We start from the raw sequence: 57671 nt of genomic DNA on the forward strand, positions 1-57671 counted from the left end.
TTCAGGTGCCGTTGAGGCCCCGTCGCCTGCCGGAACCTGCGTTGTGGGGCCAACACCCGGAATGGGGCTACCCGAAGGCCCGCTGGGGGCCAATGAGCCTGCATTTTCCTCAGTTCCTGAACCGGGACGTGGAGAATGTGGCGTAATTTCCTGATATCCGGCAGGAGGCATGAAAGCGCTGGCCGGTACATCATCATAGGAAATATGCGTGGCTTTCAGGTGGCCATTCAGACCATCCACATCCACACCATCCTGCTCCAGAATAAAACCGTCATCCGTTACGCAGGCAGAGCCTGTTCCCTCCGTGGACTGCACACTCCAAATGGTGCAGGGCTGGCCTGTAACCTGAGACGTCCCCTTGCGCGCAAACTGCATGGACATATCCAGAAGGAACGGGCTGCGTGCCACCTCCTGCTGCACCAGCCGGGTGTAGATTTTTCTGTCATCCAGAATAATCAGAACTTCCTGCGCGGCACGGTTGATGACCACGGAACCCCGGCTGTCATCCCCCTCCATGCCTTTCATGTAACGGATACGCATCAGGCCGCCATCACCTGAAAACAGAACCTGCACATGGCGTTCTGGCAACGGACCGGGCGGCACCTTGCCCGCCTGAACCAGATCAGCCGGGGGTTTGGGCTGAAACACATAATCAATTACGGCATCCCGCCCCGGCGTAAGCCGCGGATGATCCGGCTGAACAGCAGCACCCTGATCAGCACCAAGGGCAGAAGAAGCCAGAGACAAACTCCATGCCAGAGGCGTTGCAGCCAGCAGGCCACACAAGGTTAGCTGGCGGAGTATGCGGCCCGGCTGGCGAGTCATCATGCGTTCGCTTCTTTCTTTCCGTCTCTGTCTCATAACTGTCTTACTACCGTGTTCACTAGTCTCTGCCAGCCCCACCAGCCGGAGAAACATGCCCCTTGGGAGAGAGCCTATGCACCATTGGGGTGTGTTGCCCATTAAGAGAGAGAATTGCGGCCAAGAGGTGATCGCCACGATAAAAATTTGGAAGATCAGCTTTTTACCGGAGGGTGGTTGCACAGCGACAAGGCGTGTTCGCTGATAACGTTTCTGAAGAAGAGAGTTGACCTTTGCTACCAACAGCCAAGAACATGGACTTTCGCGCTCAGGGCACCCAATACGGGGCCAAAAGCCTATCCAGTGTCAGGCAACACACTATGGGCTGATACGTGATATTTACTGAAAGCCTTAGCTGCCTTGCCGCATGGTTCTGATCTCGGCTTCCAGTTGCTGGGGCGTGAAGTTAGCCTGCCAACATGGCGGCATGTGGACAGCGCGCTCCAATGTGGTTTTGTACTCTGCAGCCGGTATTTCCACACCGCCAAAACGGGTGAGATGATCCGTGCCAAACTGGGTATCCAGCACCATGAAGCCGGATAATCTGAGCCGCGCCACCAGATGCACCAGCGCCACCTTGGATGCATCGGTCACCCGGCTGAACATGCTTTCTCCAAAAAATGCACCGCCAAGGGCCACGCCATACAGACCACCAACCAGTTCACCATTCTGGCGACACTCCACACTGTGGGCGTATCCCATCTCATGCAGGGCACAGAACAGGCGGAAGATCTCGCTATTGATCCATGTCTGCTCCCGCCCCGGCGCAGGAGCAGCGCAGCCCTTCATGACAGCGGGAAAATCCTGATCGACCGTAACGTCAAACCGGCCAGAGAGCACCGTGCGCCGTAATCTGCGGGGAAGGTGGAACGCCTGTAGCGGCAAAACACCTCTTGGGTCGGGATCATACCATTGCAGGTCTTCATCCTCGGCATCCGCTGCCATGGGAAACAAGCCCACGGCATAGGCGCCCAACATAAGTTCCGGCGTTAAACCCTGATCAGACATTCCTGAACGCTCTCCTTACGGCTTGCGGCGGGATGAGTTAGGCCTGAGCCCGAACACCCGGACAGAAGCAGACACCCCCGGCAGATAGTCACTCAAATGTTTACAGGCATGCACAACTCAGCGCTTTGCATTCCGTTTTGAGCACCTCATGGTTTTCCGCCGGGTTCATGCTAGTCTGCCTGCACGGAAACTCAAATCTGTCTCATCAGCAAGGTCTGTCCATATGTCTGATACCAAACCTCGTATTCTTCGCTCCGTCCGTCTGCTGAACGCTGCTGAAAAACGTATCGAGACAGATTTCATTGCCCCACCGCCGCCCACTACGCCGCTTGATACCGCCGCCATTCTCAAACTGGCGCATGAATTTCAACCCGTTGCCATTCTGGTCACTCATCATTCTCCGCTGAAAGGCGCTGATGTCGCGGCCCTGCCGGAAAGCGTAAAGCTGATCGCCACCGTAAGCGTAGGGCTGGACCATCTGGATGTTCCCGCCCTGCTGGCCCGTGGCATTGCCGTCTCCAACACGCCGGATGTGTTGACCGACTGCAACGCAGACCTTGCCATGATGTTGATTATCGCCGCCTGCCGCAGGGCTGCGGAGTATTATACGCTCATGAAGAAAGGCTGGGGGCACACCCTCGGCATGGATGAAATGCTAGGCCACCGCGTAACGGGTAAAACGCTTGGCATTATTGGCGTGGGCCGCATTGGGCAGGCCGTTGCCCGCCGCGCACGCGGGTTTGAGATGAACGTGCTCTACCACAACCGCCGCAGGCTGGACCCGACACACGAGCAAGGGGCCACCTACTATGAAAGCCTTGAGGACATGCTGCCCAAATGCAACATCCTCAGCCTGCATCTGCCTGCTGCCCCGTCTGGCGGACCCATCATAACCGCCCGCACGCTTGCCCTCCTGCCGCGTGGCAGTGTGCTGGTGAACGCGGCCCGTGGTGCGCTGGTTGATGAAACCGCTCTGATTGATGCCCTCCGTTCTGGTCACCTGTTCAGTGCAGGGCTGGATGTTTATCAGAACGAACCCAACCCTGACCCGCGTATTCTGGCTCTGCCGAACGTGTTCATGACACCCCATGCGGGCAGCGCCACGGTTGAAACCCGCACAGCCATGTGCATGCTCGCGCTGGATAACGTGACGGCCCTTGTTGCGGGCAAGCCTCTCCCCACCCCTGTTACCGCCTGAGAACCGCCACTATGCCCCTTACCCTGCGTCTGACCTGCCTGATTGGTATTGGCGTCTGCACTCTGCTGGCGTTTTACGCCCCCCACTATCATCTGACAGCAGAGATTGTGGGCGGCGGCATGCTACTGATCGCGCTGGTTGCCACCGTCATTCTGGATGAAACCCCACCTGCGCCCAAGAAAGCCAAGCAGGAACAGGCATAAATCCTGTCTGGGGAATAAATCTTTCGCGCTGAAAGGATCATCATCCTTCCGGAACGCTTCAACTAAAAAAAGGCCACCCGTACGTCCGGGCGGCCTTTTTCTATCAAGCCATTGCCAGTGAAGTGCTGGCCATCTTGTTCAGCACCTTATTCCGGTTTGGCCCGTGCATGAACCTGCTCCCGTAGCGCCACTGCCGTATCCCGCACAACGGGCCCATGCTCACGCTCAAGCCGCCGAATGGTGAAGTGCGCACGCGCCAAAGCCCGATAATGATTCAGGAATGCGGTGTTCAGAGAGGCCCCGCAAAGAGCACCCGCAACGGGCATAAGCTGAAGGGAAACTTTCTGCCCCAGTGCAAGCCCGTAATGAGAAGCCACTTCCGCAATCAGCATCACAACAGGCCGGCCCCGCAACAGGGCGCGGGCGGAGAAATAGCCAAGCTCGCTCTCATCGCCCTGCCGCACATTGGGGAACGCCCGCAGCGCAAACACTTCCAGACACGCACGACGCGCATCCGGGTCAGACAGATCTTCCCCTTCCTCCCGCGCAATCCGGCCGATTTCACGCATGATGGTTAAAGTGGTGAAACCGATATCCGGAGCCAGCCCGGCCAGCCCGGCAAAGCCGCCGACAGCACCGGACACAGCAACCGCTGCCTGAAGGGCTGGTGTGCGCCATGCCTTGGTTTCCACGGCGGCATCTTCTGTCGGGCGCAGGCCGAGGATGGCGACATCAAACGCCCGCGCAATGGAGGCCTCAGCCAGCCCGCGCAGCTTGTCTTCCATAGTGGGGGCCATGCCGAGCCCACGCAGTCCAAGCCGCGCGGCATGCCCAACCGCGCCACCCATCAGGTCCGCCAGCCTGACGAGCACGCCCTTGCCGGATTCAACCTGTGCCAGCGCCTGCTCAAGTTCGCCCAGATCCTGTCCGGTCAGCTTGAGGGAGACAATATCGCTGCCCGGCCTATCTACTGTGCTCATCTGTGCCCTTTCCGCTTTGTATCCGCCCTGCCTGACCATAACGCGCAGGGCCGTGGCGCTGTACGCGCCCTTTTGTCTTTACTAATAGGAAGCATAATTATCATACCGGCCATGAAAAGCGACATGACAGCCCCCCAGCCGTGCTTGCATCACGCATCTGCCTATAAAAATGCCTGACACGGGCATAAGTTGCCCCCGCCCCGGTAAACACAGCGTTGTAACACGTGCCTGAAAGACTTAGACAACAGGCACCACTTCCCGCCTGCGCAGAGACTGCGCCATCTAGGAGTCGAGCAATGTCAGTCACGGTGCGTTCTTCCGCTTCCTCCCCCACCCGGAAGCCATTCAAGTGGGGAGCAGCCTTGCGTGTGGTTACTGTTCTGTCCGCTTTTGGCATTGCAGGCTGTGCGGAATCACCTGAACAGAAGGCCTATCAGCAGACTCTGCAAACCGCGCAGACTGACCCCAATTTCTGCTATTCCAACCGTTATGACGGCGTTCTGGCAGAAGCATGGCAGCGCGTGCACTCCACACAGGGCAATGGCCAGAAGGATAAAACCCCGGCAGAGGCAGCGCCGTTGCCCGCAGTTTCCGTAACAGGCGCTACCGCCATGCCGGAACTCAGCGTGCCGCCCTACAGCCAGCGCTCCTGCCGCCTGAGCGTGAAAGTAGGAGACGCCGCACCGGAGACAGGCTTTCTGACCTTTACCTATCTGGTGCGCGATAATGTGACCAAATCCGCTCTGGCCGAATGGCACCCGGATACGGAAATCACGGAAAAATATGATGCCCTGATGGAAAAGATCAAAGCAGGCGTGGACATGAATAACCCGGACCTGAAAGCCTGCATAACCCGCTACCCTGCCTTCAACGCTCCCTCTTCTGACCCGATGGTGCAGAAAGCAGCCGTTGATCTCCGTGCCCATCTGGTCCGCCGTTGTCTTGCAAACAGGGCTGCCCTGAAAAACTTGTATTCAGACCTGTATTTCATTCATCGCTGAGGGCGCACGCTTTCAGCTTGCATAGCCCTGTACTGTGTCCAGACAGGGCCCTTCCATGACAGGAGTTATTGTTCATGACGCAGTATCGTAGCCTCTCCCCTGATTTTGCCGTGGCTCCCCAGATCACCACAGCAGAAATTCCCGCCATCAAGGACGCCGGTTTCAAGACCGTGATCTGCACCCGTCCAGATGGAGAAGACCCCGGCCAGCCGTCTGCCGAAACCATTGGTGACGCCGCCCGCGCCGCCGGCCTTGCCTTCATTTCCATCCCGGTTGCGGCGGGTCAGGCCCCCTCTTCTGATGCCGTGATTGAAATGCAGGAAGCACTCAACACTCTACCGGGGCCTGTCTTCAGCTATTGTCGCTCCGGTAATCGTGCAGGCCAGTTGTGGGCCCTTGCCACACAGGGCTGAGCGTCATCCGCGCTCACGATTAAGCACAAAAAAGGCGGCACCTGATGGGCCGCCTTTTTTGTGACTTCTGACTCTTGCAGAGCGTGTGCTTTCAGGCTGGCTCCTGCCAGCCGCCCATCTGGCACAATACCTGCCAGTGCGCCTCGGACACCGGACAGACAGAGAGCCGGGACTGCCTGACTAGGGCCAGTTCTTCCAGTTCAGGACTCTGCTTGATCTCCGCCAGTGTAACGGGCCGAGGCATGGGGCCGATGGCCTTGACATCCACACAGACCCAGGCCCCGCTTTCCGCCGTGGGGTCCGGATAGGCTTCACGCACAATTTCAACCACACCCACAATGGCCCGCTGCACGTTGGAGTGATAGAAAAACGCGCGGTCGCCCACCTTCATGGCAGCAAGGTTTTTCTTGGCCTGATGGTTCCGCACCCCGGTCCAGGGTTCGACATCGTTTGCAACCTGCTCATCCCAGCTAAAGGCGTCAGGCTCGCTTTTCACCAACCAGAAGGCCATGGCTATTCCGCCAGCGCGCCATCACGGAACACAGTCCGCAACGGGCGCACAATCACGCTTTCAAACAGATTAACCTTTGCATAGGGATCTGCTGCGGCAAAACCTTCGGCTTCCGCACGGTCCTTTACGTCTATCAGAATCAGGCTACCGCAAGGCTTGCCATTAATATCCAGTTGCGGCCCGCCAAACTGAATACGTGCCTTATACTGCTCCAGAAACGCCAGATGCTGTTCCCGCGTGGCCATACGCGTTTCAAGCGCGCCGGGGCGGTCTGTACAGATGATGGCAAACAGCATGTCTTCCTCCGTTGTGTTGTAGAGGCAGGACGCCCATGAACAACGGCCTCGTGTCAAGAGGCTTATAATGATATAGGAGAGAGCCCGAGCACACTTATCCGCGCCCCCCATACAGCCGGATGATGTTGCGGCTCATCTGGTTGTGACACACGAAACGGACTGACATTTGAGCGCCTCACCGACCCTTGTCGCGCGTACTGGTAGTTTCTTTCACCGGTATGCCAATCCCGGCCGGTTTCTGAAGCTGGGCGCACGCATCCAGCCCTGGCTGACATGGACCGCGCTGCTCTTCACCCTCGCAGGGCTTGGGTGGGGACTGTTCTATTCCCCGGCTGACTGGCAGCAGGGCGATTCCGTGCGCATCATGTATGTGCATGTGCCCGCCGCCATTCTGGCATCCAGCGGCTATGCGGCGCTGGCAGTGTGCGGCCTGCTCTCCCTTGTCTGGCGGCATCCGCTGGCAGACCTCGCAGCCGTGGAGATCGGGCCGGTAGGCGCGTGCATTACCGCACTCTGTCTGGCCACGGGCTCCCTGTGGGGTAAACCCATGTGGGGCACCTGGTGGGTGTGGGATGCCCGGCTGACCTCCGTGCTGGTGCTGTTTTTCCTGTATCTGGGCCATATTGCCCTGATCCGCGCATTTGATGATCCGCAGCGTGGCTACCGGGCCGCCGCCATTCTGGCTTTGGCTGGCGCGGTTGATCTGCCCATCATCAAGTTCAGTGTGCAGTGGTGGAACACTCTGCACCAGCCAGACAGCATCACGCTGACAGGTGCCCCCACCATGTCCAGCAGCATGCTGTGGCCGCTGGCTCTTTCCATGATCGGCATTTCTCTTGGGTTTGCTGCCATCGTGGTGGCGCGTCTGCGAGCAGCAGTCATGGAAAACCGTATCCGCAGCCTGCTCTCCAGCCCCCGCCGCCGTGGAGGCGCTGCATGACACACCTTCCTTATATTCTTGCCAGCTACGGGCTGTTTGCTGGCATGGCGCTTGTGCTGTCCGTTGGTGCGGCCCTGCGCCTCAAAAAAGCCCGTGCCCGGCTTGCCACGCTTGAACGCACTTCCTCCCGGCCTTCAGGAGCCCCCCTCACTCCATGACCCGCAAGACCCGCCGCCTCTGGCTTATCATTGCCTGCGTTGCCTGCCTTGGAGCCGCCGCGGCCCTGATGCTCCGGGCGTTTTCCTCCGATATCGTGTTTTTTGTCACGCCCTCCCAGGTTGCAACCAAACCGCCACCGGCTGACCGCACCGTGCGGCTGGGCGGCATGGTGGTGGCTGGCTCTGTCAAACGTGAAAAGCACGGTGAAACACCCGTTGCCCGTTTTGATGTGACCGATGGGCAAGCCGCCGTAACCGTGCGGTATGAAGGCATTCTGCCTGATCTGTTCCGGGAGGGGCAGAGTGTTGTGGCCGTGGGCACCATGCAGAAGGAGGGCTTTGTGGCCAGCGAGGTTCTCGCCAAGCATGATGAGACCTACATGCCCAAGGAAGTAGCCGAAGCCCTCAAGAAGTCAGGCAAATGGGACCCCCGCTTCGGGCCGCCGCCCAGTGCCGCAAGCTGGAACAGCATGACCGTGCAGGACGCGAAAAAAGATCTTTCCCCCAAAGACCCCGCAGCGCCCTCCACCAAATAAGCCCTTCTTTTCATACCGTTACCCAGAACACCGGGAGTCACCCCCCTGATATGCTGAGCCCCGAACTCGGACATTATGCCCTGGCACTTGCCTGTATTTTTGCTGCTGCACAGGGCATCCTGCCTCTGATTGGCGCACATCGGCGGGATAGACGTGTGATGATGCTGGCACCGGGGCTTGCCCTTGGTCAGCTTTTTGCCCTTGTGGTGTCCTTCCTGTGTCTTGTGAACGCTGCTGTTACGGATGATTTTTCCGTACAGAACGTGGCGGCAAACAGCGCTGTCACCAAACCGCTTCTGTATAAAATCACGGGTGTATGGGGCAACCATGAAGGCTCAGTGCTCCTCTGGGCACTTATTCTAGGCATTTGTGGCGCTGCGGTTGCGGCCTTCGGGCGGAACCTTCCCTCTGCCCTGCGGGCGCGCGTCATTGCCGTTCTGGGTGCCGTCGCCGCCGGGTTTGAACTGTTCTGCCTGACCACATCAGACCCATTTGCCCGCGTGTGGCCTGCCCCCATGGATGGGCAGGGCATGAACCCCCTGTTGCAGGACCCCGGCCTCGCCTTCCACCCGCCCATTCTCTACACGGGCTACGTGGGGTTTGCGGTGCCTTTCGCGTTCGCCATCGCCGCGCTGATGGAAGGCCGGGTGGATGCCGCATGGGGCCGTTGGGTGCGCCCATGGGCCGTGGCGGCATGGTGCTTCCTGACATGCGGGATCGCCCTTGGCTCTTGGTGGTCCTATTATGTGCTTGGCTGGGGTGGCTACTGGTTCTGGGACCCGGTGGAAAACGCATCCCTCATTCCCTGGCTGACCGGCACCGCGCTGATTCACTCCGCCATTGTGGTGGAAAAGCGTGAGGGACTGAAAATCTGGACCGTTCTGCTGGCCATCGCCACGTTCTCATTCTCTCTGTCCGGCACCTTCCTTGTGCGCTCGGGCATTCTGAATTCCGTGCATGCCTTCGCTAACGATCCGGCCCGCGGCATCTTCATTCTGGGGCTTCTGGCACTGGTCATCGGCGGCTCTCTGGCGCTGTTCGCCTATCGAGCACCATCGCTGACGGCGGGTGGCCTGTTCGCCCCGGTCTCGCGTGAAGGTGCACTGGTGCTGAACAACATCCTGCTGTGCTCCATCTGCGCAGTGGTTGTCACCGGCACCATGTATCCGCCCTTCATGTCCCTGCTGTTTGACCGCACCATTTCTGTTGGCAAACCGTTCTTTGATGCCACCACCATTCCGTTGGCGCTGCCCCTGTTCATCTTCATGGGCTTTGGCCCCATGCTGCCATGGAAGCGCGCGCAGTTATGGCCGGTGCTTCAGCGGCTCTGGCTGGCCGCCATTGTCACCGCCATTGCGTTTCTGGTGGCTGCGTTTGGTGTGTCCGGTCTGCTGCCTGTGCTCTCCTGTGGTGTCGCGGTATGGATCATTGCCACCAGCATTACAGATATTACAGAGCGCGTGCGGCTGTTCCGTATGCCGCTGGCTGGCAGCCTGCAACGCGCCCGCATGCTGCCCCGCTCCATTTTTGGTACGGCTCTTGCTCATGCCGGTGTGGGCATTACCGTGCTGGGGCTGGCAGCCATGTCTCAGGCCCAGCATAAAATTGTGGAAGTGCCAGTGGGCACCACCGAGCATCTTGCGGGCTATGACTGGACCCTGACCAACGTAACGCAGGAGCCCGGCCCCAACTATTCCGCCCTTGTTGCCACCATTGAAATCCGCCACCACGGCAAACTTGTGACCGTGATGCATCCGTCAAAACGCAGCTTCAACAGCCAGAACCAGACCACCACGGAAGTGTCCATCCACACCAATCTGCTGGCCGATCTGTATGGTGTGTTAGGTGATAAGCACGGCACGGATGCCGCCCCCACATACGTGTTGCGGCTGCATTACAATCCGCTGGCGCCATGGATGTGGCTGGGGGCATTGGTCATGGCCATTGGCGGTGCGCTTTCCCTGTCTGACCGCCGCATGCGCGTGGGCGCGCCCCGCCGTGCCAAACTTTCCGCAGAAACGGTAACAGCAGCATGAGCACCTCCCCTCAAAACGAGAACCTCACCCGCCGACGGCTGATGATGGGCCTGCCTCTGGCCGGGGCTGCCGTGCTGGGTGTGGGGTTCTGGAAAATGCTGGCAGGCATGCAGCACGGATCCTTCAATCCGCATGACATCAATGCGCCGGTGCTCAACCGCCCGGTACCAGACTTCACCCTGCCCGACCAACCGCCCGGCCAGGGCTTTAGCGCACAGGATCTGCGCAGCCTGACCAAGCCGGTTCTGGTGAACTTCTTTGCCTCCTGGTGCATTCCGTGTCTGGCTGAAATGCCTACACTGATGAGCCTGAAAGACGATGTGACCCTCTGGGGCATTGCCTACAAGGACCGGCCTGAAAACGCCGCCAACTTCCTGAAACATTCCGGTAACCCCTTCACCCGTCTGGGTAGCGATCATGAAGGTCGCGTGGGGATCGAATGGGGTATTTCGGGCGTGCCTGAAACCTTCCTGATTGGCCCCGGCGGCATTATCCGCTGGCACACGGCCTCTCCACTGGATGTTGATACCATCCGCAACACACTTGCCCCTCTGCTTGAAAAGCTGAAAACAGCATGAGCCGCCTGCGCCTGACCTCCCTGCGCCGCCTTGTCCCGGCGTTTCTGATCGGCCTGAGTGTGCTGCTGGCCCCGGCTCTGGTGATGGCGGTGGATGATCCATCCGAAATGCTGCCAGACCCCAAACAGGAATCCCGCGCGGAAGCCATTGGCTCCCAGTTGCGGTGCCTTGTCTGTCAGAATGAATCGATTGAAGACAGCAGTGCAGGACTGGCGCGGGACCTCCGCCGCGTGGTGCGTGAACATGTGGCCAAGGGCGAAACCAACAAGCAGATCATGGACTGGATGGTGGACCGCTACGGCAACTTCATCCGCCTCAGCCCGCCGCTTTCTGTTGGCACTCTGCTGTTATGGAGCATGCCGGTTCTGGCCCTGCTGCTTGGCCTGACACTGGCATTCTTTGCCTATCGCCGCCGTGCCGCTGCCCCTGCGGCTCCGCCCCCGCTTTCAGACGAAGAAAAGGCCCGTCTGGCCAAGCTGACAAAGGACTGAGCACATGATCTGGCTCTCCATTGCCCTGTTAAGCCTGCTGGCTCTGGCCCCGGCGGCCATACCGCTGTGGCGGCGCACCCGGCAGGTGCGGGATGAACGCAGCGCGGCCCTCGCCCTGCACGAAGCCCAGCTTTCTGAAATTGACCGTGATCTTGCAATCGGTCTGATTGCCCCAGCCGAGCATGATATTGCGCAGCTGGAAATCCAGCGCCGCATTCTGGTGGCGGATACCGCACCGGCAGAAGCAGCAGACGCCATTTCTCCCACTTTGGTCTGGGTCGCGCTCGGGCTTATTCCTCTGGTGGCCGTAGGGCTTTATCTGACCAACGGTGTGCCATCCCTACCAGCCCAGCCTCTTGGCCCGCGTCTGGTGGCACAGCATGAGCAGAACACCAAGAATGACACCATTCTGAACAAACTGAAGCAGACACTGGCACAGTTGCCAGCGGACGACCCCAATCTGCGGCAGGGTTACCTGCTTCTGGGGCAGGCTGAAGCCTCTCGCGAACATTATGCAGAAGCCGCAGCGGCGTGGCAGCATGCGCTTGATCTGAGCTTTGACCCAGAAATTGCCGCCCGCACCGGGGAAGCTCTTACCCGCGCAAACGGCCACGTAACGCCAGAGGCTCTCGCCCTTTTCCGCAAAGCACTGGACGCCGCCCCCAAGGATGCCCCATGGCGTGGGGCCGCACAGGCCCGCATTGCCCAAGGCGAGCACGATCAGGACAACCCCTGAGCCGCCACCACAGCGGAACAGCCCTAGCAGCAGACCAAAAAGCCGGGACCATTATGGTATCCCGGCTTTTTCTTTGCCTAACTCTCATCCCGGAAAAGCAGCCCAAGACGCTGTTCCCGAACACGGACGAGGAAATCTCTATGCAGGGCATAGCAGCGTCAGAGCAGTTTTCTTTCTCACCGTTGCCAACGTGCGCTTTCTGCCAGCAGATTGAGCCGCCCCACCTCTCCGACGCGCGCTTTGCCTCTTACGATCCTGCCTTAGATATCTTCCAAAACGTCAGAAGGCATTGTGGGTTGGCAAGAAATTTTTGAGGCTAAGAAAGCGAACGTGAAAGCTTGGCACGGTGGCCATCGAGACGAAAAACCCCAAAGGATTCCGCCACGAAAAGCCCTCCCTAACATGGCAGATCGTTTCAGCCCCTCATTTTCATGAAAACCGCACAGGCATTGGACGCACCTGATCAAGCGCCTGTCAGCAGGCACAAAAAAAGCCGCACCTCTGTGCGGCCTTCCTTGAATGAAAACGGTGTTTTGCGCCCTAACCCGTGCCAACCTCACGCAGATGCGCTCTGGCCCAGATATCTTCCCGCGCGCGGGCCTTAGGCGGTCGCGGCTGACAGGAAATGAAATACAGCCCCACAACGAACACAAGATTGGAGAGCGCATTGAACCACATGGCGATGCGAAAAGGCGGCGGTGTCGTGGATGCCTGATACAGCACATACAGGGTGAACGGAATGGAAACCAGCCGCACCCCCTGCAACATGTAACGGAAAGGATTAGGCCGCCCCGGCTTGACCAGCACGCGCATGCGGCTCAGCCCGATGAAGAACGTTACACACAGGCACCACACCAGCACATTGAAGGCCATGTTGGTGAAATCCATCATGCCGCCAAGAACAAAAACCGCGATAATGGAAACAGCCGAAAACAGGAGGGAGCCCAACTGAAAGCTCATGCCCACTTCAAGAGCAGGAAGCCGCTCGGGCAGACGGTCAGCCAGAGGCTGGCACACATCATCCAGCAGCCAGCTATCCACTCGGGTAATACGCTCGCCTAGGTTCATCTCATCATCATAACGGAATATGAAGACAAACGCACCTGCTGAATTCGACCGGACCGTCCCTACTCATTTAGGATACGTCCTCCGACATCACTCTCCCCTCTCAGGAGAAGAACTCCCAGCTTTTTCATACGCGGCACAGAAACAGGCCCTATCGGCTCCCTCACCCCATGCAAGAAGGAAACCATCCCTCCTTGGAAAGGTCGTATCGACAGGAAGCCGTAGCGCAAGAGACCCGTACTTTTCAGGCCTTGAGAACGGTCCTTGCCGCCCATCGCTTTAAAAGCGGACGGCAGATGTTTTTCAGGCTTCCTTGGCGGGGGGCACCTCGGCAGGAACTTCACCTGCGGGTGTGGTTTTATCCACGGCTTCCGGCAGATAGTGCGAGAGCGTGGTCAGCACGGTATCAGCCGGCAGGCCAGTACGGGCTACCAGATCATGCACAACAGAGCTACCTAGAATTTCACGGATTTCATCCGTCGTAGCTGGCAGGTTTTCGCCATGCCCAATCCAGGAACGCACCTTGTCACCCAGCCCGGCCTGATCAGCCTGTGCCAGAATAGCCTGAAGGTTTTCCGGCTGGAGCAGTTTTTGAAGCTGCTGTTGCAGTGCGCCCTGCAAATCCACCCCCAGCGCGCTTTCCACCTTGCCAACCAGGTTAGAAAGGAAATCGGACATCTAGACTTTCTCCGCTTGTCTGTATTTCTGCACCCGTTGCCCGGTAGAACGCTTCCGCACCTACCAGCGCATTTCATCATGGACCAAATAGCAGACATATGCGAGAGCTATAAACGCGATAGCTAGACCATCCTGCGGCAGACCGTAAGAAGCCGGTTGGCTGATATGCATCTGACACTACAAGGAAATTTTCGGGAATCGCGCTACTTTCCTTCTCAGACACGCACCTTCCAGCCGTAGCCAGTAAAGTATCCGCTTTGCCAAGCCTTCCGCTCTTCCTTCTTGATCGCATTGGCCCCCTGCGCCATTTCCGCCCCCTCCGGCGGCCCGGGCAGCAGGGCGCAGGGCGTCTGCAATGGCTGTTCGCGCCATCCCTCTCCGCTGTGGGCTTTGCTGTGCGCACCACCGCAGCCGCGCTGATTGCTCTGGTCATCGCTTTGTGGATGGAACTGGATGACCCGCAATGGGCCGCCATGACCGTCTGGATTGTGGCGCAGGGTTCACGCGGGGAAAGTCTTTCCAAAGCACGGTGGCGTCTGGTGGGCACGGCAATAGGGGTGGTGATGTCCATTACCCTGATTTCCGCCTTCATTCAGCAGGCGTGGCTTTTCTTCCCGGCACTGGCCATCTGGGTAGGTGTCTGCTGCACTCTGGCTACCATTGTGCGCAATTTCCGGTCCTACGCGCTGGTTCTGGCCGGTTATACCTGCGCCATTATCGCCATTGGGGCCATCCCCAACCCGGCCAACGTGTTCATGACGGCCATGTCCCGCGCCACATACATTGTGCTGGGCATTGTCTGTGAAAGTGCTGTGGCGGGGTTGTTCGCACATAATCTGGCCGCCACCGCCCGGAAAAACATCCGTGATAAGCTACGCACCGCGCTGGGGAACGTCTCGAACTCTGTCGCAAGCCTGTTGTCTGGTGATGATGAAGCTTTGGTGCAGTCCCGCGCCATGTTCGGCCCGCTGCTGTCCATCAATGACCAGATCGAATTTTCAGAAGTGGAAATGGGTCCGCACGGGCATGAGGGAGATCACGCCCGCGCCGCGCTGGCCGCCGTTTCCGTCCTGCTATCACGCGGGCTGGGCATGGCCGTACGCCTGCAATGGCTGGATACAGATCAGGCCGCCTTTCGGGAAACAGCCACGCGGGTCAGCACCTTTCTGACGGGGTTGGCCCCTCAACTTGAAACAGATGAGACGGTCCAGACGCTGCTGCGTGATCTTCAGCTTCTGCGCGCCGGATGTCGGCAGCAGATTGTCGATGCCCTGACGGCTGAAATCAGCACACCGTATGAGCAACGCACGGCTGAAAACATTCAGGTTCTGCTGGATGGCCGTATCCTGCACAATGCGCTGGATGAGCTTCTGGGCGAGCTGGAGCAGGCCATTCGGGAATATGATGCCAGCCAGCATGTGATCCGGGGGGATCACTTCCATTTTCGTTTACAATCTCACGTTGATAAACGTGAAGCTGCATATAATGGTATCCGCGCCACCGTGGCCATTGCGGCTGCGGGCTTGGTGTGGGAGGTCACGGCGTGGCCCGCGGGGCTGGGCTTTATCACGTTTGTCGCCATTGTGTGCGGCCTGTTCGCCACGCGGGAAAACCCGGTTGTTGCCACCACCCAGTTCATGGTTGGAGGTCTATGGGCGGCTTTTGTGTCCTTCTTTCTGGTATTCTGGATCCTGCCAACTCAGGCAGATTATGAAATGCTGGTGGCCACTCTTGCCCTACCCATGATTGCGGGTGGACTGGCTGCCCGTAATGCGGCAACCGCCCTGCATTCCGCCGCCTACACCCTTCTGCTGCCCAACTTTGTGCATCCTCTCAACCAAGGCCGACAGAATGAGGTTGCATGGTTCAACTCCACAGCCGCTGTGCTGCTTGGGGTGGCGTTTGCGGTTATCGTGTTCCGTGCCATTCTGCCCTTTAACAGCGGTGCGGAACGGTGGCGCATGCGGCGCACACTGCTGCGAGACCTTCGCACGTTGGCCTCCGCCGAGCCCATACCGCAAACACGGGACTGGATTGGCCGCAATATTGACCGCTTTGCCCGGCTGATCCGCCACGCAGGCCCTACCCCCAGCCCCACCATTGAAGGCTGCCTGCAAGGCACACTTGCCGCCATGACCATCGGGCTGAACATCATCCGCCTGCGCGTTCTGCTGGAACGCAACCAGATACCCCCCTCAGCCCGCCGCCCCATTGAACTGGTCATGCAGCGGATGAGCCGTTTTACCGGTAAATACGGCCGCACTGCCCGCTCTGCCCGCATTGCCACACAAACGTTGCGACGCATTGAAGCCGTAGAACCCAACATCACCACCCGTATCGAACTGACACGCGCAATTGCCTATCTGATTGTGGTCTCACATGAGCTGGATGCCAACGCGGTATTCCTTGATGCGTCCAAGCCTTACCGTGCTGTGTGAAGCAGCACTTGAAAGTCTATCAGAACAACGCGCCTGAATAGTTGCGCCCGTAACGTATTTTTGCAGGCGCGTTGTTTTTACACTGGCAAACGTGAAATATCCTTTCAGATCTGCCGCCCCCTATTTTGAAATTCCCTCGTTTTTGAAAAACTATTTTAATATGCGCCGGGCACTCACTTTTCTGTTATAACAACAGGAAGGAGGACTGATTGGTTCGTGTACGCATTTTCTTTCTCTAACCGCCTGCCCCTGCGTTTGCGGACATGGATCATCAAAGCAACCGATGGCCTGAAAGGTTTGCCAGAAACAGCCCCTCTGGCATGGCTTGTTGCGCCTTCTCCCAGCAATCTTGGTTTTGCCGTCAGAACAACATGCGCAGCATTACTGGCATTGACAATTGCCCTGTGGATGGAAATGGACAGCCCTCAATGGGCTCCAATGACGGCTTGGATTGTGGCGCAGAACTCTCGCGGGCAAAGTCTATCAAAAGCCAAGTGGCGTCTTACCGGCACCTGCATCGGTGCTATTGCTGGCGTTACGTTTCTGGCCGCTTTTCCTCAAAGCCCGTGGTTACTGTTTCCCAGCCTTGCCCTTGGGGCGGGGCTATGCTGCGCCTATGCCACGTTTTTACGAAACTTCCGCTCCTATGCGTTGGTTCTCATTGCCTTTACCTGCACCATTATTGTGCTGAGCGCTGCCAACCAGCCTGACAATGTGTTCATGATCGCGCTCTCCCGCACCACCTATATTACGCTGGGTATTCTGTGCGAGAGCGCTTTGGCCTTGTTATTTGCGCCACGGCTTGATCGTGTAGCCAAACAGGAAATATGCACGCGGCTTCAGGATGCGTTGTGCGGGGCCTGCCGTAGTATGACAGACCTTCTGCTGGGCCAGCAGGACGGACTGTTTCGCTCACAGGCCCTTATGGGGAGCATACCATCACTGGCGGATCAAACCGAGTTCAGTGATATCGAAATGGGGCCGCATTCTCACGCAGGAGATCACGCGCGTGCCGCACTTGGGGCCATTTCCACGTTTCTCTCCCGCGGCCTTACACTACACATTCATATGCAGGCCGCAGCCCCGCTTCCTGACACTTTCCAAACCCTGCTTCGCAAACTGTCTCTGTTACTCAGTCAGGTTCCAAACCAGATCAAGAGTGATAACCCTGTTGGGGCCGCTATCGCCATCCGGCAGGAATTTACCCGCTACCGCACAGATTGCCTGCAACGGTCCGTTGATGATCTGATCGCGTTTGAACAGCTCAGGATTCAGTCAGACCATCCGACACAGGCCATGCGGGACTTGCTGGAAAGCCGTATTCTGGAAGCCGCATTGGCCAAACTGCTTTTGGAACTGGATATTGCGCTTGCGCATTTTATTGCCACGCAAACGCCCGTTTCCAAAGATCACTTCCGTTTTGACCGTCACCCAGAAAAGGATTTCACACTCGCCCTGAACAACGGCCTGCGCTCCGCAGCCGCCATCTGTATAGGCGGCCTGTTATGGGAGATAACAGCATGGCCTGAGGGTTCGACCGTTGCCATGTTTGTGGCTGTTACCAGCACCCGTTTTTCCTCTTTTGAAAACCCGGTTCAGGCGTCCAGCGGCTTTCTGAAAGGGGCCGTATGGGCTGCTTTTGTATCCTTCTTTCTGGTCTTCTGGATTTTGCCAGAACAGGCCAGTAATGAAACATTGCTGGCGTCTCTGTTTTTTCCCATGCTGGTTGGCGGGTTAGCCCTCCGTGCGCCAAACGCTACGGGCACGGCTGCCGCCTATAACAATTTTCTGCCGTTTATGGTTGGCCCGGCAAATCACACCCGCATGGATGAGATCATGTGGTTCAACACAACGCCTGCCGTGGTGTTTGGCATTGGGCTGGGCGTGTGGGCGTTCCGGCTGGTGCTTCCCTTTGATGCTGCGGCTGAGCGGTGGCGTATCCGCCGCAAACTGGTGAGGGATCTCCGTGCTCTTGCTACCTCTGAAACGGCTTTTTCTACATCTGACTGGATTGCACGCTCTGGTGGCAGACTGGCGCAGATCATCCGTCATGCTGGCTCAAAACCGGATGCCGTAACGGAAGCCTATCTGGCGGGGGCCATGGGGCTCATGTCTGTCGGTTTACTGGTCCTGCGGCTGCATCATGTGCTGGCTTACAAGGATTTACCGCCAGAACTGGCACAGCCTTTGCGTGCTGTTCTGCACGCCATTGCGCATCTACGTGGGTATTCCCTCGCGCCTGCGCAAACGGCCTCTGATGCTCTGGAAAAACTTCTGGCCGCGACACTGAAAGAAAAAAATCTTTCAACGCACCTTGAACTGACCCGCGCCGTCAGTAGCCTGGAAGTCATGCGCAAGGAACTAGCTCAAAATGCCGTTTTTCTTGACACCACAAGACGCTTTCATGTTCCTTCTGCCCAGAAAATACCCTAGGCATCAGGATTCTACGCACCTCAATTTAAGAAAATGATGCTGTACAGCAAAGCCATGCCGTAAAAGGGCGGGCGCCTTACATTCGCGTGCTCTGTTTTATATCTTTCAGCAAGCCTTCAAATGGCCGAAATGAGCCTCTTCAAAGAGGCCTAAGTGGCAAAAAGAGGGAGGCCTGCCGCATTATGCCTCCCTCTCTTGAAGAATACTGTCAATACTCAGTAAAGAGATACAGAAACGAAAACGGCCCTTTATCACCCTAGATCTTTGATAAATCGTCACACATCAGTGCTCTTCAATATCGTGAAAACGCGTGTAATCCACAGCAATGCGACCATCCGGGCGCGATGCAACAATATCCACAAACCGATGGTTATGGCGCACGCGGTCAAAGCGGTAGGCCGTCCGGGCGAAGACGGTCTGCCCGAGAGCCTCATCCGTTCCGGTTACTGTCACCACAATTTCAGCTTCTTCGTGCTCAAGTTCCGCAACTGTCTTGCCATGCAACGGACTTTCTGGCCCGATCACATGCGCCATCACAAAGGCAAACCGTAAAACGGGTACGTGTGACTGCACCAGAAGCAGTTGATCAAACCGCCGCACCAGGTGACCATTTTCGCTCACAACCAGACGTGAGAGCGCAATTTCAACATCTACGGACAAAATCACGCTAATCCGCAAATTGGCAATCCGGATACACAGAGCGGGAACACCGTTTTCATTACTGATAACAGCGGTGTTGCTAAACATGATACGCGCACGCGGCCGAGCAAAACGGGCAAAGACAACCCCGGTTGCCAGCGCGTTGATCATCATGCCCACCAGCACTTCAAACGAGACAACTGTATCAGCATACAAACCAACGGGGGCCATGCCCCCATACCCCACGGTGGAGAGGGTCTGCACACTAAAGAAAAACAGGGAAAGCAGGGTGTGCTGTCCGTCCCCTGTCACCTGTTCTGGCGCAAACCAGTACAACACGGCAAAAAACAGATTGATCAAAAAATAGGAAATAACAGCGGTGTAGGTAAAAGCAGCCCAGCTTGCAGTCAGCGCGTGATGGTAGAGGTCTGTCCAGACACTATCCCGCAGCCCGACGCGCACCACATCACGGTGGCTTTTTTCTTCAACCAGCGCATGCGCCCGGAAGCGCTTGACGGCCTCCTTGGTTGTGAAATGAATTTTCTTTTCACCCTTCTGCCCTCCCCCTGCTGACGGAGGAAGTTCATCCAGCTTGGTGTAGCGGGCTTCCTGTTTTGCCTCGCGTTTCTCTTTCAACCGCTGCCATAAGCTCTTCATGTCCGCTCTTCCCGTGCCGGAGCCGCCATGTTCCCGCCATGGCCACGCGCAGGCACGGTGATACACCCGCAGCTTTTGCCCCGCTCCGGCCATTTACGCATGGAACCGTTGCGAAAACCCGCGTAACAAGAGTGAGATCACACCTTACCCTCTTTGATTATCCAGGAGCCTGTATGCCTGCCTCTGCCCGTCACGCCGCTTTACGCGGGTGCGTTCTCTCGTTTCGCGCCAATCCTTTCCTGACCGAACCGGAAGAAGCGCTTCATGTGGAAGAGGACGGCCTGATCCTGATTACGGATGGCAAGATCACGCATTGCGGACCATACAGCCAAACCCGCTCCTTCCTGCCTGCTGGCGTTTCCGTTACGCATTATCCCGGCAAGTTGATCAGCGCCGGGTTTGTAGACAGCCATGTTCATTATCCCCAACTGCCCGTTATCGCATCTTGGGGGGAAGAACTGCTGGCCTGGCTGCAACAATATGTTTTCCCGGCAGAGTCCCGGTTTTCAGACAAGCAGGTGGCACAAGCGGTTGCCAAATCCTTTCTTTCCGAACTGCTGCGCAACGGCACCACCACCGCCGCTGTGTATTGCACGGTACACCCTGAATCCGTTGAGGCATTCTTTGAAGAGTCTGAGCGGCTTGGCACCCGCATGATTGCCGGCAAAGTGCTGATGGACCGCAACGCGCCCGATAACCTGCGTGATACCGCCCTTACCGGGTATGAACAGTCCCGCACCCTGATTGAGCGCTGGCATGGCAAAGGGCGGCAGCTTTACGCCATAACCCCCCGTTTTGCCATTACCAGCACACCAGAACAGCTTGAACTGGCGGGAGACCTCTACCGTAGCCGGGATGATCTGTTCATGCAGACCCACCTTTCCGAAAACCGGGAAGAAATAGCCACGGTTGCGCGCCTTTTCCCCAACAGTAATTCCTATCTGGATGTGTATGATAAAGCCGGTCTGGTTGGCCCGCGCGCCATCTTTGGCCACGGCATTCATCTGCATGAGCATGATTTCCAGCACTGCCATGATACAGGATGCGCACTGGCCCATTGCCCGACATCCAACTTTTTTCTGGGGAGTGGCCTGTTCCGACTGTTCGACGCAAAAGCCGCCAAGCGCCCCGTGCATGTTGGGCTGGGAACAGACGTAGGCGCTGGCACCAGCCTTTCCCTGCTGGCAACCATGGGAGAAGCCTACAAGGTCTCCCTCATGGCCTCGCCTCAACGGCTCCACGCTATTCAGGCCTTCTGGCTGGCGACCCGAGGGGGGGCAGAAGCTCTGCATCTGGAAGACCGGATTGGCAGTATTGCGCCCGGCATGGAAGCTGATCTGTGCGTGCTGGACCCTCAGGCCACCCCACTGCTGGCCCTGCGTACCCATGAAAGCAAAACTGTTGCGGACATGCTGTTTGTGCTGATGACACTGGGAGACGACCGCTGCGTAGAAGCAACGTGGGTGAACGGCCAGTGCGTGCATCAACGCTCTCAGCCAGACGCTTAATGCCATCGTTTTAAAAAAGGCTTGTTATCGCTCCCATCCTGACAAGGCGCGAGAAAGTAGGAGCGATGACAAAAGCGACTGAGCGCTGCGCGCTTTCTATTGCTTGGTGTCGTCAGCCTCAAACGGATGCAGGGAAACTCCGCCCGCCAGACGAGCCCACTGTTCAGCATCCGTTTCTGCCGTGCGGGTACCGCCCTTGGCCAGCGCACCATGGGCCACTGTTGCTGCATCCACTTTACCAGCGGCATTTGCCTGAGTGGCCGCACTTTGTGCAGCCCGCGCCCAAAGGGCAGCCGCGTTCTGGTGATCTCCAGCCCGCTCCGTTGCGGTGGCCGCCAGCGCCAAGGCGCGTGACATATCCCGATAAGAGGCATCATCCCGCCGCAGATCTGCCGCGTTCTGTGCAAGCTGGGCCGCTTGTGCCGGGTTGGACACCAACAGAACCCGCGCCGCAATCTCGGCCTTGTCCGCCTGCATGGAGCGCGAAAGCGGTGGCTTCATGCCTTGCAGATACACGTTCGCCTTCTGAAGGGCTGCGCTATCTCCCCCTTCCGAAGCCGAGAGGCCAGCCACAAAGGCCGCCCGACTGGCGAGCGCTGCCTCTGACGCGCCCATAGCCTGCTCCGCCAGCGCAACAGATTGCGGATACTGCTTCAGCCGATAATCAGCCGCAGCCTCCACCAGATCAAACGCAGCGTGCATCCCCTCACCGCGAACACGCGCAGCCTGCCGCGCGGCTTGGACCGTGCGCACCGCATCCGCTGGCTGGTCAGCCGCAAGCTGGGCAACTGCCAGATTGTAGCCTGCCTCGGCCGCTGCTTTTCCATCATCGCGCATCAGGGCCAGATCAGCCGCTTTCCGATACTGGGTAATGGCAACGCTATAGCGGCCCAGATCAAAGGAATCCTGCCCCGCTGTCATGGCCTGATCCCACTGGGCATCGTCTCGAGCAGAGGGCGCTTCCTTGGTGCCGCCGCAACCCGAAAGAAGCAGCGGGCCAAGCAGCATCACGGCATGCAGGCGCTTCATGGCCGCACCTGCCGCGGTGCGAGGCGCGTCTTTTTCTGAACCTTCGAGCCACCCAGCAGCCACATGCCGCGTAACTGGTCAGTCAGCTTTTCAAGCCCATACAGAGTGGTTTGCGCCTGCGCCAGCAGAGCGGGCAGATCTGCCGTGCTGGCCTCCATATTGCTCGCAATGGCAGGCAGATGCGGCGTAGCGCCTTTCAGATCCTTGGACGCTGACCGCAGATTTCCCATGGTGGCATCTGTCTTGTTCATGACGCCGGAGATCTGTTTTTCAATGGGTTTAAGCCGGTCAATAACGGTATTGAGCGAGACGGCAGCCGCCTGCGCCTGACGGATCAGTTCATCATTGGTCATCAACTGCCCAACGGTACCTTTGCCTGCATGCATATCCGTAATGGTGGCATCAAGCTGCGCCATCATATGCCGGGCACTGGCAATAGCGGGCATGATCTGGGCCTGAATATCGTTCAGGGTGGCAGTGATCATGTCTGCGGGGTTTGGTGCTGGCGTGGCGCTGATAACCGCGTAGCTCCAGTCCATCGGGTCGCCATGGCCTTTGTTCAGTTCCAGATAGGCGGCCCCTGTCACAATAAACTGTTTGCGGATAACAGCCGTGCTATCCCTCCGAATGAACGGTTTGGCCTGTGGGTCCAGATCAACAATGGCGTACATATCGCCCGAGGGATTCAGTTTGACGGAACGGATGGTCCCGGCATGGGCACCCAGAAGCTGCACATCGCCCCCAACTGTCAGCCCCCCCACCCCACCGGCAGGCAAGGTCACCCGCAGCGTGGCAGGAGGTGTCAACCAGTCTCGCAACACCCCGGCCTCCACCACGGCACCGGCAAACAGCACTACGCTGAGAAGCACGAGGAAGCCCACCCACTCATCCGCATAACGGAGAGAGATCAGCGGTTTTATTTTCTGTCGTAAGCGGATCTGGAACATTACCCCGTCCGTACTGCTACAAGCCCGTCATCGGCAAGACGCCACATACTGGTTACACCCTGCTGGTAGCCCTGCCATATGGCATTATTGCGCACCAGCCAGATAACACCTGCCCCCTTGTCCCGCGCATCTGTCAACGCGCTCAGAAACGCGCGTTCAAGTTCAACGGGACTTGCTTCCAGCGGGTCTTCCAGAAGCAGCAAACGGGGGCGTCCCATAAAAGCCCTGACACACCCCGCCCGCAGGAGATCTGCCGAGGATAACAGACCGGGCCGCAAAACAGGCAACCCCGGCAGCCCAAACTGCTCGCTCAGGCGCGCTGCCTCTGCCACCACCTCATCCATGGGGCGGTTGGTATGATGCAACTGCTGCAACGTAATGGCCAGATGTGTGCCTAAAAACGTGGGCCAGCTTGCCCTGTGGGTTATGCGGCCAATCCGCCCACGCAGGGCATTCACTTCCCTGTCATGCAGTTCTGTCCAGTCCAGCCCCATAAATTTTACGGAGCCTTCATCAAGCGGTACCAGGCCGGAACACATATCTGCAAACTGGGTTGCGTTTTCAGGATCACGCGCCTCAACCACCACGCACTCCCCCGGCATGACACGCATACTGAACGGCACGGGAGGCAGGCCGCTTTCCTCAAAGGAGGGCACCGCCTTGTTCAATTCCAGCAGGGGGCCAACGGTCCGTATATCCATGCCTACAGGTCCAGACTGAACAGAACGCTGACAGCCATGACAATCAGCAATCCACGGGAAAAGCCGCGCGGCAGAAGAGTGCGCAGGTTATCCTCGTTGGTGGCGGTCAGACCTGTCAGACAGCCGCCCAGCCCCACCACAAATCCTACCGTAATGAACTTGAGCGGAATGATCAGGTAATCCGCCGGGGACATGGCCACCACCACATCATAAAAGAAGGTCCAGACCGGATTGGTTATCACCCCGGAAATCCGGCTGATAACGTAGCCTGTCAGCAATGCTGCGAAAGAGAACAGTATGCCTAGTGTAAACCCGCCCAGGGTGAAGGCCAAGGTACGGGGCATAACCAGCAGCAGGCACGGATCAAGCCCCTGTGCCTGCATGGAGCGCACCTGCCCGCCGGTGGTCAGCAGCCCCAGCTCTGTTACGGACAGCATGCCATTCCGCCCCAGCAGCAGAATACCCACAAGAATGGGCGCGATTTCCCGGATCACCACGTTGATCAGAATGGAGCCGGTCATTTTGGCAAGGCCAGCAAGACCCAGCCAGTAAATGGTTTGAGAAACCGCGGCCACACCCGTGAGCGTACCGGAAAACAGGGTGGCAATAAGGCCGCCACCTACAACGCTGTTAAGGGTGACGCCAAATTCATAGCGCACGGTTCTGCGCCAGGAATGAGAGCGAAAACTTTCATAAATAACGCCCCAGGACGCTCCCAGCATGATGAGGAAAAATCGGGCCTGATGGCGAGTCATACGGCCTATCAAGGCCAGTTTTTCCCTTAGCCATTCATGCAGCACAAACGGTTTGCGGCCACGATGCGGAAGGGCATCCGCTTCCAGAATGGGGTCACGGTCTCCCCCGCCCTCCCGTGGAGTAAGGTTATCCTCGCTCATCGGCGTGCCGCGAGAACATAGGCCTGCCCCAAGCCAAGGTGCGGCGCAAAGAATGCCCCTCGGCTACGGAACAGATAGCGGTCACGCAGCACGGCATACACCCGTTCCGTAACCTGAATGGTGCCGGCATCCGCCGCACCCTGCGCCATCAGTTCGGCCAGAGAAACGGTTTGCCCCCACAGGTTGAACACCTGCGGGTCTGCCCCAACTGGGCCGCCAAAGGCTGCGCCGTAATCCAGCCCCATGGTAAACACAGGTTCAAGATCAGCCGCGGCAAGGGCTGCCATCAGGGTTTCACGCATGGTCAACGCCGCATCCGCCATGCGGATGATGGCTGTGGGATCTTCCTCTGCCGCGCAGCCCGCCATGCAGATCAGGCGATGTCCGGCCACTTCCACCGCAAACAGCTTTCTTTCCTGCGCAATACGCTGCACATCAGACGCAAGCTGGTTAATCAGCTTGAGCAGCGCTTCTGTTTCAGCCTCTCCATCCACAACCGGATCAGAGAAGGTGATGACCAGAACCGCCACAGCCGGATAGATACCAGACGCGGTAACTGCCGCAACTTCGGGCGCACGCATAAGCATGTTGTCAAACTGAGTGGCCGGTAGATCAGCCGCCTGCTGCACCGCGAGCGCGGCGTGATCCGCATTGCTCTGTGTGCCATGCTCTGCATCAGGCGCATTTTGCTGCGCAGCCGCAAGGCGCATGCCTGCAATGGCGGTTACAAGATCAACAAAATAGACCAGATGCGGGGCCATGTTTGCATCTTCCAGCACCACAGCCCCCATGACGCTGCCTGCCCCATGGATGGGATAAACCGCAAGCATGTGCGTACTGGCCTCACGCATCACCAGCCGTTCAAACTGAGAGGTACGCTCATCCACTGCGGCGTCTGGCACGGTAAAGGCCTCACCTTCTTCCACTGCCTTGAAGAACGCATCCAGTTCAGAACGCGACATTTCAAAACCGCCGGAATGAGCATCCTGCCTCTGATCATAGGAATCATTACAGACCATCGCCGAGCCATCATGCAGGAACCGCCAGATACTGGCCCGGTGTGCATTGGTGACATGGGCAAGCTGCTCCGTGAGCACGAGAGAATCATTGGTCGGGTCAAACAGTCGGGGGGTGGCCGCCACCTGCTGCACGGCTCCCGTTTCATGCGTGATCTGGGCATTTTGGCGTGCCAGCAGCCGCGCATTACGTTCAGACCGACGCACCTGACGGATAAGCAGCCCGGCCAGCACCAGAGAGAATGCAATAATGACAGCTGCAAACTGAAGGCTCTGCTGGCTGCTCTGCTTGGCAAAGCTGGCAAAATCGCTTTCGGGGGCGGACAGTAACAGAATCCAGCCTTCGGATGAGCCGGGAAGCGGTGCGGCAATGGTGACGTAACGCTTCTTGTTCAGGCTAAAGCTGCGTGGTCCAAATCCGCGCACCCGATAATGGTCATATCCGCGCGCAAATACCGGATGCGTTTTGGGGTCCAGCACCATCTTGTTGGGGTCCCACCCTGCGGCCTCGGCAAGCTGCATCAGGTTCCGCCCGGCCATGACACGGCCTTTACTGTCCAGAACAATGGCGTTGCCGCTTTTACCCACCTTGATGTGGTCAAGAAACGTACTGAGCTCGTTCAAGGAAATATTGGTGGCAAACACCAGCGTATGACCATCCTGCCCCTTAAAGCGCAGGGAGCTGGTCATGACAAACTGCTTATCTGTGGGGAAGAGATAAGGCTGCGTCCACTTTATCTCGTTACTGCCTGCCGTGTTCTGATACCATGGGCGTGTGCGGGGATCATAATCCTTGGCATCATCATCGGCCTCACCCGTCTTTACACCCTCAATTGTATAATAGTCGTGGTGAAAAACCTTTCTGCCACCCTTTACCTGCAGAGTGGTACGCTCCTGCTCCTTCCCATCCTTGCCATGGCGGGTGATCAGAACAAAACGACCGGCATCATCTGCCAGATAGAAGGACTGAAGCTGCGGCACACTGCGCAACATGGCTCCGCCGTAGGAGTAGAAAACCTTATCCTGCACCGCTGGCGGCACATGCTCTATCATGCCACTGGCAATAACGTTCCCGGCAGACGCGGGCATGATGTAATCAGAAACTTCCTGGGCAATGTAATGCTGTACGGCGCCCAGCAGTTCGTGTGTGAGGGATTCTACCCCGGCGCGCGTGGTGCGGTAGGAATGCACACCAATCACAATAACGGCCACAATACCCAGAACAAGCGCCAACAAAGGCAGGACCAGATGCAGCAGTACACGGCGCACGGAAACATCGTGCTGGAGGGTCGGATCGACTATCTCATCAGAAGACACGTGACATTTTCCACTGACTTACTGGCCACTGATCCCCTTTTCCCGCAGGGTGTTGACCCAATTCCTGCCTGAAAATCAGACAGATGCCGGAGCAGGCGCAAGGTGTGCAGGGTGCCCAGAACTGACAGACTTGTCCACCCTAAAGCGGTGGCTGTCCCGTTTCACGCATTGCTTGTCTGCGCTTTCTACTTCCCAGCCCAATAGCGTGAACCATTTTGCAAAGCAGGAAGCGGGCACCGCACCCGCTCGGCGCTCTGCATCCTGAAAAGGCAAAGTGACGTTCTTACAGACAACCAGAGCCTCACAAAGGCCTCAGGAGCGTTCGGGCCATGTTCGAATGCCCCACAACAGCAGTTGCTTCACGCGTCGTCTGGTTCGGTTTCCAGACGGGTGGGCGCATCCAGCGCCTGCCCCAGACGGCTCAGGCCCCGCCCCACACTCTCCCCGCGCACGGCAACACAGGACGCACCAAGGCGCAGAACCAGTTCCTTGCGCTCCCATGTCAGGGCTGTGCCTTCAAGCAGGGCTGCCGTTCCACCGGAAACAGAATAGGCCAGCCGCAGCGCCAACCCAAGAATGACAGCTTTCTTCCACTGTTTTTCATCCAGCAACGCGCGGGACGTGGAAAGAAATTCAGCGTTCAGATCAGCCGCATACCGGATAGCCAACGCCAGAGAAAGCCATGCGCGGGCTTCATGATCAAAGCCCACACCCTGCAGGCGAAGAATGCGCCAGTAGGTTTGTTCGGACCGATATTCTGGATGGTCATGGCTTCCCACATCAGACAGCCAGCACACAATGCGGCGCAAATGGGTCTGACGCTGGCTTTCTTCTACAAACAGAGCGTTTGTCCACCGCATCAGCACATCAGGCAGTTCGGCGCTCCGGCCCAATCGGGCGCACATATCCTGTGCCACAACGGCCAGGGGGTCCTGCGGCAGGCAATCCGGTGCCACGTTCAGCATGTACCAGCCTTCACGCAGGCCATCCACGCAGAACACAACCCGGTCAGGCTGAACCTTACGCAGCAAGCGACGCAGCACTGTGGCAGCAAAAGGAATATCATCCAGCCGCTTTTTGGGCGCACCCGGCAAACGTTCCAGACTGCGGCGGGGCGCATGCAGCAGCCAACCCGTCATCTCCCGCGCTTCTTCCTGCGCCAGAGTGTAATAATGAACAATGTTCAGCGGATAATTCATGCGGGCAATATGCAACCGCGCCAGAGCACGAAACGCCCCGCCTACCAGATACAAAGTGCCACCCTTGACCTTTGGCAGCCAGTTAACGGCCCCGATATCCGCATCCGCCAACGCCTTTGCGGTGTTGAGATCGCCCTTGGAACGATCACTCAACCGGATGACACCAAGCGGCAGGGTATTGGCATCATGCCGCCCATCGCTAGTGATACGGATGAGTTCAAGCGACCCACCACCGACGTCAGCCACCAGACCGCTGGCACCGGGGATGCCGCACATCACACCAATGGCGGAATGATCGGCCTCTTCCTCACCCGATAAAATGCGGATTGGCACATCGGGCATGTTGGCACGCAGGGCCGCCACAAAGTCAGGGCCGTTGGCCGCATCCCGCACGGCGGCTGTTGCCAGAATTTCAAACGGGTCCGCATTCATGGCACGAGCAATGGCATGGAAGCGGTTGAGCACCTCCATGGCCATGCTCACGCCTTCCTCATTCAGGCGGCCGGTGGCGGTAAGACCACGCCCCAGGCGCAGTACCGCTTTTTCATTGAAAATAGGAACAGGATTACGGGAAACGCCCTCGAACACAACGAGGCGCACCGAATTGGACCCAAGATCGACAACGGCCGAACGGCGCGGCGTATCAGTTTGCATACTGGCGTTATTACTCTGCAACGCGCGCCGGGAAAACCCCGGTCACGCTGGCTGTGTCAGCTTGATCATTCATCAAACATCAGATCCTTGGAAGACGGCAGAGACGCCGGTGTACGGATGGGTGCTTCATGCGCAGCAGACCCCCTGCCGGAAAGGGACGGATGCGTCATGAACCATTCATGCGCGGAGAACGGGCGCGCACCAGGTGTCAGCCTGCGCCACACGCCATTCTGTTCCAGAATCCAGGACTGAAGATTGTCTTTGAGGTTGGAAACCATGATCTGCCCCAGCACCTGTGCATGCACCGTGGCATTGGTGATCGGCACCATGCTTTCCACACGCCAGTCCATGTTACGTGTCATCCAGTCGGCTGAGGACAGATAGACCTTGGCGTAACGAGATGGCAGACGATGGCCGTTACCAAAGGCGAAAATACGGGAATGCTCCAGAAAACGCCCGACAATGGATTTGATACGAATGTTTTCTGAAAGACCGGGCACGCCCGGCCGCAGACAACAGATCCCGCGAATGACCCCTATGATTTTCACCCCGGCGCAGGACGCCCGATACAGATGGTCAATCAGCACAGGGTCCACCAGCGAATTCATTTTCAGCCAGATGGTGCCGGGCCTGCCCGCTTTGACATGGGCAATCTCTTCCTCAATCAGTTCCACCAACGTACGGCGGATAGTGATGGGGGAAAAGGAAATTGCTTCCATTTCCGCAGGCAGGGCATAGCCGGTCACATAGTTGAACAGGCGGGCGGAATCCCGCGCCAGTTCCGGCTTGCAGGTAAAGAACGACAGATCAGTATAAATTTTGGCGGTAATGGGATGATAATTGCCTGTGCCAAAATGCGCGTAAGACCGAACCTGTCCGCCTTCCCTGCGCACAACAAGACTGAGCTTGGCATGGGTTTTCAGGTCCGCAAACCCGAACACAACCTGCACTCCGGCAGCTTCCAGAGCACGGGCCAGCCGGATATTGGCTTCCTCATCAAAGCGCGCCCGCAGTTCCACCATGGCCGTAACGGATTTTCCGGCCTCGGCGGCCTCGATCAGCGCTTTGACAATGGGAGAGTCGCGCGAGGTACGATAAAGGGTCTGCTTGATGGCAATCACGTTCGGATCAAGTGCTGCTTGACGCAGAAACTGCACCACCACGTCAAAGCTCTCGAACGGATGATGCACCAGCAGATCCTTGGCGCGGATGGCGGCAAAGCAGTCGCCATTAAAATCGAGTATCCGTTCAGGAAAGCGCGGTGTGTAGGGGGTAAACAGCAGATCCGGGCGATCATCCACAATCATCTGCTTCAGATCCACCACGCCGATCATGCCCGAATGGACGGCTATTTCCTCGGATGGCAGGTCAAGGCCGGAGGCTATGGCCTCCGCCAGTTCTGCTGGCACCCGTTTTTCCATGTCCAGATGGATGACCACGCCGCGACGGCGCCGCTTGAGCGCACTTTCATAAGAGCGGACAAGGTCTTCGGCCTCATCTTCAAACTCAACGTCCGTATCACGCACCACGCGCAGCATGCCGCTTTCCCCCACCGTCAGGCCGGGGAAAAGTTTGTCCATGCACAGGGTGATCAGGTCTTCCAGGCGGATAAACCGCACAACACGGGTGCCGGTAGCCTCACCTGGCTCAGTGGGGAGGCGGATAAAGCGTTCAACCTGCGCGGGCAGCAGAATAAGAGCGTTCATGGCGAACGCGCCGTTCTCGGCCGAAAGCAGACGCAGGCCAAGCGCCAGCCCCATGTTGGGGATAAAGGGCAATGGATGCGCCGGGTCCACTGCCAGAGGGGTCAGAACCGGGAAAACACGGTCCATGAAGCAGGTTTCAAGCCATGAACGGTCTGCTGCGGACAAATCATCCGGCTCACACAGCACGACGCCGGCTTCATTCAGCAGGCCACGCAGTTCTGTCCAGATACGCTGCTGTTCTCGCAGCAGGGCGGCACAGCGTTCCCGCACAGCTTCAAGCTGCTCAACGGGTGTCAGGCCGTCCGGGGAAAGTGCAACAAGCCCTTCACGTACCTGACCGACCAGACCGGCCACGCGCACGGAATAGAATTCATCCAGATTGCTGGCGCTGATAGACAGGAACCGCAGGCGTTCCAGCAAGGGATTGCGGGCGTTATCCGCTTCTTCCACCACACGCTCATTGAAATCCAGCCAGGAAAGCTCCCGGTTGATAAAGCGTTGCGGCGTTTCCAGAGTAATGGGCGGGGTAGATGCTTTCTTGCGCGGTGCACGCACAGCCCTCGGTGTGCTTTTTGTAGTACGCCGCCTGCGGGCGGGCCGCGTGGCACCGGTGGATTTTGTTCCCTGCTTCCCCTGTGCCGTCACGAACCAATCTCCTTACTGCTATCGCGTCTTGTTGCTGTTACAGAACTCTGCATCAGCCCATTTCTTTTGTCCGAGGAAAGCATACTGCAAGGCGTTTGGACAGGAAAAGCACCGGAGATGTTACTGTTTTATGTCACCTTCCGATTTTCAAAAAAACAGGCTCGCAGAGTTTCCCCTGCGAGCCTGCCAGTCATCCCCGGTATCACACCAAAGCGCGTAACGCCTTACAGATGCCCTTTGACCAGTTCATCAGCCAGCGCCTGATTTTTATAAACAGACTTCAGAGATTCCAGAATGGCGGCGCTATCCACGGCCACGGCGCGGTTAGTGCTTTCATCATAATAGAAATCCCCGCCCAGCGAGTGAATGTTGCCATCAAAGATCAAGCCAACGGCATGACCCTGCGCATCAATCACCGGAGAGCCTGAGTTCCCGCCAATAATATCGTTCGTGGAGACAAAATCGAACGGTGTGTTCAGGTTCACCCGTCCCTTGGCGTCCAGCCACGGCTTGCTCAGCTTGAACGGATCAGACCCGGTGGCGCGGTCATACAGGCCCGCGAAGGTGGTGAACGGCGCAACCTGTTTGCCGTTTTCATCCCAGCCCTTGACCTGCCCAAAGGACAGACGCTGCGTAAAAGTGGCATCTGGATAAGAAGAAACACCATCACGTGCAAAACGGGCTTTGGCCATGGCTTCCGTTGCCTGACGGGATGGCGCTGCCACCTCATCATCCATGCGCTTGCGCAGCGCGCGGGCCTGCGGCTCGATCTTGCGCGCCAGCACGATCATCGGGTCCTGAGAGGCTTCAATGGCTTTTGCGCCTCCTTTCCAAAGCGCCAGACGCACTTTGGGGTCGGCAAGCTTGCTGCCATTGACCAGAGAGACCGCCAGATCATCTGGAGCCGCCTTACCCAGCACCTGTTTGACGCTTTCATCATCCGCGCCCAGCACCTGTCGCAGCTTGGTGAGCGAGAATGCCAGCTCCGTTTTTTCAAGGTCAGGATAGACCGGAGCAATGGACCCCAATTCTGCTTCCAGCGCAGGCAGACGGCCATCATGGAACGCGGTCAGGCGCTCGGCATCGGGCTTCTGGCGTTCATATGCGCCACGCACCAGCAGCTTGGCGTAGGAGAACAGATCTCCCTGAAGGCCGAAGGAGCCTTCCAGCATGATATACGGCTTGAAAATCTGCTGTTTGACGGCCAGAGCCTGTGCGTTTTTGGCCCATGGGTCCCCATAGGTTTTCTTGCGCCCCTCATCCGCGTTGATCCAGTCACGCAAACTGGCTTCGCTTTTGGCTTTGGCGTCCAGCAGTTTGGGGTCGGCCAGCACCGGCACGCGCCCACGATACACTTTCAGGCTGTTTTCAATCCCGAAAATACGTTCCTGCGCCTCCTGATGATGCGCAACACTTTCGCGGCTGTACTGCCACAAAGCGCCATCCAGTGCGGAGTAATTATCAATAACAAAAGGCACTGTCACGTTTCTGGAAAATTCCAGATCTGCCAGTGGCACTTCGCGCTCGGTAGAACCGGGGTTGCCGGATGTGAACACAAGTTCTCCATCCTTGGGGCCTTCGGCATCAAACGGCAGGTAGGCCGCAACCTTGGCGGGCTTGCCGTTTTCATAAACCCGCAGGAACGCCATATCGAGGTCATAGCGCGGGAAGTTGAAGTTATCCGGGTCCCCACCAAAGAAGGCCGTGTTCTGGTCTGGCGCCATGACCATGCGCACATCCTGATACCGCCGATAGCGATACAGCGCTGTGCGCCCACCATGATACAGGCTGATCACATCACACCGCCACGTCTTGGCGTCCGCACCGGCGCACTCTTTCTCAATAGCGCTTTCTTCTGCCTGACGCGCCTTGGTGTAGGCTTCGCCTTCCTTGCCCTTGAGGGCTGCCTGCATGCGGTCCGTCACATCCGTGATGGAATCAAGCTGGTTGAGCTCCATCGCCGGGCAGCGCTGTTCAGCCGCCGGGTTTTTGGCGCTGTAGCCGTCCTGAAAATAGTTGTGGGTCTTGTCAGATAGTTGCTGCAAACATTCATTCGCGCAGTGATGGTTGGTCATCACCAGCCCATCTGCTGAAACAAAAGAAGCCGAACAGCCCAGCGCCAATCGTGCGGAAGCTTTGGTCACGCGGTCAATCCACTCCTTTGATGGCGTGAAGTGATACCGATCCTGCATCTGCTTTACGGGCAGGTTGTCCATGGTCCACATGCCTTCATCAGCATGGGCGTAGGGCGTGCCGAGGGGCACACAGGCCAACAGCGCCATGGGCACAAACATGTGCCTCAAAATTTTTGCCATGTTTCAATTACTCTTTCTGCAATAATGTTACGATGTAACATTCGGTAGGCCGACTTTGGCCCAGTTGCTCCCTCAGAGCAAGCCTGTCATGCTGTTTGCAGGCACTGTTTCGTGGCGCATCAAATGCCCCACATGCTGCCAGACCAGGCGTTCAGTCCCGGTCTGTTTCCTGTTGCCGCAGGGTTTCCAGCATGGAACCGGCCAGTGCGCGGGTCACTTTACCACCCGAGGCCAACGCTGCCTGATCCAGAAGCGCGGCCATATCCCTGATAGCGCGGGCGTTGCGGGGCAAGCGCCGCAAAAGCCACTCCGTAACGGGTTGCGCCACGACAATCTGCCGCTCCGCCAACAGGCGCAAAAACAGGCGATGCAGCAATTCTTCTTCCGCCTGCCCGATCGGCACGGAAGCCGTTGCCCGCACACGGCTGGCAAGGTCAGGCAACCTGATTGCCCAGCGGGCGGGGGGCAAACGTGCGGCCAACAGCAACGCCATGCGTTGCTCCCGCACAAGATTAATCAGATGCAGCAGATCATGCTCATCCCGCACGTGGTCCGCATTATCCAGCGCCAGCGCCCGAAATCCGCCCTCGCTGAACAGATCAGCCACATCCCGCTCGTTCAGGCGGCTGCCTTCAATAACCGGCGCACCATGCCGTGCCGCCCAAACGGATAACAGATGGGTCTTGCCGGTGCCGCTTGCTCCCCACAGCGCCATCCGTCCCTCCGGCCAGCGCCACAGGGCTTCAGCATCCAGCACCCACGCCCGCGCAGCCGCATTGGAACGGGCCGCAACAAAATCGGACCTACCGAATCGGGGGCGATAGGCAAACGGCAGGGCAATCTGCTCAGCGCGCGCACGCTCCCGCCTGCTTTCCGCACCCGGTGCGGAAGACTGCGCTGGTGGCACGCCTGCCATATCTTCGGCCCCCACACCGGGCTGCACGGGTGCATCCGCCTCCCTTTCCGGGCCGTTGGGGGCGTCTGACGCCGCTTTTGTTCCTACAATCCGTTTCATGCCGCTTTGCGTGTCGCTTCACCTGCCGTAAAGACTGTCCGCAGGGAAGCTACCCTACCCTGCCTGTTGCATCGACCCCTTATTCAGACCAAGAGCGCCCGCATGACGTCCAATTCTGCCAACACCCCGCCTTCTCCCCTGACATACCGTGACTCTGGCGTGGATATTGAAGCAGGCGAAGCTTTGATTGACGCCATCCGCCCGGCTGCCAAGGCAACAGACCGCCCCGGCACCATGGGGGGACTAGGCGGTTTTGGCGCGCTGTTTGATCTGAAAGCCGCCGGGTTCAAGGACCCCGTTCTTGTTTCCTGCACTGATGGCGTAGGCACCAAACTGACCCTGGCCATTGATACCGGCCTGCATGAGACCGTGGGCATTGATCTGGTGGCCATGTGCGTGAATGACCTGATTGTGCAGGGCGCGGAGCCGCTTTTCTTTCTGGACTACTTCGCCACGGGGCGTCTGTCTGTAGAAAACGCAGCCAAGGTTGTGCGCGGCATTGCGCAGGGATGTGAGCAGTCAGGCTGCGCGCTGGTAGGTGGTGAAACCGCCGAAATGCCCGGCATGTATGCAGACGGGCATTATGATCTGGCCGGGTTCTCGGTTGGGGCGGCTGAACGGAACGCCCTGCTGCCGGGTGCCATTGCCGAAGGGGATGCGCTGATCGCCCTGCCATCCTCCGGCGTGCATTCCAACGGTTTTTCTCTGGTGCGCCGCATTGTGGCCGATGCCCATCTGGCATGGACAGACCCCGCCGCCTTTGCACCGGGCCATAATTTGGGTGAAGCCCTGCTGGTGCCTACACGCCTTTATGTACAGCCGGTTCTGGCCCTGCATCGTGCGGGCCTGCTGCATGCAGCCGCCCACATTACTGGTGGCGGGCTGCCCGGCAACCTGCCCCGCATCCTGCCAGACGGGCTTGATGCCGTGATTGATGCCACATGGCCGGTTCCGCCCGTGTTCAACTGGCTGGCCCGCACCGGCAATGTTGCTAATGATGAAATGTTGCGCGTCTTCAACTGCGGCGTTGGCATGGTGCTGGTAACCCCCAAGCCTGATGAGGTTCTGGCCAGCCTGAAAGACATGGGTGAAACCGCAACGCTGATCGGCCATATTGCCAAAGCAGCAGAGAGCACAGCCAAAGCTGGCCTGCGCATGAAGGCCTGTCCGGATTTTCACGCAGCATGAGTGTTGAAAAAACACCGGTCGCCCTGCTTTTAAGCGGCCGGGGCAGCAATGCCACCGCCCTGATCCACGCCTGTGAAGCACCAGATTTTCCAGCCCGCATCTGTCTTGTTCTCAGCAACAACCCGCAGGCTCCGGGGCTGGACATGGCGCGTAAGGCTGGCCTTCCTGCCAAAGCCATAGATCACCGTCCCTTCGGGAAAGACCGCGCAGCCCATGAGCAGGCCATTCATGCCTGCCTTGAAGAATCTGGCGCGCAAGCCGTGTGCCTTGCCGGTTACATGCGCCTGCTAACACCGTTTCTGACCACCGCATGGGCAGGCAGGATGCTGAACATTCACCCCAGCCTGCTCCCCTCCTTCCCCGGCCTGCACACTCATGAACGGGCTTTGGAAGCCGGAGTGCGCATTCATGGGTGCACCGTGCATCTGGTAACGGAAGGCATGGATGAAGGGCCCATTCTGGGGCAGGCCGCCGTTCCTGTGCTCCCCGGCGATACGCCGGATGATCTGGCGGCACGTGTTCTGCACGAAGAACACCGGCTTTATCCGCTTGCCCTGCGCCGCTTTCTGGACAAAGGCGCGCCTTCCTGCCAAGCCCAGAGCGTGCTGCTGGTGGCCTGAGCCTCAGCGCGCTTTCTTTTACGTTTTAGCCAGACCCGATAGCCAGACCTGATAGTGAGTTGATGACAGCAGAATCCCGCCCCCGCAAACCCAGACAGCGCGGCGCTTCCCGCCCGGGAAACGCCCCTCAGCCTGCTGATCCGACGCGGGATGTGGCCTTTGATATCCTGTGCGGCGTGGTGGAACACCGCCGCATGCTGGAAAACAGCCTCTCACGCTCGGCCGCGGAGCATGAGGCCCCACCACGTGACCGGGCTGCGGCTCATCGTCTGGCTGCCGCCACGCTGCGCCATATGGGCACATTGCGTATGGTGCTGGAGCCATTTCTGCGTAAGGAGCCGCCGGAACCTGTCCGCGTGGCGCTGATGATGGGCTGCGCCCAACTGCTGTTTCTTGAAACACCACCCCATGCCGCAGTAGGCACCACCGTCTCCCTGTTGCGCCGCCGCAAGCTGGCTCCCTTTGCAGGCTTGGCTAATGCCGTATTGCGCAAGGTGGCTGATCAGGGCCCGGCCCTGCTTGAAGGGCTTGATCAGGCACGGCTGGATATTCCCGCATGGCTGTGGAGTTCATGGAGCACCCTTGGCAAAGGTGTGCCACGCGCCATTGCCCGTGGCATCAGTCAGGAAGCGCCGCTGGATATCACGCTACGCCCCGGCGCACCTGTGCCTGAAGGCGGAGAAGTTCTGCCCAACGGATCTGTGCGGTTCCCCGCCGGAACGCGCGTGACGGAACTGCCGGGGTATGAGGAAGGGGCATTCTGGGTGCAGGATGCCGCTGCAACGCTCCCTGCCCGCCTACTGAACGCCCAGCCGGGTGAAAGCGTGGCAGATCTATGCGCCGCACCGGGCGGCAAAACCGCCCAGCTTGCTGCAACAGGCGCCAGCGTGACTGCGGTTGAACAGAACGCCAACCGCATGACCCGCCTGCGTGAAAATCTGACGCGCCTGTCCTACCCGGTAGAGATTGTGCAGGCCGATGCCGCCACATGGAAACCGGACGCCCTGTTTGACGCCATTCTGCTGGATGCTCCTTGCTCCGCCACAGGCACGGCACGCCGCCATCCCGATGTGCTGTGGGTCAAACGCCCGCGCGACCTTACAGCCCTGACCGCCGGGCAGGATCGTCTTCTGGCAGCAGCAAAAGCCATGCTCAAACCGGGTGGTCGGCTGATCTATGCCGTATGCTCGCTGCAAGAAGAAGAAGGACCTGCTCGCGCCCGTGCGGCAGCGGCCATGGGGCTGGAACCTTCACCCTTCACGCCAGAAGAACTGCCTTTTCTGACCGAAGCGCTAACGCCAGAAGGCTGGCTGCGCACGCATCCCGGCCTGTGGGCTGACAAAGGCGGAATGGACGGCTTTTTTGCGGCACGGTTTACGTTGCCCAAAGCGTGATACCATCACAACGCAGAAAAGACGTTAAAACCCCACTCAACGGAGTTGCGCGGCACGGCGGGATTGCGGATAACCAGTCTTATGACTTCCTTACCGCGCCCGCTCATTGCCCCCAGTATCCTTGCCGCTGACTTCGCCCGTCTGGGTGAAGAAGTTGACGCCGTTATCAAAGCCGGAGCGGACTGGATCCATCTGGATGTGATGGACGGGCATTTTGTGCCCAACATTTCCTTCGGCCCGCAAATTGTCAAAGCGCTGCGCCCTCGCACCACTTTGCCCTTTGACGTGCACCTGATGATTGAACCGGCGGACCCGTATCTGGAAGCCTTTGCCAAGGCCGGGGCCGATCATATTCTCATCCATATTGAAGCCGGACCGCATGCACACCGCTCCCTCCAGCAGATCCGTGCGTTGGGTGCCAAGCCGGGCATTGTGCTCTGCCCTGCCACGCCGCCGGAAGCGATAAGCGAAATTCTGGATATGGTGGACGTTATTCTGGTCATGACCGTGAACCCCGGCTTTGGCGGCCAGAAATTCCTGTCCAGCCAGTTGCCCAAAATCCGCCGCCTCCGCCAGATGATTGCGGAAAGTGGGCGGGATATCCGGCTGGCAGTGGATGGCGGGATCGATTCTCACACAGCGCCTCAGGCCATTGCGGCAGGGGCAGATGTGCTGATTGCAGGCAGCGCCATTTACGCCCAACCGGATTACAGCGCCGCCATTGCCGCATTACGGCCAGAAATTACCGTATCCTGAACCTTCTTTTTCGTCTTGTGGGGCGTTTAGTCTGAACCCCCGCAGTCAGATCACCTCTAGCCCCGGAGCACCCACCATCTGATGCCCCTGCGCCGCTGGACCCGAACCGCCCGCCTTGCCTACGCCATGCGTAATCCCTTGGGCGGCTTTGGCCGTGTGCCGGAAGGCCCGGCCCAGACCTTGCGGGACCCATGGCCCGGTGATGCAATTGTGGGCGAAAAACTGGTGCGTAACCAGACGCTTTTTCAAGGCGAGCTCCGCAACCTGCAACATCGGCAGTGGGATAATCCTGCATGGCCGGATGCCTACCGCAGATGGTTGCAAAGCTTTGTCTGGCTGCGGGATCTGCGGGAACTGGGGGCAGAATCCGCCCGCATCAAAGCACGCAGTCTGGTGGCAACATGGATTGCCATGCCTGCGGCTGACCGCCCCATTTCCGACCCCTCCATTACCGGCGCACGTCTGGCCGCGTGGCTGTCCTATTACGAGTTTTTTGCCGCCGCCGCTGATGACGGATTTCGGAAATCCCTGATGGCGGCTCTCATGATGGAAGCCCGCTCCATCATGGCTCTCATGCCCGAAGAGGTACAAGGCTGGCATGCGCTGACCGCCCTGAAAGGCCTGCTTGCTGTTGCTGTCGCCATTCCAGATCAGCCGGAATTTCTCTCCCGCTATCTCCGGTTGATTGATAACGCTATCAGCGAGCAGTTTCTGCCGGATGGTGGCCCTGTAACCCGCTGTCCGGAAGATCAGTTTCAGGCTGTGCGTGAACTGGCTGAAATGCTCAGCATCCTTCAACTGGCGCGCCTGCCCCTCCCGACAACCCTGATGGAAGCGGCCAACCGCGCTGCGCCCGCCCTGCGCGCGATGCGCCATGGGGATGGCGGGCTGATGCTGTTTAACGGCAGTGCGGAACAAAACCCCCTGCTGGTAGAGCATGTGCTCAACCGGGCCTCCCGCAGTCGCGTTCTGGCCGCAAGCCTGCCGGAGACTGGCTTCCTGCGGTTAGCCAGTGGGCGTGCTTTGCTGCTTGTGGATGCAGATGCCCCTGCCGCGCCGGGGCATGACAAAACCGCCCACGCGGGTATGTTGTCCTTTGAATTCTCGTCTGGTAGGCAACGCCTGATTGTTAATTGCGGTGCCAGCACCCAACGCGGATGGGCTCAGGCGTTGCGGCAGGCGGCTGCGCATTCCGTGCTGGAATTTGCAGATATCTCCCCCATGGTAGTTGACGCCACGGGGGCCGTTATCAAACGGCCAAAAATTACCCGCACCCATGTGACGCAGGATGGCGCGCACTGGCTGCAAATGACGCATGATGGCTATCAGCCACAAGGCGGTGGCCTCTATTCCCGCCAGCTTTATCTGGGCAAGGATGGCCAGACCCTCCGGGGTGAGGAAACGCTGCACGGCGGCACACGGGCGGATTTCTGTGTCAGGTTCCATCTGCACCCCGAAGTTATGGTTGAGCAGGTAGAAAATGGTTTTCTGCTTTATACGCATGAAGAAAGCTGGCTCTTCCAGTCAGATGCTCACGCAAGCGTAGAAGAGAGCGTGTATCTGGGTGGCCCGGAACGGGTGGCAACGCTCCAGATTGTTCTGTTCCCCACGCTGCCCCCTGAGCCAGAAGACCCACCGGCCCCAGAGGAGCACACAACACCTTCCCCAGAAAACGGCGAGGATACCGAAGCAGATCTGTCCACAGCTTCCGCCGTCTCTGATGAAGCGCCCCTCTTTCAGGAAACAGAGCAGCCACACAACAGCGCGCTTCCGTCCGTGCCTGATGCACCGGCTACCCAGCCGGAAGAAATATCCCATCCACCGGAAACCGCGACACAGTTAGAGGAAACAGACTCGCTTGCTCCCGAACAGGAAGCCTCTTCTGCTGACGCTTCTCAGCCGCCGGATGAAGAGGATGAATACGCTCCCATCATGCGTGATCCGCCACCGGCAGACAGTGTGCCGTCTCTACTGGCCGGGGTTGCCCACCTGCATTACACCCCTCAGCGGACCACAGTCACCATGGCGGAAAGCCTGTTTGCGGAGCAGAACCGCACTCCCGCAGCAGAAGCGGCAGCAGCCCGGCAGGCCAGAAAAGCCGAAGCCGCACGGGCCTCCGGCGCGGAACCCGTTTCCGCTCCCTCTGCCCTGACGCAACAGCCTGCCCTGCAACCACCGCTGTGCCCCCCCATCCGCTGGGCGCTGTCTCTGGTGAGTGAATAAGTCGCCTCCATCGTGAAAATTCTGGAAATCACGAACGTCGATTTTTCGCTCACCCACTTCCTGCTGCCGCTGATGCGCACGTTACGGGAAGATGGACACGAGGTTGTTGGAGTCTGTGCAGAAGGGCCGCTTCTGGCCCAACCGCGCGCAGAAGGGTTTCGGGTGGAAGCCCTTCCTTTTGCGCGGTCTTTTTCTCCCGTTGCTCAGGCACGGGCTTTCTGGGCGCTTCTCCAGCTTATACACCGTGAAAAACCTGATCTGGTGCATGCCCACATGCCCATTAGCGGGGTTCTGGCACGGCTGGCAGCCAAGCTGTGCCGGGTGCCGCGCATTGCCTATACGTGCCACGGGTTTCTGTTCAATCAGCCCGGCTCACACGCACGCCGTATTCTGGCATTGATACTGGAAAAACTCTGCGGGCATGTAACGGATATTTTCCTGACCGTTTCTCAGGAAGAAGCAGAAGATGCGCGTCGGCTCCGTATTCATCCGCATCCTATTGCCGTTGGCAATGGGCGGGACAGCACCCGCTTCCGGCCAGATGAGGCTGCACGCAGCCGCATTCGGCAGGAAATCGGCACCTCCGAGCATACTCCCGTTATTATTGTTGTCTCACGGCTGGTACGCCACAAAGGATATCCGGAACTGCTGGACGCCATGCGCTCCGTCCCGCAGGCCGAACTCTGGGTGGTGGGAGACCGCCTGCCATCAGACCATGGCAGCGTGCTGGATACGTGTTTTGAGCAGGCCCGGACTACCCTTGGCTCCCGTCTGAAATGCCTTGGCTACCGTGAAGATATTCCTGCCCTACTGGCCGCTGCGGATATTTTCACGTTACCGAGCCACTTTGAGGGACTGCCGATGTCGATTATCGAAGCCATGCTCACAGGCTTGCCGGTAGTCAGCACGGATATCCGCGGTCCGCGCGAACAGGTGATCCCCAACGTAACAGGTCTTCTTGTGCCGCCTGCTAACCCAGCCTTGCTGGCTGGGGCGCTCCGCACCCTCAGCCAGAATGCCGCACTTCGGGCACAAATGGGCAGTGCGGCGCGCACCCGTGCCCTCGCGCTGTTTGATGAACACACCGTCCTGGCCAAAACTGTGCGCCTTCTGACAGAAGCCCCACCCGTCCGCTGAGCCCTCAGAACTGGCGTAACGCGGCCTGCCCTTCCATCGTGACCTGCTTCTTTCACTGGGAATGTCATGAAAATGTCGTACCCAAAGCGTAATATGTCTCTCGCCTGACGTAAGAGCACTGTTACACTCAGGGCCATGAAAAAACTTATTCCAGGCCTGATAAGTGCGGCCCTGCTGGCGCTGACCAGCGGCTGCGCCACCTCTCCTCCTTCCACCGCATGGCAGGGGCCTCCGGCTGTTATTCTGGTCTCGCTGGATGGGTTCCGCACCGAGTATCTGTCACGCGGGCTAACCCCGCATATTCAGGCTCTGGCGCAGAATGGCGTGAGCACGGAAGCCATGCATCCGTCTTTTCCATCCATCACGTTCCCTAACCATTATACGCTCGTTACAGGACTGCGGCCGGATCACCACGGAATTGTGGGCAACACCTTTTATGACCCAGACCATCCGGGCCAGAAATTCACCATGCGGAGCACGGACTCCTTCTGGTGGAGTGAGGCTGACCCAATCTGGGTAACGGCTAAACAGCACGGCCTGAATGTGGGCACCCTGTTCTGGCCCGGCTCGGAAAGTGCGGTGCATGATACCCGGCCGGATGAATGGCTGCCGTTTGACTATAAAATGTCAGACACAGACCGCGTGGATAAGCTGCTAGCCTGGTATGATGCCCCGGCAGAAAAGCGCCCCCACTTTTCGACCTTGTATTTTAACGTGGTTGATACGGCTGGCCACCATTTCGGGCCGGACTCTCCAGAGGTCAACGCCGCCCTTCAGGATGTGGATGCGGGCATTGGCCGTCTGGTTGAGGGGCTGCACAAACGCCATATTCCAACCGACATTATTGTTGTGGCAGACCATGGCATGGCCAGCGTGGGCAAGGACCAGTTTATTGAAATGGACAAGGTGGCTCCTGCCTCAAGCTATCGCTGGGTGACGGGCGGTGCCTACGCTGGGGTTGATGCAGTTCCCGGCAAGCAGGCAAAGCTGGAAAAAGCCCTTCTGCGCCCGCATGACCATATGGAATGCTGGAAGAAAGAGGCCATTCCTGCCCGTTTCCATTACGGCACCAACCCCCGTGTTCCGGCCTATATCTGCCTTGCGCAGCAAGGGTGGGTTATTCTGAATACCGCGCCTGATCCGTCAAAAGGCGTCATTCATGGTGAACACGGGTATGATCCTGCCCTGCCTGACATGAACGCCCTTTTTGTTGCCAATGGCCCGGACTTCAAGCCGCATGAGGTTCTGCCAGCCTTTGACAACGTGAATGTCTATTTCCTTGTCATGGCGCTGCTCCATATTCCCGCGCACCCGGGTGACGGTAGCCTCACGCCGTTTGAACCGGCCCTTGCTGCCCCATTAGGAACACCAAGAAGCGGCTCATCCACTCCCTAAATTTGCACAAAAAAGCCCGGACACCGTATGGTGGCCGGGCGTTGAAGGGGCGCCAGAAAGATCAGCCGAAAAGAGTTTGCTGGCTATTACTAATGTGCCGCCGGAGCAGAATGCGTTGCGTCCGTTAAAGTCTTGGCAGGCTTGAGCAAATGGACGGTCAAACGGGAAGGAGACGCGGCAAAACGGGCACCGCTACGGGTGTAATCCAGCCGGATGCGCACGCCGTTATCATTTTCCATCAAAACACCACTCACACCACGGCCCACCGTAGCCTCACCTGAAAGCGCCCAGAAGGTGCCCTGAAAATCTTCAATCCGCTGGAGGTTGTACACCTTGCCGACGCTATCACCCGAGGAATACCCAACGGCTGCGGCGGATGCTCCCTTGACGGAGAAAGGATAGGTGCGGCCACCGTAGGTCAGCACCCCGTTGCCCCACGTATAACCAAGGCCCAGATCAGCGGAGCGGGTGTGGAAAGAAACCTCGCCGGTTACAGGTCCCAGCGGAGACTGGGCACACGCGGTAAGGGACCACGAGCCGCACAGGGCCAAGGCAGCAACAACGCGAACAGATGCAGAGCGCATCAAGAGGCTCCTTACTTCAAACAGACGGGCCGCAAAAATTCCGGGGGTCCAGAGGCAGCATCTGTCCGTTGTGCCATGTTTTCCAGAAAGAAGAAACATGGCGACCTCAACAAATGGCCACAGTTTTTTAAAAACTGATGCAGGAAACCGTTACGTGTTCCACACGGGTTCTTTGATCTTGGCGACAAATGCTGCATGGGTCGCCAGTTCCTCTGCCGTGGGTGTAACACGCACCACACGACGCTGAGCCGGCCCCTGATAGATAATGGTAGGGGCCTGCTCCCCATCCGCCACCAGCCCCAAACCATGCTGGCGGCCTCCCATCAGTTCCAGATAGACTTCGGCCAGAAGTTTGCAGTCCAACAGCGCGTTATGGGTAGTTCGGGCTGACAGATCCACACCAAAGCGACGGCACAACGCATCCAGACTATTGGGCATACCAGGGAAACGTTCCCGCGCCATGTCCAGCGTATCCACCATCCGCGCCATATCCAGCGGCTTGTAGCCTGCGCGCTTCAGTTCCGCATTCAGAAAGCCAAAGTCAAAACGTGCGTTGTGGGCAATCAGCGGATCATCACCAATAAAGGCCAGAAACTCATCCGCAATTTCGGCAAATTTGGGCTGGCCCTCCAGATCCGCCGCCGTGAACCCATGCACGCGAGAGGCTTCTTCCGGCACGTCACGCTCGGGGTCTATCAGCACGCGAAAATTTTTGCCGGTAGGCAGGTCTCCCACCAGTTCCACAGCCGCAATTTCAATCACCCTGTCCCCGGTGGCCGGATCAAGGCCGGTGGTTTCCGTATCAAACAGGATGGAACGTTTCATTGCTTCAATGCCTTGAGTAAGCAGCGCACCTGCCGTCTGGTTTCGGGCAGCGCCACGCCTGTTTCTATCACTGTGTCAGCCAGCCGCCGTTTTCTGGCGTCCGGCATCTGGCGTGCAATCAGCTTTCGGGCTTCGGCCATAGGCACCCCGCGCCGCCGCGCCACGCGCGCCGCCTGCACCCGGGCAGGAGCAGAGACCACCAGAACATGATCACACATTTTCTGGCCCCCTGTCTCAAACAGCAGGGGCACATCCAGCACCACCCACGGCGTGCCGACACGCCGATAGTGGGCCAGAAAACGGTTACGGGCTGCCCATACCATGGGGTGAATCACCCGTTCAAGCTGCCTCAACAATCCCGGATTGCCTGTAACAGCGCGCCGCAACACGGCACGATCCAACCGCCCATTCTGCACGGCATCCGGCACCAGTCTGGCTATGGCAGGCAATGCAGGACCATGATCAGCCTGCAGGCGGCGCACGGTCTCATCCGAATCAAAAACAGGCAGCCCCGCTTTTTTCAACATGGTGGCCACGGTGCTTTTGCCCATGCCCATGCCGCCTGTAAGCCCCAGAATATGCATGCCCCGATGCGTACGCACGTTATGCCTCGCCCCTTTTATCCCTTTTAGAAGCTGGCGCGCACGTAGGCTTCCAGATCAGCGTCCACATCCGGATCATGCCCAAACCATTCCCGAAAGCCCAGACGCGCCTGATGCAACAGCATACCCAACCCGCCCAGTGTTTTGAGGCGGTGTTGTTCCGCCTCCGCCAGCAAAGGTGTCAGGCGCGGCACATAAACAATGTCCGCCACCACCAGATGCCGAGCAGCATGATGCAGGTTCGGCCGGAACATGGGATCTGGCCCCCCCTCCATGCCCAGAGACGTTGTGTTGATGAGCAGCGTATAGTCACCCAACTGCTCCTCCCATACGGACCACGGCACCACACCCAGCCCCGGCAGAGCCTCGGCCAGTTTTTCCGCGCGCTCGGCCGTGCGGTTGGTAACAGCTACCGCCATGCCATGATCCTGCAAGGCCGCCGCAACGGAACGAGCAGCCCCTCCCGCGCCTAGCAACAAGGCACGTCCTTTGGGGGCCAGTCCTTCCGCTTCCATGCTGGCCACAAAACCATCTCCATCCGTGGAGACACCACGAATACGCCCATCCGGCTGAAACACCAGCGTATTCACAGCCCCGGCACGCAGCGCGGAATGATCCAGATCATCCGCTATGGCATATGCCGCTTCCTTGTGAGGAAGGGTCACGTTGGCCCCTCTAAACCCCACGGCCTGCAACCCCCGCACCGCCTGCACAAAATGGGCGGGCTCCACAGGCAAGGGCACGTAAGCGCCATCAATCTGATAACGGGAAAGCCAGTAATTATGCAGCGCGGGTGAGCGTGAGTGCGAAACAGGCCAACCCAGCACACCAGCCAGCCGGGCTTTGCCTGTCAGAATTTGGCGAGGCAAAGGAGGCATTTTCGGGTGTGCGGTCATGTCATAGCCCCTTCCGCATCAGCTTGCGCGCCGGGTGTTACCCCATAGGTCTGGCAGAAGAGCGCCCATGCCTGCGGCAGCAACCGCGCCAGCCGTGCGGCCCACTCCTCCTGCCCGGCGGGGTGATCAATCAGATCCTGCCGGATTTCAATTTCCACATGGGGTAACTGCCGTTTTTCTCCATGTGTGGGAACTGTGTAATCAGAGGTATCTGTCAAGGCGTAAGGCTCATTATCGCCTACGGTCAGCCCTTCCTTGCGCAGCAATTCCATCAGAAGAACGGCCAGCCGTTTATCATGATTATGAAGCAACCCGACCTGCCACGGACGCTTCAGGCCGCCCATTTCCGGTGTAAAACTATGCAGCGCCACCACCACGGTCGGTCGCCCTGCCTTTAGCCGCGCATCCAACTCCTGCGTAATGCGCGCATGGTAAGGATGGAGAATGGTATCTTCCCGATACGCAATCTGCTCCGCCGTAAGCGCATGGTTGGTAGGAACAGGTGTGCCATCACTGATTTTGACAATGGAGGTGGGGTGGCCGGGCGCGCGGTTACAATCAATCACCAACCGCGAATAAACCTGTTCTATCAGCACGGCCTGAAGCTTCTGCGCCAGAGCGCGCCCCACACCGTCTATGCCAATATCCCAGCCAATATGGCGGGCACGGTCTTCGGCGCTCACGCCCAGATCACCCAGATAAGAAGGCACAGCCCGGCCAGCATGATCGCTGACCAACACAAACGGGCCGCCGCCATCCGTTCCGTAAACTGCCACGCCGGGCGCTGCCTTCTCGTCCGTCATTGCCTCGCCCGTCATGCCCTATCTCAATCCTGCTCTTTCACTATCATTCTGCCGCAACCCGCATACTGATGGCGGCGTTAGCAGACACCACCAGCAAGAAAAATCCATTCTTCCCGGAAGGGGTAGTCCGGAACAAACCAGCTCTGAACAGTCAACCCTTTCAGAATGATCGTCCCGAAAGGTCTTCCCTATCGGTGTTCTCCTCGCGGGTGCCGATCACAAAGCGCCTTTCAAACGCGGTCCTATTCAACCTTGCCCCTAAAGTTGGGTCAAAACTCGCCCCCTACTTGAACGAATGATCGCCTCACCTGAGAAGGTCATCCACCACGCCGCCGTACGCGAGAGCAGGACAACCATAGCTGAGCAGCCGCTTTCCGCTACGTTCTTGCGGTGAAAGGCGTAAAGCCACGCCCTCCGTCATTCTCATTCTGAACCGGACACCTCACAAGATTCGTCCGAAAAATGCTCCTTATTGTGCGCCTGCCGTCCGATTAAGGAGGCAGACGCAAAATCCCCGTCCGCCCGGTAGGGCTGACGCGCTACGCGCAGCCTCTTAGCTTGTCACTTTGGGAGAAGAGACAAACACACCCACTTCATCGGCGCTTTCACGCACCAGACCGGCATCATCACGGGTCAGCCCTTCGGCGTCCAGGCCGGAGTCGTCAAGCGTATAGACCCAATAAACGGGGTCCGTGCCGTTGAGCGATTCTTCCCCGCCCTGCGCATAGGTGCGAGATGCCACATACTCCGCGCCCCGCATTTTTTCTTCCAGCCGCTTTACGGCTTCAATAGCGCTGGGGGAGCGAATCACTTCAAGCAGGATGTTGGTGCCCGGATCAATCACACCAAAGGTTTCAAGGTTTTTTGTGGCAGTCATTATAAGAAGCTCCTGAAATTCAAGTCCTTGTTCCTGCGGAGGATACGGCCTCTCCTGCCGGGCAGAAACCATTCCGCGCAACAGGGCAGCCCCGCCCCCACAACAGGCTTGGAATGCATCATGCCCTGCGTCTAGCGTTTGCGCCACAGGGCACGCATCAGTAGGGTGCGTGCTTTCGTATCAGGTTTAAGGACACGGGTTGGGGCATGACATGTCTCTGAGCAGCGCAAGCAAGACAGAAACCGCATCACAGAAAGATGCCAACATGCAATGGGGCGGCCGCTTTGCCGGTGGCCCTTCAGAGATCATGCAGGCCATCAACGCCTCCATCAGCTTTGATAAAGCCCTGTGGAAACAGGATATTGCGGGATCACTCGCCCATGCAGCCATGCTGGCGCATGTGGGCATCATCTCCAAGGATGATGAAACCGCCATCCGCAATGGGCTGACCGCCATTGGGCAGGATATTGAAGCGGGCCGGTTTGAATTTTCAGAAGCGCTGGAAGATATTCACATGAATATCGAAGCGCGCCTGTCCGACCGGATTGGCGAGGCTGGCAAACGCCTGCATACCGCCCGCTCCCGTAACGATCAGGTGGCGACAGATTTCCGCCTGTGGGTGCGTGACGCCATTGACGGGGTGGACCAGCAGGTGGCCTCCCTGATGCGGGCCCTTGCCCGCCGTGCAGAAGAACACGCCGCAGACCCCATGCCCGGCTTCACGCATCTGCAAACCGCGCAGCCTGTCACATTCGGCCATCATCTTATGGCCTACGTGGAAATGCTGGCGCGTGACCGGGGCCGTCTGGCTGACACCCGCAAACGCCTGAACGAATGCCCTCTGGGGTCCGCCGCGCTGGCGGGAACGTCCTTCCCCATTGACCGCAGCATGACCGCTGGCCTGCTGGGCTTTGACCGCCCGACCGCCAATTCGCTCGATTCCGTGTCTGATCGAGATTTTGCGCTGGAATATCTGTCTGCGCTGTCCATCATGGCCATGCATCTCTCCCGGCTGGCGGAAGAGATTGTTATCTGGTGTTCTTCCCCCTTCTCCTTCATCCGCCTGTCTGACGCGTTCACCACCGGCTCCTCCATCATGCCGCAGAAGCGCAACCCGGATGCCGCCGAACTGGTGCGCGCCAAAACGGGCCGCATTACCGGCAGCCTTGTCAGCCTGCTGACGGTGATGAAAGGCCTGCCGCTGGCCTACGCGAAGGACATGCAGGAAGACAAAGAACCCGTTTTTGCTGCGACCGATGCCGCCACCCTGTCCCTTGCCGCCTGTGACGGCATGATCAGGGACATGACGGCCAACACAAAGCAGATGCGGGCTCTGGCAGGCTCGGGTTACTCCACGGCCACAGACATTGCGGACTGGCTGGTACGAGTGCTCAAGGTGCCTTTCCGCACCGCACACCATGTAACTGGTCGTCTGGTTGCCAAGGCTGAAGAAAAGGGCGTTGATCTGGCGGATCTTTCTCTGGCTGAAATGCAGGCGGAAGAACCAGGCATTACGGATGACATCTATTCCGTTCTGACTGTTGAAGCCTCCATTGCCTCCCGCACCAGCGAGGGCGGCACCGCCTCCACCAATGTTCTGCGGGAAGCCCGGAAATGGCAGGAAGCCCTTGCGGCGGATGCACCTTCCACCTCCGCAAATAGCGCGGCCCAATAGCCCGGAAAGGACGCCACAGGCATGACACGCTTCACCTTGGGCTTTCTGGCACTTGTTCTTCTTGCTCTGCCTTTGAGCGGATGCGGCAAGAAGGGCTCGCCCCATGCGCCCGGCCCATCAGACAGGATTACCTACCCGCGGACTTATCCGCCGAACGATTAAGCCTGAAAAAACACTGCCTGCCATTGCCTTCCACCCACTGCACCATGGGCAAAGGCAGGTGAGTCTGGCATGATCCGGGGTGATACTTCCGGCATACATATCAAAAACGGTATGTGTGGCGGGACTATCGCTGTGCTGTTCCGTTCTCCCACGCTGCGGCATTCTGACAGAAGCCGCAGTTTCTTATTCGACTTCAAGGCTTCCCTCATCCAATGGCCGACGTTCTTCCCTATACTGATGCAGACCCTTCCGTTGCAGAGCTTCTGGCTACGCATCCGCACCTGAAAATGGATGTTCATAGCGGCCTGATGCTGGAAGGCGTGCCCCTGAACGCCATAGCCGATGCCGTGGGCACACCCTGTTGGGTGATTGGCGGGAACACGCTCCGCAGCCGTATGCACCGTATGCAGTCCGCCATGCAGCAGGCCGGGCTGGATGTCGCCATCCATTACGCCCTGAAAGCCAATGATCATCTGGCCATTCTGTCTCTTCTCCGCGCCGAGGGGTTTGGTGCGGATATTGTCAGCGGCGGAGAACTGGCCCGTGCCATAAAGGCCGACATGCCAGCCGAGCGGATTGTGTTCTCCGGCGTGGGAAAAACAGACGCAGAACTGGAACAGGCCATTGGGCTGGGCGTCGGCCAGATCAATGTGGAAAGTGCGGAAGAACTGGATGTTATTTCCGCCATTGCCCAAAAGCTAGGCCGCACCGCCACCATAACCCTGCGCGTCAACCCGGACGTGGATGCCAAAACCCATGCCAAGATCACCACGGGGCTGGCGGCGAACAAATTTGGCATTCCGTTTCATGATGCGGCCTCTCTCTACGCGCACGCAGCCAGCCTGCCCGGCATCCGGGCCGTGGGGTTTTCCACCCATATTGGCAGTCAGATTCTCTCCACAGCCCCTTATCGCGCCGCCTATGCACGCATAGCGGAGTTGGTGCAGACCGTCCGTGCTGCGGGCCAGACGGTGGAAGTCATTGATTGCGGCGGCGGCCTTGGCATTTCCTACCGCAATGAGCCTGAGGGCCAGCCGGAAGCCTTGGCCGGAGCCATTAAGGCGGAGCTTGGGCATCTGAACGTGCGTCTGGCCATTGAGCCGGGCCGCTGGCCCATCGGCCCGGCGGGTGTGCTGTTGGGAAGCGTCATCCTGCACAAGGCACGCGGAAACGAAGCGCCATTTCTGGTGTTGGATACCGCCATGAATGATCTGTTGCGCCCCAGCATGTATGATGCATGGCATGGCATTGTGCCGCTCAGCGCGCATGAGGCCGCTTTGCCCGCGGCCCACGCGCATGTTGTTGGCCCGGTGTGTGAAAGTGGTGATACCTTTGCACGGGACCGTCTGCTGCCCCCCATGCAGCGCGGTTCCCGCATAGCTATTCTGGACACGGGCGCTTATGGTGCGGTTATGAGTTCCACCTACAACAGCCGCCCACTGGCGGCGGAAGTGCTGGTGGACAATGAAACATGGCAGGTTATCCGCAGCAGGCAGACCGTTGAAGAACTATGGCAGGATGAAATTGTGCCCTCCCATCTCGCCGGGATCGTATGAAGACAGGTGATCTGAAACACGACCTGGCCTCCACCACGGCGCAGAACGGCTCTCTGGCCGCGCGGTTGGCAACAGCCCGCCAACATGCAGCCCTCGTGCTACGTGCGGAACGTTTATGGCCTGCCCTTCAGCCTACTGCCGGGCTTCTGGGCCTTTACACTCTGGCCGGGCTGCTTCGCCTGCCCCAACACCTGCCCGATGGCTTGCGGTTGGTGGCGGTGGCTGGCTGGCTCAGCCTCTGCGGCTGGCGGCTACAGCGTGACCTGTCAGCCCTGCGCCCCCCTTCCCGTTACGCCATAGACCGGCGCATTGAACGTGCCTCCGGCTTACATAACCAGCCTCTCGCCACCCTGACAGATAAACCTGCCGGGGCTGTGGATGCTGGCACGCTCTCCCTATGGGAGGCGCATCAGCAGCGGATTCTGGCCTCTCTTGGCAGCCTGCGTGCGGGGTGGCCTAATCTTATTCCGGCAACACCTGTCCGCCGTATCGCCACTGGTGCCCTTGTACTGGCGCTGGTTTCCGCAGGCATTGTGGCGGGCCCTACGGCACCGGGCCGTGTGCTGGCTGCCTTCATCCCCGGCCGGGATGATCCGAACGTACCCATGCCCCATGTGGAAGCATGGATTACCCCGCCCTCTTACGCGCCGGATGCCCCTATTTTTCTGGGCAATGGACGCACTGCCCCCTCTGTACCGGAAGGCGCACGGCTGACAGCCATAGTCACAGGCCTTTCCACCCATCCGGTTGTGCGCAGCGCACATGGTATGGTGTTGAAAGAGGAACAACACAAGAAACTGGATGCCAGAAGCTGGAAGCTGGAAGTCACGCTGGACCATACCGGCGTAATCCGTCTGGCTGGGCGTGGCCGTACACTCGCGCAATGGCCCGTTACGGTGCTGCCGGATGCAGCCCCCACGGCCAAATGGGGCCCCCACCCCGGTGCTGGCAAAGGGGACTGGCGTACACGTCTGCCGTATGAAGCGGCGCATGCTTACGGTCTTTCATCCCTTACCGTGCAGTTGCATCTGGTGCATCCGGGACGCGGTCCATCCCGCACCCTCACCGTTCCCCTTCCGCTTTCCGGCCACCCAAAATCTGTCAAAGGCGTTGTCTCTCCTGATCTGTCGGAAGACCCATGGGCGGGAGAAGACGTTACGGGCCGCGTGGTAGCCCAGTCCATCAGCGGACATGAAGGGAAAAGCCAGAGCGTCACATTCCGGCTTGGCGCACGCGTCTTCCATTCGCCGGTGGCGCGCGCGGTGCTGGATCTGCGCAAACGCTATGCGCTGGAGCGTGAAAGCCGCAGCGGTACGGCAACGGACCTCGCCGCCCTAGGTGAAACACCCGGCCCGATCAATGATCATACGGGCATGTTCCTGAACCTCACCAGCATTGTCGCCATGCTGGACAATGCTGATATCAGCGATGAGGCCGCGCGTCTGGGTGCCGTAGGCCTGATGTGGGATCTGGCGCTGGATATTGAGGATCGGCGCAACGGGGATGATGCGTCCGCACAGGCCTCCATTGATGCCCGAGCCGCTCAGGCTGCTGTCGCACAGCAGCTCCGCCACATGCGTGAGGACGGAAAACAGGATCAACAGTCGCGTGAGGAACTGGAAGAGCGGCTGAAAGCCCTGAAAAACGCCATTGCCCGCAAGATGCAGGCTCTTGCCGCCCAAGCCTTACGGGACCACACCGCCATTCCTGATCTGCCCGGCCTCTCCCGCGCGGGGGACAAGGCGTTTTCCAAGCTGATGAAGCAGTTGCAGAATGATGCCGCCAATGGCCGTTCGGGCGATGCGCTGGAGCGCCTGCAACAGATGGAAGACGCCACGGAGCGGATGCGCAACGCCACCCCGCAGGACATGGCCGCCCTTGCCCGCCAGATGGTGGCGCAGCAGAAGGCGCGCGAACAGGCCGCCGCGCTCAGAGACCTCACCAGCAAGCAGACCTCCCTCCTGGATCACGCGCAATCCCGACTGGATGAGGTGCTGCGCGCGCAGGCCCGGCAGCAGAACGCGCTGGAAGATGATGGCGGTGATGGAGATCAGGATTACGGCAGCATGTCTACCTCCGAGCTTCTCCGTAAGCTCGGCCTGCCTGTCCCTCCCGGCACGGACCAGCAGGAAGAGCCTCCGGGGGGCGCCCCCCCTCACCCCGGCCAGCCTTCGCCGACACAACAGGAACCTTCCGCGCAGACGATGATCGACCCGGCAAAAGCGGAAGAGCAGGCTGCCGCCCGTCGGACGGACCGCGCCACCCAGCACGCGCTGGAACGGGCGCTGGATGAACTAAAAGATGAATTCAAGGAACTGACAGGCAAAACGCCACCCGCTTTTGATGATGCCCGAAAGAGCATGAAGGACGCCCGCACGGCATTGAGCGATGGAGAAGATTCAGCAGCCGCCACGGCGCAGGAAAAAGTACTGGAAGCGCTGCGCAAAGGCCGCCAGCAGATGCAGGACGCCATGAAAGGCGATGGCAAAAGCAGAGCCCCCAGCTTTATTCCCGCTTTTGGCGGCAGTGGAGAGGGGAGCGGCCAGCAGGGCCAAGGTAGCACCAGCAACGGGGACGATGGCTCAACCCCATCCGACGATGCGGACGAAAATGACGAACAGGACCAGCAGAAAGGCAAGCGTGACCCACTGGGGCGGCGCTTGGGAGAAGGGGGAGATCAGGCCCCGGATGATGGCACGCACGTGCCTGACAACGTCGCCCGCCAGCGTGCGCGTGACATTGAGCAGGAACTCCGCCGCCGTGATTCAGACCGCACGCGCCCGCAACAGGAACTGGACTATCTGGATCGGCTGTTGAAACCTTTCTGATCGCACGCCGCCGCTTGCGCCTTGGTGATGAAATACCTTAAGGTTCCGTCATCTTTTTCATAAGTGTGAGTAGCATTCTACATGGCCCGTTTTCTTGTGACCGGTGGCGCCGGATATGTTGGCAGCCACGTTGTTCTTGCCTTGCTGGATGACGGGCATGACGTGGTGGTGTTTGACAGCCTGCGCACCGGCCACCGGGCTGCTGTGCCCGAACAGGCCAGTTTTGTTCACGGAGATCTGGCGGATTTGGAGTGCCTGAACAAGGTTCTGGCAGACGGCCCGTGGGATGGCGTGCTGCATTTTGCCGCCCTTTCTCTGGTGGGCGAAAGCATGCAGGACCCCATGCTGTATATGTCCGCCAATGCGGGCATCGGGTTCGGATTGATTGACGCCTGCGTGCGTCACGGCATCAAACGGTTTGTATTCTCATCCACCGCCGCTCTGTTCGGTTCCGCGGGAGATGCGCCCATCAGTGAAGATACACCCGTTGACCCCGGCTCCCCTTATGGTGAGAGCAAATACATGGTTGAACGCGCTTTGTACTGGGCCGACCGTATCCATGGGTTGAAGAGCGCGTGCCTGCGTTACTTCAACGCTGCTGGGGCAGACCCGGCAGGCCGTGCGGGCGAAGATCACCGGCCTGAAACACATCTGATTCCCTTGGTCATTGACGCGGCTCTCCAGCGCCGCCCGGCCCTGACCCTGTTTGGGCAGGATTACCCCACACCAGACGGCACCTGTATTCGTGACTACGTGCATGTGACCGATCTTGCCCGCGCTCATCTGGCCGTTCTGCCGCTGCTGAACGAGAAAAGTGTGACCTTCAACGTGGGAACCGGACGCGGCAACTCCAACCGTGAAATTATTGAAAGTGTGGCGCGTGTCACCGGCCTAGAAGTTCCTTGGAAGGCGGGCGATCGTCGTCCGGGTGATCCGCCCTGTCTGGTTGCCAGCCCTGCCCGCCTGATTGAAGCAACTGGCTGGGCTCCGGAATTTACGGATATTGATCGGATTGTGGAAACTGCCTATGCGTGGCGTAAAGTTCACCCGCAGGGCTATGGCGCATAAAATCCGCCATTTGTTTTCCCTTTTGCCACGCGGCAGGCGACACCATTTTTCTGCCTGCCGTTTAGAAAAAACTTTCTTCCCTCGTCAGCTTTTCATTCGCACCAACGCTTTTGGGCTTCACGGCAAACACGTTCCCAAAGGCATTCCACTGGCGGGCGTGCTCTTTCTGGGACTGGCGTTTCCCTCGGCACATGCAGAGGGGCCAGCCTATCGCACTCATTTGCCCGGCGTGGGGACAGAAGACCCTCGCCAGCGGGTGGATACGGGCCAGATGCCATGGTCCGCCATTGGCCGGGTGCAGACCGAACTGGGGAGCCGCTGCACGGGCTTTCTGATCAGCCCCGTTCTGGTAGAAACAGCCGCCCATTGTCTGTGGCTTTCCCCTACGGAGCGGTTTATCCGCCCCTCAAGCGTGCATTTTCTTCTCGCTTACAGTGGAGACCATTACACCGCCCACGCCCGCGTGGTGCGCGTGATGATTCCCCCCGGTTATACCACCGCTGAGGAAGCCCGCACCGCTGGGCAGGATCATGCCACGCTGGTGCTTGATCATCCCATCGCCAGACCCGAGAACGTCTTTCATGTAACGGCAGGACCGGCGGACATAACGCCCGGCACCCCCGTCCTGTTGGGCGGCTATGAACAGAACCAGCCCAACATCATCACTGCTGATCTGAATTGCCACATTACCGGCCTTTCGCAGGATCTGAGCGGCCATACACTGTTCACACATGATTGCGCGGGCACACACGGCAGCAGCGGTGCGCCGGTGCTTACAAAAACGCAGGATGGCTGGCAGGTGCTGGGTGTGCAGGTGCAGGCCAGCACCCAACAGGCCGGAGGCCGCGCCGTTCCATTGCTGAACAGTCCACCCGCACAGCAATGAGCAGGATCAAGGACACAATGTCCTTGGTGTAAGACCATTGTGTTCTCTTTTGCATGAAGAAGGCATTTTGTCTCATGTTCGCCATGCGTCTGCACAAGCCCCGCACCCCTTTGATGTGGGAAGAACTGCCAGACCTTACCCCCGGCCCCGGTGAGATCAGGGTCAAGGTGCTGGCCTGTGGTGTCTGCCGCACAGATCTGCACGTTGTGGACGGAGACCTGACACACCCTACCCTCCCCATAACGCCAGGACATGAAATTATCGGGCGTGTGGACGCACTAGGAATAGGCGTTTCCTCTCTGGCTATAGGGCAACGGGTGGGTATTCCGTGGCTGGGCCACACCTGCGGCCACTGCCCCTATTGTGACAGCCACCATGAAAACCTGTGCGATCATCCAGTCTTTACCGGTTACACGCGTGATGGCGGTTATGCCACGCAAGCCGTGGCCGATGCCCGTTTTGCCTTCCCGTTAGGAGAAGAGGGATCAGACGTGGAACTGGCTCCCCTTCTCTGTGCCGGATTGATCGGCTGGCGCTCTCTGGCCAAAACGGGCAATGCACAGAAAGTCGGTCTGTATGGCTTTGGGGCTGCGGCTCATATTATTGCGCAGGTTCTGGTCTGGCAGAAAAAGAAGGTTTTCGCCTTCACACGCCCCGGCGATACCAAAACGCAGGATTTTGCCCGCGCACTCGGCGCAAGCTGGGCTGGAGGGTCTGATGAGCGTCCGCCAGAACAACTGGATGCCGCCATTATTTTCGCACCCGTTGGCAGTCTGGCGCCAACCGCTCTGAAAACCCTCCGCAAAGGCGGCAAGGTTGTGTGTGCGGGCATTCATATGAGCGAGATTCCGGCATTTTCTTATGATAGCCTGTGGGAAGAACGGGAGATTGTTTCCGTGGCCAACCTCACCCGGCAAGATGGGCTGGAATTCCTCTCACTCGCTCCCAAAATCGGGATTCGCACAACCACCACGCCCTATGCTCTGAAAGACGCCAACACGGCGCTGGATGATCTACGCCACGGGCGGTTTGATGGCGCAGCCGTACTGGTGCCCTAACACGGCTCACGGCTCACGGCTCACGGCTCACGGCTCACGGCTCACGGCTCACGGCTCACGGCTCACGGCTCACGGCTCACGGCTCACGGCTCACGGCTCACGGCTCACGGCTCACGGCTCACGGCTCACGGCTCACGGCTCACGGCTCACGGCTCACGGCTCACGGCTCACGCATGTCAGGAAGCAGCGGGAACACAAGCCTCCAATGGTGTCATTGCAGCAGCTTTCAGCACGGAGGCCAGCAGGCCGGGAAAGCGGGCTTCAAGTTCTGCATCACGCAGGCTGTTCATGTGGGTGGTGCCCACAACCTCCGTCCGCACAATTCCTGCCTTCC

General features: G+C 58.8%; 52 protein-coding genes (2 of these 52 cut by a window edge). 28 read left to right on the forward strand and 24 right to left on the reverse strand.

What is annotated here, in order from left to right; translation table 11 throughout:
* Together QWU00_RS01800 and aat are read right to left on the reverse strand one after the other, a co-directional pair.
* On the reverse strand, nucleotides 1–828 hold the 5' portion of the coding sequence (locus QWU00_RS01800) for a DUF4412 domain-containing protein (protein ID WP_231551547.1). Its footprint begins 18 nt before the window's first position; the window shows 828 of its 846 coding nt (coding positions 1–828); its start codon is at nucleotides 826–828; the stop codon falls past the left edge of the window.
* A gap of 384 nt (nucleotides 829–1212) precedes the next feature.
* Nucleotides 1213–1869, reverse strand: a complete 657-nt coding sequence (aat, locus tag QWU00_RS01805; RefSeq protein WP_035377637.1) for a leucyl/phenylalanyl-tRNA--protein transferase — start codon at nucleotides 1867–1869, stop codon at nucleotides 1213–1215.
* A gap of 223 nt (nucleotides 1870–2092) precedes the next feature.
* On the opposite strand from aat, the gene QWU00_RS01810 reads away from it, so the two are divergent.
* Nucleotides 2093–3067 (forward strand): 2-hydroxyacid dehydrogenase, encoded by a 975-nt coding sequence (locus QWU00_RS01810; RefSeq protein WP_035377635.1) that lies wholly within the window; start codon nucleotides 2093–2095, stop codon nucleotides 3065–3067.
* 11 nt (nucleotides 3068–3078) lie between these two features.
* Complete coding sequence (locus QWU00_RS01815; RefSeq protein WP_035377634.1) at nucleotides 3079–3270, forward strand: hypothetical protein; 192 nt, start codon at nucleotides 3079–3081, stop codon at nucleotides 3268–3270.
* A gap of 146 nt (nucleotides 3271–3416) precedes the next feature.
* On the opposite strand, the gene QWU00_RS01820 is transcribed toward QWU00_RS01815, so the two are convergent.
* Nucleotides 3417–4250: an EcsC family protein gene (locus QWU00_RS01820; RefSeq protein WP_035377792.1), complete on the reverse strand. Its 834-nt coding sequence runs from the start codon at nucleotides 4248–4250 to the stop codon at nucleotides 3417–3419.
* A 296-nt stretch (nucleotides 4251–4546) separates the two neighbouring features.
* Between QWU00_RS01820 and QWU00_RS01825 the strand changes: the two genes are divergently transcribed.
* Together QWU00_RS01825 and QWU00_RS01830 are read left to right on the forward strand one after the other, a co-directional pair.
* Nucleotides 4547–5251, forward strand: a complete 705-nt coding sequence (locus tag QWU00_RS01825) for a hypothetical protein (protein ID WP_035377632.1) — start codon at nucleotides 4547–4549, stop codon at nucleotides 5249–5251.
* Nucleotides 5252–5325: 74 nt separating this feature from the next.
* Nucleotides 5326–5664 (forward strand): TIGR01244 family sulfur transferase, encoded by a 339-nt coding sequence (locus QWU00_RS01830; RefSeq protein ID WP_035377630.1) that lies wholly within the window; start codon nucleotides 5326–5328, stop codon nucleotides 5662–5664.
* 91 nt (nucleotides 5665–5755) lie between these two features.
* Here the strand turns inward: QWU00_RS01830 and QWU00_RS01835 are convergent, their stop codons facing one another.
* On the reverse strand, nucleotides 5756–6175 hold the full coding sequence (locus tag QWU00_RS01835) for an EVE domain-containing protein (protein ID WP_006557276.1): 420 nt from the start codon (nucleotides 6173–6175) through the stop codon (nucleotides 5756–5758).
* 2 nt (nucleotides 6176–6177) lie between these two features.
* Nucleotides 6178–6471, reverse strand: a complete 294-nt coding sequence (locus QWU00_RS01840; protein ID WP_035377627.1) for a YciI family protein — start codon at nucleotides 6469–6471, stop codon at nucleotides 6178–6180.
* 166 nt (nucleotides 6472–6637) lie between these two features.
* Between QWU00_RS01840 and QWU00_RS01845 the strand changes: the two genes are divergently transcribed.
* Genes QWU00_RS01845 through ccmI form a run of 7 tightly spaced genes read left to right on the forward strand, consistent with a single transcriptional unit; the run spans nucleotide 6638 to nucleotide 11946 of the window.
* Entirely contained in the window at nucleotides 6638–7411 is a 774-nt protein-coding gene (locus tag QWU00_RS01845) for a heme ABC transporter permease (RefSeq protein WP_006557274.1), read from the forward strand.
* Nucleotides 7408–7569: a heme exporter protein CcmD gene (locus QWU00_RS01850; protein WP_006557273.1), complete on the forward strand. Its 162-nt coding sequence runs from the start codon at nucleotides 7408–7410 to the stop codon at nucleotides 7567–7569. Before QWU00_RS01845 ends, QWU00_RS01850 begins: the two co-directional genes overlap by 4 nt.
* Entirely contained in the window at nucleotides 7566–8105 is a 540-nt protein-coding gene (gene ccmE, locus QWU00_RS01855; RefSeq protein ID WP_035377624.1) for a cytochrome c maturation protein CcmE, read from the forward strand. Before QWU00_RS01850 ends, ccmE begins: the two co-directional genes overlap by 4 nt.
* 50 nt (nucleotides 8106–8155) lie before the next feature.
* On the forward strand, nucleotides 8156–10141 hold the full coding sequence (locus QWU00_RS01860; RefSeq protein WP_035377622.1) for a heme lyase CcmF/NrfE family subunit: 1986 nt from the start codon (nucleotides 8156–8158) through the stop codon (nucleotides 10139–10141).
* Complete coding sequence (locus QWU00_RS01865) at nucleotides 10138–10719, forward strand: DsbE family thiol:disulfide interchange protein (protein WP_035377620.1); 582 nt, start codon at nucleotides 10138–10140, stop codon at nucleotides 10717–10719. Before QWU00_RS01860 ends, QWU00_RS01865 begins: the two co-directional genes overlap by 4 nt.
* The gene (locus tag QWU00_RS01870; protein ID WP_035377618.1) at nucleotides 10716–11210 is read left to right on the forward strand and encodes a cytochrome c-type biogenesis protein; all 495 of its coding nucleotides are present in this window, start codon (nucleotides 10716–10718) and stop codon (nucleotides 11208–11210) included. The genes QWU00_RS01865 and QWU00_RS01870 overlap by 4 nt, the downstream gene beginning before the upstream one ends.
* 4 nt (nucleotides 11211–11214) lie before the next feature.
* Nucleotides 11215–11946, forward strand: a complete 732-nt coding sequence (ccmI, locus tag QWU00_RS01875) for a c-type cytochrome biogenesis protein CcmI (RefSeq protein WP_035377616.1) — start codon at nucleotides 11215–11217, stop codon at nucleotides 11944–11946.
* 540 nt (nucleotides 11947–12486) lie between these two features.
* Here ccmI and QWU00_RS01880 read toward each other — a convergent pair.
* The gene (locus tag QWU00_RS01880; protein ID WP_035377612.1) at nucleotides 12487–13014 is read right to left on the reverse strand and encodes a hypothetical protein; all 528 of its coding nucleotides are present in this window, start codon (nucleotides 13012–13014) and stop codon (nucleotides 12487–12489) included.
* Nucleotides 13015–13314: 300 nt separating this feature from the next.
* The gene (locus QWU00_RS01885; protein WP_035377610.1) at nucleotides 13315–13689 is read right to left on the reverse strand and encodes a YidB family protein; all 375 of its coding nucleotides are present in this window, start codon (nucleotides 13687–13689) and stop codon (nucleotides 13315–13317) included.
* A gap of 257 nt (nucleotides 13690–13946) precedes the next feature.
* Between QWU00_RS01885 and QWU00_RS01890 the strand changes: the two genes are divergently transcribed.
* Both QWU00_RS01890 and QWU00_RS01895 read left to right on the forward strand, forming a co-directional pair.
* Nucleotides 13947–16127: an FUSC family protein gene (locus QWU00_RS01890; RefSeq protein ID WP_035377607.1), complete on the forward strand. Its 2181-nt coding sequence runs from the start codon at nucleotides 13947–13949 to the stop codon at nucleotides 16125–16127.
* Between the two features lie 255 nt (nucleotides 16128–16382).
* A complete protein-coding gene (locus QWU00_RS01895) occupies nucleotides 16383–18560 on the forward strand; it encodes an FUSC family protein (RefSeq protein WP_262411410.1) in 2178 nt (725 codons plus the stop codon).
* A gap of 282 nt (nucleotides 18561–18842) precedes the next feature.
* Here the strand turns inward: QWU00_RS01895 and QWU00_RS01900 are convergent, their stop codons facing one another.
* Entirely contained in the window at nucleotides 18843–19856 is a 1014-nt protein-coding gene (locus tag QWU00_RS01900) for an ion channel (protein ID WP_035377604.1), read from the reverse strand.
* Between the two features lie 173 nt (nucleotides 19857–20029).
* Here QWU00_RS01900 and guaD point away from each other — a divergent pair, with 173 nt between their 5' ends.
* Nucleotides 20030–21364, forward strand: coding sequence for a guanine deaminase (gene guaD / locus QWU00_RS01905; RefSeq protein WP_035377790.1), 1335 nt, complete (start codon nucleotides 20030–20032; stop codon nucleotides 21362–21364).
* 96 nt (nucleotides 21365–21460) lie between these two features.
* Here guaD and QWU00_RS01910 read toward each other — a convergent pair whose 3' ends face one another.
* The 9 genes from QWU00_RS01910 to QWU00_RS01950 all read right to left on the reverse strand — a co-directional run bounded on the left by QWU00_RS01910 (nucleotide 21461) and on the right by QWU00_RS01950 (nucleotide 34705).
* A complete protein-coding gene (locus tag QWU00_RS01910; protein ID WP_035377602.1) occupies nucleotides 21461–22393 on the reverse strand; it encodes an outer membrane protein assembly factor BamD in 933 nt (310 codons plus the stop codon).
* Complete coding sequence (locus QWU00_RS01915; protein WP_035377600.1) at nucleotides 22390–23340, reverse strand: MlaD family protein; 951 nt, start codon at nucleotides 23338–23340, stop codon at nucleotides 22390–22392. The genes QWU00_RS01910 and QWU00_RS01915 overlap by 4 nt, the downstream gene beginning before the upstream one ends.
* The gene (locus tag QWU00_RS01920; RefSeq protein WP_035377599.1) at nucleotides 23340–24041 is read right to left on the reverse strand and encodes a P-loop NTPase family protein; all 702 of its coding nucleotides are present in this window, start codon (nucleotides 24039–24041) and stop codon (nucleotides 23340–23342) included. The genes QWU00_RS01915 and QWU00_RS01920 overlap by 1 nt, the downstream gene beginning before the upstream one ends.
* Nucleotides 24042–24043: 2 nt before the next feature.
* The gene (locus QWU00_RS01925) at nucleotides 24044–24937 is read right to left on the reverse strand and encodes an MlaE family ABC transporter permease (protein WP_035377597.1); all 894 of its coding nucleotides are present in this window, start codon (nucleotides 24935–24937) and stop codon (nucleotides 24044–24046) included.
* The gene (locus QWU00_RS01930) at nucleotides 24934–27270 is read right to left on the reverse strand and encodes an adenylate/guanylate cyclase domain-containing protein (protein ID WP_035377595.1); all 2337 of its coding nucleotides are present in this window, start codon (nucleotides 27268–27270) and stop codon (nucleotides 24934–24936) included. Before QWU00_RS01930 ends, QWU00_RS01925 begins: the two co-directional genes overlap by 4 nt.
* A gap of 359 nt (nucleotides 27271–27629) precedes the next feature.
* On the reverse strand, nucleotides 27630–29123 hold the full coding sequence (locus QWU00_RS01935; protein WP_035377592.1) for a Ppx/GppA family phosphatase: 1494 nt from the start codon (nucleotides 29121–29123) through the stop codon (nucleotides 27630–27632).
* A 65-nt stretch (nucleotides 29124–29188) separates the two neighbouring features.
* A complete protein-coding gene (locus tag QWU00_RS01940; RefSeq protein ID WP_035377590.1) occupies nucleotides 29189–31474 on the reverse strand; it encodes an RNA degradosome polyphosphate kinase in 2286 nt (761 codons plus the stop codon).
* 224 nt (nucleotides 31475–31698) lie between these two features.
* Complete coding sequence (locus tag QWU00_RS01945; protein ID WP_035377589.1) at nucleotides 31699–33789, reverse strand: S46 family peptidase; 2091 nt, start codon at nucleotides 33787–33789, stop codon at nucleotides 31699–31701.
* Nucleotides 33790–33940: 151 nt separating this feature from the next.
* Nucleotides 33941–34705: a P-loop NTPase family protein gene (locus QWU00_RS01950; RefSeq protein WP_035377788.1), complete on the reverse strand. Its 765-nt coding sequence runs from the start codon at nucleotides 34703–34705 to the stop codon at nucleotides 33941–33943.
* Nucleotides 34706–34906: 201 nt separating this feature from the next.
* On the opposite strand from QWU00_RS01950, the gene purM reads away from it, so the two are divergent.
* From purM to QWU00_RS01985, 7 genes are all read left to right on the forward strand, one after another.
* A complete protein-coding gene (gene purM / locus QWU00_RS01955; protein WP_035377587.1) occupies nucleotides 34907–35992 on the forward strand; it encodes a phosphoribosylformylglycinamidine cyclo-ligase in 1086 nt (361 codons plus the stop codon).
* On the forward strand, nucleotides 35989–36612 hold the full coding sequence (gene purN / locus QWU00_RS01960; protein ID WP_035377585.1) for a phosphoribosylglycinamide formyltransferase: 624 nt from the start codon (nucleotides 35989–35991) through the stop codon (nucleotides 36610–36612). The genes purM and purN overlap by 4 nt, the downstream gene beginning before the upstream one ends.
* Before the next feature lie 62 nt (nucleotides 36613–36674).
* Nucleotides 36675–38006, forward strand: a complete 1332-nt coding sequence (locus QWU00_RS01965) for an RsmB/NOP family class I SAM-dependent RNA methyltransferase (protein ID WP_035377583.1) — start codon at nucleotides 36675–36677, stop codon at nucleotides 38004–38006.
* 81 nt (nucleotides 38007–38087) lie between these two features.
* A complete protein-coding gene (gene rpe / locus QWU00_RS01970; RefSeq protein WP_035377581.1) occupies nucleotides 38088–38762 on the forward strand; it encodes a ribulose-phosphate 3-epimerase in 675 nt (224 codons plus the stop codon).
* An 81-nt stretch (nucleotides 38763–38843) separates the two neighbouring features.
* Nucleotides 38844–40985, forward strand: a complete 2142-nt coding sequence (locus QWU00_RS01975; RefSeq protein ID WP_035377579.1) for a heparinase II/III domain-containing protein — start codon at nucleotides 38844–38846, stop codon at nucleotides 40983–40985.
* Between the two features lie 12 nt (nucleotides 40986–40997).
* A complete protein-coding gene (locus tag QWU00_RS01980) occupies nucleotides 40998–42122 on the forward strand; it encodes a glycosyltransferase family 4 protein (RefSeq protein ID WP_035377577.1) in 1125 nt (374 codons plus the stop codon).
* A 135-nt stretch (nucleotides 42123–42257) separates the two neighbouring features.
* Nucleotides 42258–43517, forward strand: a complete 1260-nt coding sequence (locus tag QWU00_RS01985; RefSeq protein WP_035377575.1) for an alkaline phosphatase family protein — start codon at nucleotides 42258–42260, stop codon at nucleotides 43515–43517.
* A gap of 89 nt (nucleotides 43518–43606) precedes the next feature.
* Here QWU00_RS01985 and QWU00_RS01990 read toward each other — a convergent pair whose 3' ends face one another.
* The 6 genes from QWU00_RS01990 to QWU00_RS02015 all read right to left on the reverse strand — a co-directional run bounded on the left by QWU00_RS01990 (nucleotide 43607) and on the right by QWU00_RS02015 (nucleotide 48104).
* Nucleotides 43607–44101 (reverse strand): hypothetical protein, encoded by a 495-nt coding sequence (locus QWU00_RS01990; RefSeq protein WP_035377786.1) that lies wholly within the window; start codon nucleotides 44099–44101, stop codon nucleotides 43607–43609.
* A 150-nt stretch (nucleotides 44102–44251) separates the two neighbouring features.
* Nucleotides 44252–44926 (reverse strand): DNA polymerase III subunit epsilon, encoded by a 675-nt coding sequence (gene dnaQ / locus QWU00_RS01995; RefSeq protein WP_035377572.1) that lies wholly within the window; start codon nucleotides 44924–44926, stop codon nucleotides 44252–44254.
* Nucleotides 44923–45510 (reverse strand): dephospho-CoA kinase, encoded by a 588-nt coding sequence (gene coaE, locus QWU00_RS02000; RefSeq protein WP_035377570.1) that lies wholly within the window; start codon nucleotides 45508–45510, stop codon nucleotides 44923–44925. Before coaE ends, dnaQ begins: the two co-directional genes overlap by 4 nt.
* 44 nt (nucleotides 45511–45554) lie before the next feature.
* On the reverse strand, nucleotides 45555–46424 hold the full coding sequence (locus QWU00_RS02005; protein WP_035377568.1) for a shikimate dehydrogenase: 870 nt from the start codon (nucleotides 46422–46424) through the stop codon (nucleotides 45555–45557).
* Nucleotides 46421–47227: an N-formylglutamate amidohydrolase gene (locus tag QWU00_RS02010; protein WP_150395587.1), complete on the reverse strand. Its 807-nt coding sequence runs from the start codon at nucleotides 47225–47227 to the stop codon at nucleotides 46421–46423. The genes QWU00_RS02005 and QWU00_RS02010 overlap by 4 nt, the downstream gene beginning before the upstream one ends.
* Before the next feature lie 553 nt (nucleotides 47228–47780).
* Nucleotides 47781–48104, reverse strand: coding sequence for a hypothetical protein (locus QWU00_RS02015; RefSeq protein ID WP_035377564.1), 324 nt, complete (start codon nucleotides 48102–48104; stop codon nucleotides 47781–47783).
* 211 nt (nucleotides 48105–48315) lie between these two features.
* Here QWU00_RS02015 and argH point away from each other — a divergent pair, with 211 nt between their 5' ends.
* The 7 genes from argH (at nucleotide 48316) to QWU00_RS02050 (ending at nucleotide 57337) form a co-directional block, all read left to right on the forward strand.
* A complete protein-coding gene (gene argH, locus QWU00_RS02020) occupies nucleotides 48316–49779 on the forward strand; it encodes an argininosuccinate lyase (protein ID WP_035377562.1) in 1464 nt (487 codons plus the stop codon).
* Between the two features lie 21 nt (nucleotides 49780–49800).
* A complete protein-coding gene (locus tag QWU00_RS02025) occupies nucleotides 49801–49941 on the forward strand; it encodes a hypothetical protein (RefSeq protein WP_166443778.1) in 141 nt (46 codons plus the stop codon).
* Nucleotides 49942–50153: 212 nt separating this feature from the next.
* A complete protein-coding gene (lysA, locus tag QWU00_RS02030) occupies nucleotides 50154–51497 on the forward strand; it encodes a diaminopimelate decarboxylase (protein ID WP_035377561.1) in 1344 nt (447 codons plus the stop codon).
* Nucleotides 51494–54325, forward strand: a complete 2832-nt coding sequence (locus QWU00_RS02035; RefSeq protein ID WP_035377559.1) for a DUF4175 domain-containing protein — start codon at nucleotides 51494–51496, stop codon at nucleotides 54323–54325. The genes lysA and QWU00_RS02035 overlap by 4 nt, the downstream gene beginning before the upstream one ends.
* 81 nt (nucleotides 54326–54406) lie before the next feature.
* Nucleotides 54407–55393: a UDP-glucose 4-epimerase GalE gene (galE, locus tag QWU00_RS02040; RefSeq protein ID WP_035377557.1), complete on the forward strand. Its 987-nt coding sequence runs from the start codon at nucleotides 54407–54409 to the stop codon at nucleotides 55391–55393.
* Entirely contained in the window at nucleotides 55353–56279 is a 927-nt protein-coding gene (locus QWU00_RS02045) for a trypsin-like serine peptidase (protein ID WP_231551546.1), read from the forward strand. Before galE ends, QWU00_RS02045 begins: the two co-directional genes overlap by 41 nt.
* A 74-nt stretch (nucleotides 56280–56353) precedes the next feature.
* Complete coding sequence (locus tag QWU00_RS02050) at nucleotides 56354–57337, forward strand: zinc-dependent alcohol dehydrogenase family protein (protein ID WP_035377555.1); 984 nt, start codon at nucleotides 56354–56356, stop codon at nucleotides 57335–57337.
* Nucleotides 57338–57513: 176 nt separating this feature from the next.
* On the opposite strand, the gene QWU00_RS02055 is transcribed toward QWU00_RS02050, so the two are convergent.
* Nucleotides 57514–57671 carry the 3' portion of an ArsR/SmtB family transcription factor gene (locus QWU00_RS02055; RefSeq protein ID WP_035379272.1) on the reverse strand. It continues 181 nt past the right edge of the window, so 158 of the gene's 339 nt are visible here — the last part of the coding sequence; the start codon falls outside the window, past its right edge; the stop codon is at nucleotides 57514–57516.

Source organism: Acetobacter tropicalis (genome assembly GCF_030644465.1).
Lineage (GTDB): Bacteria > Pseudomonadota > Alphaproteobacteria > Acetobacterales > Acetobacteraceae > Acetobacter > Acetobacter tropicalis.

What these genes read in the sequence shown, in the direction of transcription:
- QWU00_RS01965 (WP_035377583.1), top strand. Translation starts at nt 36,675, where the DNA reads ATGACAGCAGAATCCCGCCCCCGCAAACCCAGACAGCGCGGCGCTTCC.
- QWU00_RS01870 (WP_035377618.1), top strand. Translation starts at nt 10,716, where the DNA reads ATGAGCCGCCTGCGCCTGACCTCCCTGCGCCGCCTTGTCCCGGCGTTT.
- QWU00_RS01820 (WP_035377792.1), bottom strand. Translation starts at nt 4,250, where the DNA reads ATGAGCACAGTAGATAGGCCGGGCAGCGATATTGTCTCCCTCAAGCTG.
- QWU00_RS01950 (WP_035377788.1), bottom strand. Translation starts at nt 34,705, where the DNA reads ATGGCAGGCGTGCCACCAGCGCAGTCTTCCGCACCGGGTGCGGAAAGC.
- QWU00_RS01945 (WP_035377589.1), bottom strand. Translation starts at nt 33,789, where the DNA reads ATGGCAAAAATTTTGAGGCACATGTTTGTGCCCATGGCGCTGTTGGCC.
- QWU00_RS01825 (WP_035377632.1), top strand. Translation starts at nt 4,547, where the DNA reads ATGTCAGTCACGGTGCGTTCTTCCGCTTCCTCCCCCACCCGGAAGCCA.
- QWU00_RS01935 (WP_035377592.1), bottom strand. Translation starts at nt 29,123, where the DNA reads ATGCAAACTGATACGCCGCGCCGTTCGGCCGTTGTCGATCTTGGGTCC.
- QWU00_RS01990 (WP_035377786.1), bottom strand. Translation starts at nt 44,101, where the DNA reads ATGCGCTCTGCATCTGTTCGCGTTGTTGCTGCCTTGGCCCTGTGCGGC.
- dnaQ (WP_035377572.1), bottom strand. Translation starts at nt 44,926, where the DNA reads ATGAAACGTTCCATCCTGTTTGATACGGAAACCACCGGCCTTGATCCG.
- QWU00_RS01985 (WP_035377575.1), top strand. Translation starts at nt 42,258, where the DNA reads ATGAAAAAACTTATTCCAGGCCTGATAAGTGCGGCCCTGCTGGCGCTG.
- QWU00_RS01815 (WP_035377634.1), top strand. Translation starts at nt 3,079, where the DNA reads ATGCCCCTTACCCTGCGTCTGACCTGCCTGATTGGTATTGGCGTCTGC.
- QWU00_RS01850 (WP_006557273.1), top strand. Translation starts at nt 7,408, where the DNA reads ATGACACACCTTCCTTATATTCTTGCCAGCTACGGGCTGTTTGCTGGC.
- ccmE (WP_035377624.1), top strand. Translation starts at nt 7,566, where the DNA reads ATGACCCGCAAGACCCGCCGCCTCTGGCTTATCATTGCCTGCGTTGCC.
- QWU00_RS02005 (WP_035377568.1), bottom strand. Translation starts at nt 46,424, where the DNA reads ATGACCGCACACCCGAAAATGCCTCCTTTGCCTCGCCAAATTCTGACA.
- aat (WP_035377637.1), bottom strand. Translation starts at nt 1,869, where the DNA reads ATGTCTGATCAGGGTTTAACGCCGGAACTTATGTTGGGCGCCTATGCC.
- ccmI (WP_035377616.1), top strand. Translation starts at nt 11,215, where the DNA reads ATGATCTGGCTCTCCATTGCCCTGTTAAGCCTGCTGGCTCTGGCCCCG.
- QWU00_RS01975 (WP_035377579.1), top strand. Translation starts at nt 38,844, where the DNA reads ATGCCCCTGCGCCGCTGGACCCGAACCGCCCGCCTTGCCTACGCCATG.
- QWU00_RS01925 (WP_035377597.1), bottom strand. Translation starts at nt 24,937, where the DNA reads ATGAGCGAGGATAACCTTACTCCACGGGAGGGCGGGGGAGACCGTGAC.
- QWU00_RS01810 (WP_035377635.1), top strand. Translation starts at nt 2,093, where the DNA reads ATGTCTGATACCAAACCTCGTATTCTTCGCTCCGTCCGTCTGCTGAAC.
- galE (WP_035377557.1), top strand. Translation starts at nt 54,407, where the DNA reads ATGGCCCGTTTTCTTGTGACCGGTGGCGCCGGATATGTTGGCAGCCAC.
- argH (WP_035377562.1), top strand. Translation starts at nt 48,316, where the DNA reads ATGTCTCTGAGCAGCGCAAGCAAGACAGAAACCGCATCACAGAAAGAT.
- QWU00_RS02050 (WP_035377555.1), top strand. Translation starts at nt 56,354, where the DNA reads ATGTTCGCCATGCGTCTGCACAAGCCCCGCACCCCTTTGATGTGGGAA.
- QWU00_RS02015 (WP_035377564.1), bottom strand. Translation starts at nt 48,104, where the DNA reads ATGACTGCCACAAAAAACCTTGAAACCTTTGGTGTGATTGATCCGGGC.
- QWU00_RS01835 (WP_006557276.1), bottom strand. Translation starts at nt 6,175, where the DNA reads ATGGCCTTCTGGTTGGTGAAAAGCGAGCCTGACGCCTTTAGCTGGGAT.
- lysA (WP_035377561.1), top strand. Translation starts at nt 50,154, where the DNA reads ATGGCCGACGTTCTTCCCTATACTGATGCAGACCCTTCCGTTGCAGAG.
- QWU00_RS02045 (WP_231551546.1), top strand. Translation starts at nt 55,353, where the DNA reads ATGCGTGGCGTAAAGTTCACCCGCAGGGCTATGGCGCATAAAATCCGC.
- QWU00_RS01880 (WP_035377612.1), bottom strand. Translation starts at nt 13,014, where the DNA reads ATGAACCTAGGCGAGCGTATTACCCGAGTGGATAGCTGGCTGCTGGAT.
- QWU00_RS02035 (WP_035377559.1), top strand. Translation starts at nt 51,494, where the DNA reads ATGAAGACAGGTGATCTGAAACACGACCTGGCCTCCACCACGGCGCAG.
- QWU00_RS01915 (WP_035377600.1), bottom strand. Translation starts at nt 23,340, where the DNA reads ATGTTCCAGATCCGCTTACGACAGAAAATAAAACCGCTGATCTCTCTC.
- QWU00_RS01920 (WP_035377599.1), bottom strand. Translation starts at nt 24,041, where the DNA reads ATGGATATACGGACCGTTGGCCCCCTGCTGGAATTGAACAAGGCGGTG.
- purN (WP_035377585.1), top strand. Translation starts at nt 35,989, where the DNA reads ATGAGTGTTGAAAAAACACCGGTCGCCCTGCTTTTAAGCGGCCGGGGC.
- purM (WP_035377587.1), top strand. Translation starts at nt 34,907, where the DNA reads ATGACGTCCAATTCTGCCAACACCCCGCCTTCTCCCCTGACATACCGT.
- QWU00_RS01860 (WP_035377622.1), top strand. Translation starts at nt 8,156, where the DNA reads ATGCTGAGCCCCGAACTCGGACATTATGCCCTGGCACTTGCCTGTATT.
- QWU00_RS02025 (WP_166443778.1), top strand. Translation starts at nt 49,801, where the DNA reads ATGACACGCTTCACCTTGGGCTTTCTGGCACTTGTTCTTCTTGCTCTG.
- QWU00_RS01910 (WP_035377602.1), bottom strand. Translation starts at nt 22,393, where the DNA reads ATGAAGCGCCTGCATGCCGTGATGCTGCTTGGCCCGCTGCTTCTTTCG.
- QWU00_RS02010 (WP_150395587.1), bottom strand. Translation starts at nt 47,227, where the DNA reads ATGACGGACGAGAAGGCAGCGCCCGGCGTGGCAGTTTACGGAACGGAT.
- QWU00_RS01865 (WP_035377620.1), top strand. Translation starts at nt 10,138, where the DNA reads ATGAGCACCTCCCCTCAAAACGAGAACCTCACCCGCCGACGGCTGATG.
- QWU00_RS01830 (WP_035377630.1), top strand. Translation starts at nt 5,326, where the DNA reads ATGACGCAGTATCGTAGCCTCTCCCCTGATTTTGCCGTGGCTCCCCAG.
- QWU00_RS01900 (WP_035377604.1), bottom strand. Translation starts at nt 19,856, where the DNA reads ATGAAGAGCTTATGGCAGCGGTTGAAAGAGAAACGCGAGGCAAAACAG.
- guaD (WP_035377790.1), top strand. Translation starts at nt 20,030, where the DNA reads ATGCCTGCCTCTGCCCGTCACGCCGCTTTACGCGGGTGCGTTCTCTCG.
- coaE (WP_035377570.1), bottom strand. Translation starts at nt 45,510, where the DNA reads ATGCATATTCTGGGGCTTACAGGCGGCATGGGCATGGGCAAAAGCACC.
- rpe (WP_035377581.1), top strand. Translation starts at nt 38,088, where the DNA reads ATGACTTCCTTACCGCGCCCGCTCATTGCCCCCAGTATCCTTGCCGCT.
- QWU00_RS01885 (WP_035377610.1), bottom strand. Translation starts at nt 13,689, where the DNA reads ATGTCCGATTTCCTTTCTAACCTGGTTGGCAAGGTGGAAAGCGCGCTG.
- QWU00_RS01840 (WP_035377627.1), bottom strand. Translation starts at nt 6,471, where the DNA reads ATGCTGTTTGCCATCATCTGTACAGACCGCCCCGGCGCGCTTGAAACG.